The organism is Halovulum marinum, assembly GCF_009697225.1.
Classification (GTDB): Bacteria; Pseudomonadota; Alphaproteobacteria; order Rhodobacterales; family Rhodobacteraceae; genus Halovulum; species Halovulum marinum.
The window spans coordinates 54972-110745 of the sequence record NZ_WIND01000006.1 but is presented as its reverse complement, the minus strand read 5'-3'; the positions used below and the strand labels follow the sequence as shown (position 1 = coordinate 110745).

The following is a 55774-nucleotide window of genomic DNA, read 5'->3' as shown; positions in this document are numbered from 1 at the left end:
CCGAGCCCGCCTCCGGCTCCCCCCGGCCGGAGGCGGGTTATTCCTACCGCCCCGCCGCGGGCGACGGCGGGATCCAGCGCCATCGAGATGTATTCGCCGCGCCGCCACAGCAGCGCCTGGTCGTCGTAGTGCCGCGACAGCACGTGACCGCTCTGGCCGGTCGAGGTGATGAACACCGAGCTTTCCGGATCGGCGAAGTCGACCACGGCGCGGAACACGCTGGCGTGCACATTGGCGTAGGGTGTCGGGCCGCGGCCGCGGGTCTGGCCGCGCCGCAGCGTGGTGTCGCCGCCCGGGGTTTCCTGCCGGATGTTCACCAGCCAGCCCAGCAGCGGCACATCGCCCAGCACCTCGTGCTTGTGTTCGGCGGTGTGCGCCGCACCCCAGCGCCAGCTGTCGATGCGATCGCCATAGCTTTCGGACAGCTCCAGCAGGGCCGAGTCCAGCGCCAGCCGGGCCATGTCCTGGCAGGTCTCGACGGTGTCGGACTGGCGGATGTCGCACCAGGCGGCGGCGCCGTCGACGTCGCGGTAGACGCGCTCCAGGAACAGCGGATCGGGGCGGGCGAAACGGTCGGCCAGCGGCCCCAGCTCGTCGATCACCAGCCGGCGCTGCAGCGCGCGCACCCAGGCGGTGAACACCAGCGGCTCGAAACTGTGCTGGCTCATCTCGCCGTTCCACTTCGCCAGCGCCTCGAGCGCGATCTGCCGCTGCCGCCCGACGGTATTCTGCGCCGCCGGCTCGCCCTGGTACCACAGGTTTCGGGCGATCAGCGGCAGCAGGTTCCGCGCCGCGGGCGAGATGGTGTCGTTCTGGATCTCGATGAAGCTGTCGAGGGTGTGGAACTCGCGCGAATTCAGCAGCCGCTCGGCGCGCTGGATGCGTTGGGTGTCGCCCCAGTCGAAGCTCCAGTGCGCGGGGAACGGGGCGTCGGTGGTGCGGTTGTTGGTGTTGACGACGATGCCGCCCTCGGGGTTCGTCGCGCCGGGGTTGTCGGCCGGGTCCATGTAGCCCTGCCAGTCGTTCCTGGCGACCCAGCCGGCGGCCGGGATCCGGCCCTGGCTGTCATGCTCGGGCAGGCGGCGCGGCGCGCGGCCCATGGCGCGCAGGGCGACGGTCTCGGCGTCCGCGACGACGATGTTCTGCGACGGCGCGTGGTAGATCTCGGCCAGTTCCAGCACCTCGTCGACCGAGCCTGCGCGCATGATCCCCAGCGCCGCCTCGATGCTGCGGTCGTCGGTCTCGAAGCCGGTCCAGGCCAGCGCCGCGACATGGCCGCGCGGGGTGATCTGCGCCGCCGAGAAATGCGGTGCCGGGATCACCGGCCCGTGCCGGGTCCAGCGCAGCGGCACGGTGCGCGGCGGCGCGCCGTCGATCTGGATCACCGACTCGCGGGTGCGGAACGGGCGCATGCCCTCGGGCGTCTCGTAGCGGTCGGGGTTCTCGGGATCCAGCCGCTCGATGTAGATGTCCTGGTCGTCGAGGTAGCTTGAGGTCAGCCCCCAGGCGACGTTCTCGTTGCGGCCCATCAGGATCGAGGGGATGCCGGGGATGGTCGCGCCGATCACGCCGCCGGCCTGCAGCTCCAGCCGGGCCAGGTACATCGGCCCCGGCGCGGACAGGCCCAGGTGCGGGTCGGTGGCCAGCAGCGAGGCGCCGGCGGCCGCCCGCCCCGGCATCGCTGCGAAGGCGTTCGAAGCGCCGGCCAGACCCACCGGGCGCTCGGGCGACAGCGGGTTCGGTTCGGCCGGCGCGGCGGCGGACTGCCAGCGCGGCACCGAAAGGCTGCCGGCGTAGTCGGGCAGGGCGACCACCGCCCCCGGCGCCTCGGGCAGGATGTCGGCGACGCGCTCGGGCTCCAGGCGCAGCGACAGCGCCGCGCGCAGCGCCTCCTTCGCGGCCTTGTCGGTCAGCCGCAGCCCCATCGCCTTCATCACCGCGATGCTGTCGGCGGGCGTCCAGGGCGCGATCTCGGGCTCGAACAGGAAGAACTCGGGCGCGCCGCGGCCCAGCGCGTCGCGGCGCACCAGGTCGATATAGGCATTGACCCCGTCGGCATAGGCCTGCAGCTGCGCCTTGACCTCGTCGGTCTGCGCGTCGGCGGTGCGGCGGGCGATGTCGTAGATGTCGAGCGCGCGCATCAGGTGGTCGACCTCGACGGTGCGCTCGCCGAACAGCTCGGACAGGCGGCCCTGCGCCACCCGCCGGCTCAGCGCCATCTGCCACAGCCGGTCCTGGGCGTGCACGAAGCCCAGTCCGAACAGCACCGCCGCGTCGTTGTCGGCGAAGATGTGCGGCACGGCATAGTTGTCGCGCACGATCTCGATCTCGCCGGGCGCGTCGTCCAGGCGGTAGCTGGCGTCGTAGTCCGGCAGCGAATGCGAGGCCAGGTAGTACGCCAGCCCCGCCGCCGCGAGGGCGAGCAGCGTCGCCAGGGCCAGCGCCCTGAGAAGCCAGTTGAAGATGGTGCGCGTCATGGCCCCGAACCTGTCCGGTGCCCGCCCCTGGGGCAAGTCAAGCCGTCAGCGGATCAGGCGGTTGTACTTCGCGCCTTCGAGGCTGGCGCCCAGAAGCAGGCCGCGCTGGCCGTAGACCACCTCGTAGATCGGCTGCTGCAGCGTCGTCGAGGACACCCCGGCGGCGATGCCGTCCTCCAGCACCGTCGCCTCGGCATCGACGCCAAGCTGCCAGCCGTCGGCCTGCCGGAAGTTCGCCAGCGCCGCCGGCGAGATGAAGAACAGCGCCTGGCCGAAGGTCTGCACCCCGGCCTGGAAGCCCAGCGAGGCGGCGCCGACCGAGATGTAGTCCACCACCGCGTCGCCCACCAGCAGCGCGCCCTCGCCGTAGGAGCCGCCGACGATCAGCCCGCCCTTGACGATCTCGGGGATGATCAGCATCCCGGCCGAGCGCTCGGCCAGGCCGCGCAGCGAGGGGTACTGCGCGAACAGCTCGTTGCGGCTGGCGCGGACCCGCGCCTCGAGCTCCGAGCCGTTGGCGCGCGGGGCGCAGGCCGCCAGCGAGGCGGCGCCGCCGGTCAGGATTACGTTGCGTCTTGTCACGGACATCTGTGTCGCGCTCCTTGCATGAATGAATGCCTCGACCGCCGGTCTGACGCCGACTGTTTCCCATGGATACACGCTCGCGCGGGCGCTGTCACCGCCCGCGCCGGCGGTTTCTCGCCGGGCGCGGATACCGGCCTTGCGGCGCGGCGCCGCGGCGGATCACAGCGCACGCGCCAGCTCGGGCGCGAAATAGGTCAGCACCCCGTCGCAGCCGGCGCGCTTGAACGCGGTCAGGCTTTCGGCGACGATCCGGTCGCGGTCGACCCAGCCGCTGGCGGCGGCGGCGGCGATCATCGCGTACTCGCCCGAGACCTGATAGGCGAAGGTCGGCACGCCGAACTCGCGCTTTACCCGGGTGCAGATGTCCAGATACGGCATGCCGGGCTTGACCATCACCATGTCCGCGCCCTCGGCCAGGTCGGCGGCGACCTCGCGCAGCGCCTCGTCGCCGTTGCGCGGGTCCATCTGGTAGGATTTCTTGTCGCCCTTCAGTGCGCCCGACGCGCCGACCGCGTCGCGGAACGGGCCGTAGAACGCCGAGGCGTACTTGGCGGCGTAGCTGAGGATCGTCACGTCCTGGAAATCGTGGCTTTCCAGCGCCCGGCGGATGACGCCGATGCGGCCGTCCATCATGTCCGACGGGCCGAGGATGTCGGCGCCGGCCTCGGCCTGGGCCAGGGCCTGCTTCTCCAGTGCCAGCAGGGTTTCGTCGTTCACCACCACGCCGCCGCGCACCAGCCCGTCGTGGCCATCGGAATTGTACGGATCCAGCGCCACGTCCAGCATCACCCCCAGCTCCGGCACCGTCGCCTTGATCGCGCGGGTCGCGGTGTTGACCAGGTTGTCGGGGTTCCAGGCCTCCTCCGCCTCGGGGGTCTTCACCGCCGGGTCGGTGTAGGGAAACAGCGCCACGCAGGGGATGCCCAGATCCGCCGCCTCGCGCGCGGCCTCGACCGCCAGGTCCACCGACAGCCGGTCGACGCCGGGCATCGACGGCACCGGCTCGCGCCGGGTCTCGCCGCCGGTGACGAAGATCGGCCACAGCAGGTCGGCGGGCGACAGCCGCGTCTCGGCGACCAGTTCGCGGATCCAGCCCGCGCGCCGCAGGCGGCGGGGCCGGGACAGGGGGAAGGGCGCGGGGATCGGCGGCATCGGCGGGCTCCTGCGGTTTGCGACGTTCCTGCCAGAGTCGCGCGCCGTCGGCAAGAATGACGGCGGAAGCGATTGAATTTCCCGCGCGATCCGGTAGGTCAGACCGGACACACCCGGTGCCGGAGCCCCTTCATGGACATTGTGCGCGAATTCATGAGCCCCGACAGCTTCTGGACGCTGTGGTTCTGGATCGCGCATGTGGTGGCCTGGTCGATGGCCTCGCATTTCGCCATGGGCGTGCCCTATGACATGATCGTCGAGGCGAACCGGGAGACGGCCGAGGACGGCCCCTGGGCGCGCGCCACCGAGGCGATGATCCTGGCGCAGGCGTTCCGCTTCACGGCGATGGCGCGCCGCTTCGGCGTCGCCGCGGCGGCTGCGGTCGCCTTCCTGTTGTCGATGCTGGTGACGCTTGGCCTGCACACCGACATCGAGTTCGCCCGCGCCGTGGCCACGATCCTGGGGCCGCTGACGCTGATCTACGTGCTGACCGTCCGCACCGCCTTCCGGATCGAGCAGACGCACGCGCGCGGCGCCGCGCTGCGCCGGATGATCCGCACCCAGCGCCTGCAGAACCAGATGATCGGGCTGATGGCGATCGCGATCGCCGTGGCGGTCGCGGTGTGGGAGGTGATGCGGAACATCGTTCCGATCTGATCGCGCCGCCGGCCACGCCGGCCATACCGGCCAAGCCGGCCACGCCGGCCTTGCCGCCGCCGCCCGCAGGGCCTAAATCGCGCCCATGAAAGCCGAAGCTCCCCTCTCGCCAGGTCGCGTGACGATCGGTGGCGCGCCCGAAGGATTCGACGCGACCGTGCTGGCCGCGCTGGCGCAGCGCGGCGCGGCGCCGGTGCTGCACGTCGCCCGCGACGCGGCCCGGCTCGAGGCGATGCGCGCCGCGCTCGGCTTCTTCGCGCCGGAGCTGCCGGTGATGGCCTTTCCGGCCTGGGACTGCCTGCCCTACGACCGGATCTCGCCCGCCGCCGAGGTGTCGGCCGCGCGGATGTCGGTGCTGGCGGCGCTGGCCGATGCGCCCGCGGGGCCGATGGTGGTGCTGACCACGCTGGCCGCGGTCACCCAGCGGGTGCCGGCGCGGGCCACGCTGCGCGACGCCCGCTTCTCGGCGAGGGTCGGCCAGCAGATCGACGTCGAGGCGCTGCGCGCCTTTCTGGTGCGGATGGGCTTCACGCAATCGCCGACGGTGACCGAACCGGGGGATTTCGCGGTCCGCGGCGGGCTGATCGACATCTTCCCGCCGGGCGCGCCGCAGCCGCTGCGGCTGGACCTGTTCGGCGACGTGCTCGACGGCATCCGCCGCTTCGATCCCGGCACCCAGCGCAGCGCCGAGCCCGAGCGGCGCATCGACCTGGCGCCGGCGTCCGAGGTGATCCTGGACGCCGAGGCGATCCAGCGCTTCCGCCAGACCTACCGGGCGACGTTCGGCGCGGCCGGCTCGGACGATCCGCTCTACGAGGCGGTCAGCGCCGGCCGCAAGCATCAGGGCATGGAGCACTGGGCGCCGTTCTTCCACGACGACCTGGAGACGCTGTTCGACTACCTGCCCGCCGCGCCGGTGGTGCTGGACGACAAGCTCGACGCCGCCCGCGAGGCGCGCTGGACCTCGATCGTCGACCAGTACCAGAACCGGGCCGAGGCGCTGAAGTCCCGCGACCGGATGCAGACCGTCTACAAGCCGGTGCCGCCGGAGCAGTTCTATCTCGACGGCGGCGCCTGGGACGCGGCGCTGCACGGCCACGCGGTGCGGCAGCTGTCGGTGCTGCCGCAGCCCACGGGGCTGGGCGTCACCGACGCCGGCGGCCGCGTCGGGCGCAACTTCGCCCCCGAGCGCCAGCGCGAGGAGATCAGCCTGTTCGGCGCGCTGGCCGACCACATCCGCGGCCGGCGCGGCGACGGCCACGTGATCCTGGCGACCTATTCCGAGGGCGCGCGCGAGCGCATGGCCGCGCTGCTGGAGGATGCCGGGCTGGCCGACGCGCAGGTGCTGGCGGACTATCGCGAGCTGCCCGCCGGCAAGGGCGGGCTGTTCGTGGCGGTGCTGGGCATCGAGGGCGGCTTCACCACCTCCGGGCTGACGGTGATCTCGGAGCAGGACATCCTCGGCGACCGGCTGATCCGCGCCCCGCGCCGGCGGCGGCGGGCCGAGAATTTCGTCTCCGAGGCGACCAGCCTGCATCCGGGCGATCTGGTGGTGCACCTGGAGCATGGCGTGGGCCGGTTCAACGGCCTCGAGACGCTGACCGCCGCCGGCGCGCCGCACGAATGCATCGCGCTGGAATACGCCGGCGGCGACCGGCTGTTCCTGCCGGTCGAGAACGTCGAGCTGCTGTCGCGCTACGGCCACGAGGAAGGGCTGCTGGACCGGCTGGGCGGTGGCGCCTGGCAGGCCAAGAAGGCCAGGCTGAAGGAACGCATCAAGGAGATGGCGGATCAGCTGATCCGCATCGCCGCCGAACGTGCGCTGCGCACCGCGCCCGAGTTCACCCCGCCCGACGGGCTGTGGGACGAGTTCTGCGCGCGCTTTCCCTACCAGGAGACCGACGACCAGCTGAACGCGATCCAGGACGTGCTCGAGGATCTGGGCTCGGGCCGGCCGATGGACCGGCTGGTCTGTGGCGACGTCGGCTTCGGCAAGACCGAGGTGGCGTTGCGCGCGGCCTTCGTCGCGGCCATGTCCGGCCACCAGGTCGCGGTGATCGCGCCGACCACGCTGCTGGCGCGCCAGCACGCCAAGGCGTTTGCCGACCGGTTCCGCGGCATGCCGGTGAAGGTGCGGCAGCTGTCGCGCTTCGTCGGCCAGAAAGAGGCCGCCGAGACCCGCGAGGGGCTGGCCCGGGGCACCGTCGAGATCGTCGTCGGCACCCACGCGCTGCTGGCGAAATCGGTGAAGTTCGCGCACCTGGGCCTGGTCGTCATCGACGAGGAGCAGAAGTTCGGCGTCACCCACAAGGAACGGCTGAAGCAGCTGCGCTCCGAGGTGCACGTGCTGACGATGACCGCGACGCCGATCCCGCGCACGCTGCAGCTGGCGCTGACCGGGGTGCGGGACCTGTCGCTGATCGCGACGCCGCCCATCGACCGGCTGGCGATCCGGACCTATGTCAGCGAGTTCGACGGGGTGACGATCCGCGAGGCGCTGCTGCGCGAGCACTACCGCGGCGGGCAGAGCTTCTTCGTCGTGCCGCGGGTCTCGGACGTCGCCGAGATCGAGGCGTTCCTGCGCGAGCAGGTGCCCGAGGTGAAGGTGCTGGTCGCGCACGGCCAGATGGCGGCGGGCGACCTGGACCGCCGGATGAACGCCTTCTACGACGGCCAGTACGACGTGCTGGTGGCCACCACCATCGTCGAGTCGGGGCTGGACATCCCGGCGGCGAACACGCTGATCGTGCATCGCGCGGACATGTTCGGGCTGGCGCAGCTGTACCAGATCCGCGGCCGGGTGGGGCGCTCGAAACTGCGCGCCTATGCCTATTTCACCACCCAGCCGCGCGCCCGGCTGACGCCGGCGGCCGAGCGGCGGCTGCGGGTGCTGGGCTCGCTCGACAGTCTGGGGGCGGGGTTCACGCTGGCCAGCCAGGACCTGGACATCCGCGGCGCCGGCAACCTGCTGGGCGACGAGCAGTCGGGCCATGTGCGCGAGGTCGGCTACGAACTGTACCAGGACATGCTGGAAGAGGCGATCGCCAAGATGAAGGCGGGCGAGCTGGAGGGCCTGTCCGAGGCCGACGCCGGCTGGGCGCCGCAGATCAACCTGGGCGTGCCGGTGCTGATCCCCGAGGACTACGTGCCAGACCTGGACGTGCGTCTGGGGCTGTACCGCCGGCTGTCGGGCCTGTCCTCGAAGGTGGAGCTGGAGGGCTTCGCCGCCGAGTTGATCGACCGTTTCGGCAAACTGCCGAAGGAGGTCAACACGCTGCTGAACGTGGTGCGCATCAAGACCATGTGCAAGCGCGCTGGCATCGCCAAGCTGGACGGCGGCCCGAAGGGCGCGACGATCCAGTTCCACAACGACAAGTACGCCAATCCCGCCGGGCTGGTGACGTTCCTGCAGGCGCAGGAGGGGCTGGCGAAGGTGCGCGAGAACAAGATCGTCGTGCGCCGCGACTGGCAGCGCGAGGCGGACAAGATCAAGGGGGCGTTCGCGATCGCCTCGGACCTGGCGAAGCTGGCCGCGGAATAGATCCGGATAGATCTTCGCGCCCGGCCTGGAAGGGAATCCGCCGCGCGGCGAGCGGGTCGGCGCGCGACGGCCTTCGTGATGGTGGCGGCCTTCGCGGTGGTCGCGGCCTGCTACGGTGCAGCGTCCGGCGACGGTCGCGCGCTCACCGGCGCCGGACGCGTCCGGCGCGCATGGTCATCCAGAACTTTCCGCGCCCGAAGCGCCGTCGAACGGGCGGCGACGAACGGGCGGCGCGGTCAGAAGATCGCCGACGCCAGCCCCATCATGGCGCGGCCGATGGTGCTGCGCTTGTGCATTCCGGCGGGGCTTTGCGGGGTGTCGGCGGTCATTTCGCACCCGGCGCCGCCATCACAGTTCAGGCTGGCGGCAGTCGTCGTCGCCGTTTCGCCCTTCGAGATTTCGGGTGCAGGCGGTTGGGTGCATGCGCTCAGCGTCAGTGCGAGTATGACCAGGGAGGTGCTGCTTTTCATTTCGGTATCCTGGTGGCTGTCTTCTGCGGGTTACGCACACATCTTGGCAAGATTCGGTTTGCAACCGATGAACAAGCTGAAATGTTACGGGCACAATTCGACGCAAAAAAGCCCGGTTTAAAAGCTCTCGCCCGATTGTTGCCATTTTGTTGGGTTTCGCGCACCGGCTGGGGAAGTCTGTATTCCGGCGGCCGGCGTTCGGTTCGCGTCGCGCGCGTCAGCTCCCCTGACCGGATCGCGCGGTATTCTGCAATTCATGCGTCTTTTCAACAAGCTCGTCGATGATCTTCAACCAAGTCCCGGTGTCCTGCGCGCCGGTCACCGCGTATGTGCCGCCGATGACGAAGGTCGGCACTCCGGTCACACCCATCTCGCGCGCGCGGGCATCCAGCGCCCGCACCTCGGCCAGGTCGGCGTCGCCCAGCAGCAGGCGGGCGGTCACCTCGGCGTCCATCCCCACGGTGCGCGCGACGTCCGCCAGCACCGCCGCGTCGCCGATGTCCTGTCCCTTGAGGAAGTAGCGGTGGAACAGCTGGTTCGCGGCCAGCGTCTGCCGCCCCTCGATCCCGGCCCAGTGCAGCAGCCGGTGGGCGTCGAGCGTGTTCGGCGTGCGCGGGATGGCGTCGAAGTCGATCTCCAGCCCGCTGGCCCGCGCCTCGCGCGCGACATGGGCGTAGACCTGCGCCGCGCGCTCGCGGCCGCCGAACTTGGCCTCCAGGTAGGCGGCGCGCTCCATGCCCGCGCGCGGCATCTCCGGGTTCAGCTGGAACGGCAGCCAGCGGATCTCGAACGGGTGGTCCGGCCGCGCCTCCAGCGCCCGGTCCAGCCGGACCTTGCCGATATGGCACCAGGGGCAGATCGGGTCGGAGATGATGTCGAGCGTGGTGGTCATGACGTGTCCTTTCCGGCGCGCACGCCGGTTGTCATTCGGGCCGGTTCCGGCCTATTGAAGCCTTCTACCGCGCCTGCGGCGGGGATTGAACCCGCGCCGGGCGCCAGCGAGGAGGCCCCGTTGGTAGACGAGCGCAAGATACCGTCGCTGCTGAAGGTCGCGCGCGGCGACGGCAATGCCGAGCCGGTGGAATCGCTGGAACTGGGCAAGCGCGTGCGCGAACTGCGCAAGGCGCGCAACTGGACGCTGGAGCAGGCGGCGCGCAAGGCCGGGCTGGCGCGCTCGACCCTGTCGAAGATCGAGAACGACCAGATGTCGCCGACCTTCGAGGCGGTGCAGAAGCTGGCGCACGGGCTGGACATCTCGATCCCGCAGCTGTTCACCCCGCCCAAGACCGACAAGGTGATGGGCCGCCGCGCGGTGACGATGGCGGGCGAGGGGCAGCCGCACCCGACCAAGACCTACGAGCACGAGATCCTGGCGACCGACCTGCGCTCCAAGCAGATGCTGCCGTACCGGACCATCGTGCGCGCGCGCAGCTTCGACGATTTCGAGGGCTGGGTCCGGCACGACGGCGAGGAATTCCTGTATGTGCTGTCGGGCATCGTCGAGTTCTACACCGAGTTCTACGCCCCGGTCCGGCTGCGCCGCGGCGACAGTGCCTATTACGACGCGGCGATGGGGCACAACGTGATCTCGGTCAGCGAGGACGACGCCACGATCCTGTGGGTGACCTCGGTCGAGACCTAGCCGAACATCGCCCGCAGATCGACCGTGCCGCGCTGGCCCAGATCGTCCCGGTGCGCTTCCAGGAACGCCGCCATCCGGTCGCGCCCGGCCTGTTTCAGCGACAGCAGGAACCCGCGGTTCGGGGTCAGCTTGGTGGCGACGCCCAGGCTGGCCATCAGCTCGTCGTCCATGATCGAGTGGATCAGCACGTCCTTCATCGTGCCCGGCTGCACCGCGCCGTCCTCGATCAGCCGGCGGACGAAATCGATCGCGCGCAGCTCGCGCAGCAGCGACGAGTTGAAGCTGATCTCGTTGATCCGGTTCATGATCTGCATCGCCGAGCGCGGCACCTGCTCGCGGTGGGTCGGGTTGATGTGCACGATCAGGATGTCGCGGCTCTCGGTCTGGTAGAACAGCGGAAACAGCGCCGGGTTGCCGGTGTAGCCGCCGTCCCAGTACGCCTCCAGCCGGCCGGTCGCGGGGTCCTCGATCTCGACCGCCTGGTACAGCGTCGGCAGGCAGGCCGAGGCCAGCAGGCTGTCGACGCCGATCTCGTCGCCGGCGAAGATCTTGATCTTGCCGGTGCGCACGTTGGTGGCCGAGACGAACAGCTTCGGCCCGCCCAGCGCGCAGACCTTGTCGAAATCCAGCATCTTCTCGACCACCGCGCGCAGCGGGTGGATGCCCAGCGGATTGATCTCGTAGGGCGAGAACAGGCGCGTCGCCATGTCCACCGCCAGATAGCCGGCGCTGTTCTCCAGCAGGCTGCTGAACCGTCCGGGCGCCGGCATGAACCCGGTCAGCCAGGTCTGCACCATGTCGTTGGGCAGCACCGTGTGCGCCGAGATCTCCTCCCAGAACGCGTCCAGCTTGGCGCGTGCGCCGTCGCGGCCGTCGATCATCCAGCCGTATTTCAGCGCCGCCGCGTTCATCGCCCCGGCCGAGGTCGCGGTGATGCCCTCGATCTCGATGTCGGGCTCTTCCAGCAGCCGGTCGAGCACGCCCCAGGTGAAGGCGCCATGCGCGCCGCCGCCCTGCAGCGCGAGGTTGATGCGGGTGGTCATCGCGGCACCGCGCGGCCGCGGCTCAAAGCGCGGTCCAGCCGCCGTCGACCGAAATCGTCGTGCCGGTGATCTGATCGGCGTGCGGCGAGCACAGGAACACGACGTTGCCGCCGATCTGCTCGATGGTGGCGAACTGCTTCGACGGCTGCCGCTCCAGCAGCACCTCGCGCTCCACCTGCTCGCGGGTCATGCCGTACTTCTTCATCGTGTCGGGGATCTGCGCCTCGACCAGCGGCGTCAGCACATAGCCCGGGCAGATCGCGTTGCAGGTGATCGGCTCCTGCGCCGTTTCCAGCGCCGTCACCTTGGTCAGCCCGACGACGCCGTGCTTGGCGGTGACATAGGCCGACTTGAACGGCGAGGCGGTCAGCCCATGCGCCGAGGCGATGTTGATCACCCGGCCCCAGCCCGCCGCGCGCATGCGGGGCAGGGCGGCGGCGGTGGTGTGGAACGCCGAGGTCATGTTGATGGAGATGATCGCGTCCCATTTCTCGACCGGGAAATCGGGAATCGCGGCGACGTGCTGGATGCCGGCGTTGTTCACCAGAATGTCGGCGCCGCCGAAGGTCTCGGCCGCGGTGTCGACCAGCTTCCGGCAGGCGGCGCCGTCCGACATGTCGGCCTGCACATAGATCGCCTTGGCGCCGGTGTCCTGCGCCAGCTTCCCGGCCAGGGCGTGATCCTCGTCGCTGTCGGTGAACGAGTTCAGCACCACGTTCGCGCCCTGTTCGGCCAGCGCCCGGGCGACGCCAAGGCCGATCCCCGAGGTCGACCCGGTCACGACCGCCGTCTTTCCGCTGATGCTCATCGCCGATGCTCCTCTGCTGCCGATTCCCCGGATGTCCCGACCTTATGTTGCGGTTGCGAAAAGGCAAACGCCGCTTGCGGTTTGTCAGGGGGGAAGGCAAAAAAAAACGCCGGCACGAGGCCGGCGTTCAGTTATTGAGGCAGGTTTCATACAGGCAAGAAACCTATCGAGCAGTGCCCCCTTTATACGGAAAATTCGCGCCGCGTCCAAGATAAAAATTCAAGCATCGCGCCGGGTTGGGTATGGTCCTTCAAAAATCGGCACAAGACAGCAGCAGGAGACAGGCAGAATGCATCTGAATCGGCGGATCGCGGCCCTGGCGGCCGCCTGTGTGGCGGTGGCGTCGGCGGCGCTCGCAGAACCCGAACACGGGCTTGCCATGTATGGCGAGCCCGCGCTGCCACCGGATTTTGTGTCCTTGCCCTATGCGAATCCCGATGCGCCCAAGGGCGGGCGCATCGTCTTCGGCGAGGGCGGCGGCTTCGACGCGTTCAACCCCTACATCCTGAAGGGCCGCTCGCCCTACGGGCTGCGGGTGCATGTGTTCGAGTCGCTGATGGGGCGGTCCTGGGACGAGCCGTTCACCCTGTACGGGCTGCTGGCCGAATCGGTCGAGACCGGGCCGAATCGCGAATGGGTTGAATTTCAGCTAAGACCCGAGGCGAAATTCTCGGACGGCACGCCGCTGACCGTGGACGACGTGATCTGGTCGTTCGAGACCCTGGCCGAGAAGGGGCTGCCGCGCTACGCCAACGCCTGGGACAAGGTCGAGAGCGTCGAGAAGGTCGGCGCGCGCGGGCTGCGCTTCACCTTCTCCGAGCAGGACAACGAGCTGCCGCTGATCCTCGGGCTGCGCCCGGTGCTGAACCCGCGCGACTGGGAGGGGCGGGATTTCGCCGAAAGCACGCTGGACGTGCCCACCGCGACCGGCCCCTACACCGTCGGCAGGTTCGAGCCGGGCCGCTTCATCGAGTTCGTGCGCGACCCGGACTACTGGGGCAAGGACCTGCCGTTCAACCGCGGCCAGCACAATCTCGACGTCATCCGCTACGAATACTACGCCGACGGCGACGTGATTTTCGAGGCGTTCCGCGCCGGCGAGGTGTCCACCTTCCGCGAATCGAACCCGGCGAAATGGGCGCGCGACTACGACTTCCCCGCCGTCCGCGACGGCCGGATCGTGAAGTCCGAGATCCCGCACCAGCGCCCGTCGGGGATGGAGGGCTTCGTGTTCAACACCCGGCGCGAGCCGTTCCGGGACTGGCGCGTGCGCGAGGCGCTGATCCAGGCGTTCAACTTCGATTTCGTGAACCGGACGCTGAACGACGGCGCCTACAAGCGGATCACCAGCTATTTCTCGAACTCGGACCTGGCGATGCAGCCCGGTGCCGCCGAGGGCAAGGTGGCCGAACTGCTGGCGCCGTTCGAGGACACGCTGCTTCCCGGCGCGCTCGACGGCTACGGCCTTCCCGAGAACACCTCCGGCGGCCGCGATCGCGCCGCGATCCGCCGCGCCTCGGCGCTGCTGGAAGAGGCCGGCTGGACGATCCGGCAGGGCACGCTGCGCAATGCCGACGGCGAGGCGTTCACGCTGACGATCTCGCTCGACAGTTCGGCGCGGCTGATCTCGCTGACCCCGTCCGAGCAGGAGGCGGTGGCCAATATCTGGCGCGACAGCCTGGCGCGGCTGGGCATCGCCGCCGAGATCGAACTGGTCGACAGCGCCCAGTTCGCCGAGCGCAAGGATGCCTACGACTTCGACGTGATCATCAACCGCTGGGGCCTCAGCCTCAGCCCCGGCAACGAGCAGTACCTGTACTGGGGCTCGGACGGCGTCGAGCAGCCGGGCACCCGCAACTACATGGGCATGGACAGCCCGGCCGCCGAGGCGATGATCGACGCCATGCTGACCGCCGACGACCACGACGGTTTCGTCGCCGCGGTCCGGGCGCTGGACCGGGTGCTGATGGCGGGCCGCTACGTGGTGCCGTTTTGGTTCGCCGACCGCACGCTGATGGCGCACAAGGCGACGCTGCGCTTTCCGGACACGCTGCCGGTCTACGGCGACTGGATCGGCTTCCTGCCGGACGTGTGGTGGTCCGAGGAATGAGCCTCAGGCGCTGGCCAGCAGCCCGCCGGCCAGCGCCCACATCACCAGCGCGATCGCCCCGTCCAGCCAGCGCCAGGCGCGCGGCGAGCGCATCAACGGCGCCAGCAGCCGCGCGCCGTATCCCAGCCCGAAGAAGAAGACGAACGAGGCGCTGACCGCGCCCAGGCCGAAGGCCAGCCGGGCGGCGCCCTCGAACGCGGTCGAGATCGCCCCCAGCAGCGCCAGCGTGTCCAGGTAGACGTGCGGGTTCAGCCAGGTGAACGTCAGGCAGGTCAGCAGCGCCGCGCGCAGGCTTTGTGTCGCGGTGGCGTCGTCGATGGCGTGGCCGCCGGCCAGCGCGGCGCGGGCGCGCAGCGCGCCGTAGACCAGCAGGAACGCCGCGCCCGCCAGCGCCATCGCCCGCGGCAGCCAGGGCGCGGCGCCGACCAGCGCGCCGAAACCGGCGATGCCGGCGGCGATCAGCACCGCGTCCGACAGCGCGCAGACCAGGCAGATCCAGAACACGTGCGCCCGCAGCAGCCCCTGGCGCAGCACGAAGGCGTTCTGCGCCCCGATCGCCAGGATCAGCGCGAACGCCGAGGCGAAGCCGGTCGCGGCCGCGCCGGTCACGCCGCCTTCGCCGCCGTCCGGTGGCGGCTCATTTCGCGGCGGTGACCCTGCGCGGCGCCGCCGGCCGCGCCGGGGCCGGCGCCGGACGGCGGCCGGCGGCGATTTCCTCGGCGGTGGGCGGCACCACCAGCCCGGCCGAGATTACCAGCTTGGCGGCCTCTTCCACGCTCATGTCCAGCAGCACCACGTCGCCGCGCGGCACGAACAGCAGGAACCCCGAGGTCGGGTTCGGCGTGGTGGGCAGGAACACGCTGACCATCTCGCTGCGGCCGGCCTTGGCCGGGATCTCGCCGCCGGTCTCGGTCGAGACGAACGCCACCGCCCACAGGCCGCGGCGCGGGTACTCGATCAGGCAGGCCTTCTGGAACGAGCCGCCGGACTGTTTCAGCACCGTCTCGACGATCTGCTTGACCGCGGTGTAGATCGACCGGACCACCGGCGTGCGGTCGAACAGGCTCTCGCCCCAGCGCACCAGCTGGCGGCCGAACAGGCCCTTGGTCAGCGCGCCGACGCCGGCGGTGAACAGCAGGAAGATGACCACGCCGAACCCGGCGATGTTCTTGCCCAGGTAGGTCGCCGGGTTGTAGGCGTCGGGAACGAACGGCACCACGCGCGCGTCGATGAAATTGATCGCCGTCCAGATCACCCAGATCGTCAGCGTCACCGGCGCGACGATCACCAGCCCGGTCAGGAAGTTAGTGCGGGTCCGGTGCCACAGGCTGGGCCGGTTGCGGCGCGCGCGACGTCTTTGGAGGATCTTCTTGGCCATGATGTCCGTTGCTGGAGACCGGCTTAACCTAGTGCGCGTCCGCGGCGGCCGCAACACGGCCGGCGTGCAGCGCGCAGGCAATTTCCGCCGCCAGGCGCGCATTGTTCAGGACCAGGGCGATGTTGGCCTCGAGCGAGCGTCCCCCGGTCAGCTCGAGAATCCGCTGCAGCAGGAAGGGCGTCACCTGCTTCGCGGCAATGCCGTCGGCGCGCGCCGCGTCCAGCGCCGCCGCGATGTGCGGCGCCAGCTCCTCGGCGGGGATCTCGGCATCGGCGGGGATCGGGTTGGCGACCAGCTGGCCGCCGGGCAGCCCCAGCCGCCGCCGCATCGCGAAGGCGGCGGCGATCGACGCGGCATCGTCCAGCCGCGCCGGCGCCGGGCAGCGGCTGTCGCGCGACCAGAACGCCGGCAGGTTGTCCTGGCCGACGGCGATCACCGGCACGCCGCGCGTCTCCAGCACCTCCAGCGTGCGCGGGATGTCCAGGATCGCCTTCGGACCGGCGGCGACGACGCAGACCGGGGTCTCGGCCAGCTCGGTCAGGTCGGCCGAGATGTCGAGGCTGTCCTCGGCGCCGCGGTGCACGCCGCCGATGCCGCCGGTGGCGAAGACCTCGATGCCGGCGGCGTGGGCGGCGATCATCGTCGCCGCCACCGTGGTCGCGCCGGTGCGCCCCAGCGCCAGCGCCACGGCCAGATCGGCGCGCGACAGTTTCCAGACCTCGCGCTCCTGCGCCAGCGCCTCCAGTGCGCCGTCGTCCAGCCCGATCCGGATCCGTCCGCCGCGCACCGCGATGGTGGCCGGCACCGCGCCCGCCCGGCGCACCTGCGCCTCGACCGCGCGGGCGGTCTGCAGGTTGCGCGGATAGGGCATGCCGTGGGTGATGATGGTGCTTTCCAGCGCCACCACCGGCCGGCCGGCGGCGCGCGCGGCGGCGACCTCGGGCGAGAACGAAAGCGGGGCTGCGGTCATGGGGCCACCTGCTGGCAGATGTGCGCGGCCGCCGCGGCGATCGCGGTGTCCAGCGCGGTTTCGGGGGCGTCGCCGCGCCGCGTCGCGTCCAGGTGCGCGGCAAGAAAGGCGTCTCCGGCGCCGGTGGTGGTGCGGGCCGGGACCGGCGGCGGGGTGGATGTGACGCAGGTCGCGCCGACGGCGTGCGCCGCCGCGCGCGCGCCGTCGGTCACCACCACCTGCGCCGCGCCCAGCGCGACCAGCGCCCGCGCCGCCTCGGCGGCGTCGGCCAGCGCCCGCCGGGCCAGGATCTCGGCCTCGATCCGGTTCACGTAGAGCACGCTGTCCGGGTGCCGCATCGCCCGGCGCAGCCGCTCTGCCTTGCCCGGGCTGGCGGGGACCAGCGCCAGCCGCAGGCCGGCGAACGCCGGATCGGCCGGCAGCGCGTCCAGCAGCGGCTGCGGGAAGTTGCCGTCGATCACCGCCATCCCGCGCCACGGCACGCGGGCGCTGCCCAGCCGGCCGTCGCGCAGCGGCGCCAGCACCGCCGCGCCGCTGTCCTCGAGCGCGGCGCAGTCGGCGACGGCGGCGAACACCTCGCCGGCCGGATCCTCGATCGCCAGATAGCTGTCGGTGGCGGCGTCGGAGCGGGCGACATGCACGCAGCGGACCCCGGCACGCTCGGCCAGCGCGATCAGCGCCTCGCCCTCGGCGTCGCGGCCGACGCACGACAGCAGCGCCACCGGCGTCCGCCGCGCCGCCAGCGCCAGCGCCACGTTCAGCGCCACGCCGCCGGGCTGGCGGCCGATCCGGCCGGGCACGTCGAAGCCCGGACGCATGCGCCGCCCGGTGCGGGCGATGATGTCCCACAGCGCCGAGCCGGCGCACAGGATGGGGGTGTCGGGGTCCATGCCCGAGCAATGGCGGCAAACCCCGCGCCGGTCAATTCGCATGCGCCCCCGGGGCGGCGTTTACGCGGCGGCAGGCGGCGGCGGAGGGCGGCGGCGGTGGCCTGCCGGCGCGGGGCTTGCGGTCGCGCGCGAAACCGGGTAACGACCGCGCACTGCAAATCCACAGGCGGGGTTCGCGGCCGGCGGGGGAGACATCCCCGGCGGTCCACCGGTTGGGATCTCCGGATCCTCACTCCCCGCCGAGGCGAAACCGGAAAGGAAACGGACGCATGGCTCTTCCCGAGTTCACGTTGCGCCAGCTGCTGGAAGCTGGCGTTCACTTCGGCCACCAGACGCACCGCTGGAACCCCCGCATGGGTCAGTACATCTACGGCGCGCGCAACGGCATCCACATTCTCGACCTGACGCAGACCGTGCCGCTGCTGGACGCGGCGCTGCATGCGGTTCAGCAGACCGTCGCCAAGGGCGGCCGGATCCTGTTCGTCGGCACCAAGCGCCAGGCGCAGAAGCCCGTTGCCGACGGCGCCGAGCGCTGCGCGCAGTACTACATGAACCACCGCTGGCTGGGCGGCACGCTGACCAACTGGAAGACCGTGTCGGCCTCGATCTCGCGGCTGAAGAACATCGACGAGCAGATGGAGACCGGCGCCGAGGGCCTGACCAAGAAAGAGCGCCTGAACATGGAGCGCGAGCAGGCCAAGCTGCAGGCCAGCCTGGGCGGCATCCGCGAGATGGGCGGACTGCCGGACCTGCTGTTCGTGGTCGACGTCAACAAGGAAGCCCTGGCCGTGACCGAGGCGCGCAAGCTGGGCATCCCGGTGGTCGCGATCCTCGACACCAACTCCTCGCCCGAGGGCATCGACTTCCCGATTCCGGGCAACGACGACGCCGCCCGCGCCATCGCGCTGTATTGCGATCTGGTCGCCGGCGCGGCGCTGGACGGCATGGCCGCGCAGATGGGCTCGGAAGGCATCGACCTGGGCGAGATGGAAGAGGTCGTGGGCGAAGAGGCCCTGACCGAGGCCACCGCCGACAGCTGACGCCGCCGGGCGTCACATCCCTGTCGCGGTCCGGCGCTATCGCCCCGCGGCAGGCCGATCCCGTATCGGGCCGGGGGCCAGTGTCCCCGGCCGCCTGAGCAAATCCAAGGAGAGCACCGATGGCGATCACCGCTGCGATGGTGAAGGAACTGCGCGAGAAGTCCGGCGCCGGCATGATGGATGCCAAGAAGGCGCTGACCGAGACCGACGGCGACATGGAAGCCGCGATCGACTGGCTGCGCACCAAGGGTCTGGCCAAGGCCGCGAAGAAATCCGGCCGCACCGCCGCCGAGGGTCTGGTGGCCGTGAAGGTCGACGGCGGCACCGGCGTCGCGGTCGAGATCAACTCGGAAACCGACTTCGTCGCCAAGAACGCCGAGTTCCAGGCCATGGTCGCCGGCATCGCCGACGCCGCCCTGGGCGCGGACGACGTCGAGGGGCTGAAGGCCGCTGCGATGAACGGCAAGACCGTGGGCGAGGTGGTCACCGACAAGATCGCCACCATCGGCGAGAACATGACCCTGCGCCGGATGGCCAAGGTGTCCGGCGACAGCGTCGCCGCCTATGTCCACAACGCCGCCGCCGACGGCATGGGCAAGATCGGCGTGCTGGTCGCGCTGAAGGGCGCCGACAGCGGCATCGGCAAGCAGATCGCCATGCACATCGCCGCCACCAGCCCGGCCTCGCTGTCCGAGACCGACCTGGACCAGGCGCTGGTCGAGCGCGAGAAGCAGGTGCTGACCGAGCAGGCCCGCGAAAGCGGCAAGCCCGAGCAGGTGATCGAGAAGATGATCGTCGGCCGGATGAAGAAGTTCTTCGAGGAAGTCACGCTGGTGAACCAGAAGTTCGTGATGAACCCGGACGTGACCGTGGGCGACGCCGCCAGCGATGCCGGGGTCGAGATCCTCGGTTTCGTCCGTCTCGAGGTCGGCGAGGGCATCGAGAAGGAAGCCGAGGATTTCGCCGCCGAGGTCGCCAAGACGATGAACGGCTGAGCCCCGGCCGCCGTCGCCGGACCTTGCGAGATTTCCGGGGCCGCAGCACTGCTGCGGCCCTTTTTCGTGCGTCCGGGATTTTCCGGGGCCTTGCCGCAGGTGCCGGGTTCGCGCCGGCAGGCGGGGTCAGCGCAGCTCGACGATGTTCCAGCCGCCGGCCTCGCGGCAGGCGGTGCCGCGTTGCAGCGGGCCGTCGCCGAACCTGGCCTCGAAGCCGCGGCACGGGCTGCCGGCGCGCGTCCCGCGCTCGAGCGGGCGCAGGAAATACCCCAGCCCGGTCTGCGGGTTGGCGAATTCGAACGCGCGGCCGGGCTCGGCGTATTCCAGCGCCGAGCCGATGCAGCGGCGGTCCCGGTCGTCGATCTTCGCGCCGATCTCGCGGCCGAGCAGCCCGCCCAGCACGGTCCCGGCAACGACCGTCACCGTGTCGCCGTCGCCGACCCGGGTGCCGGCGGCGGCGCCGATGCCCGCGCCGATCAGCGCGCCGAGCGCATCCGAGTTGCAGTCGCGGCGCCGGACCGCCGGGCGCGGCGCGGGCACCACGGCGCGCGGCGCGGCCACCACCTGCGCGGATGGCGGCGCGAAGCGGGGAAAGCGCGCCACGTGCGAGCAGTCGCCCTTGCTTTTCTGCTTCACCTCGTTCTTGCCGTACTTCATCTCGTATTTGAACTCGCAGCGGCCGTCCTTGTACTCGTACTTGTACTTGTCGTGCTTCGACTCGACCTTGATCTTGGGCGCGTCGGCCTGGGCCGGCAGCGGTGCGGCCACGGTGCCCAGGGCGGTCACGGACGCGAGGGCGAGGGCGAACAGGTTCACTGGTTTCAAGACGTGGTTTCCCCGGTTGTCGTCACAGCACTGGACGAAGGTTGTCGGCGGGCAGGGCCCTGAACCGCGTAGTGCGCCCAGCCGTCAGTTCCCAGCGCGCCGGCGCCGCGCCGCCGCGATCGGCTGACTTTGGCTGATGCGCGGCGCGCGCCGGGTCCGGCCGCCACACGACCCGCCCGCCGACGCTTGATCGGCGCGGCCGGCGGCGATAATGTTCGCCCGCTCCCCGTGCGGCGATGGCGTCGCCGCGACCTTCGGGGCGCAGTCGCCGCCGCGACCGCCTGTCGCCGCGACGACCCTATGTCCTGAACGCCCGGATGCTGCGCCGGGCAGATGCGTCCCGCCCGGCCCTGGACGAGGATGCGACATGCTTCAGACCCCCGAACGCCCCGACCGCTTCACCTGCCACAACGGCGCCAGGGCGCCGCTGCCGTTCGACGCGCCTGAGTATGCGCGGCGGCTGGCCGCGTTGCGCGGCATCATGGACCGGCACGATCTGCCGGCGGTGCTGCTGACCTCGATGCACAACATCGCCTATTACACCGGGTTCCTGTACTGCAGCTTCGGCCGGCCCTACGGCTGCGTGGTCACCGCGGACGGCTGCACCACGGTCAGCGCCAACATCGATGGCGGCCAGCCGTGGCGACGCTCGCACTGCGAAAACGTGATCTACACCGACTGGCAGCGCGACAACTTCTGGCGGGCGGTGGCGGCGCTGGTCGGCGCCCCCGGCCGGCTGGGCATCGAGGGCGATCATCTGACCCTGGCCGCGCGCGACGCGCTGGACCGGATCTGCGGCCCGCTGCAGCTGTGCGACATCGCGCCGGCGACCGCCGCGGCGCGGATGCGCAAGTCGCCGGCCGAGATCGCGCTGATCCGCGAGGGCGCGCGGATCGCCGATCTGGGCGGCGCGGCGATCCGCGACGCGATCCGCCCCGGCGCGCGCGAGATCGACGTCGCCATGGCCGGCCGCGACGCGATCGAAGCCGAGATCGCCCGCGCCCATCCGGGCAGCGAGCTGCGCGACAGCTGGGTCTGGTTCCAGTCCGGCCCGAACACCGACGGCGCGCACAACCCGGTGACCACCCGCGCGCTGCGCCCGGGCGATCTGCTCAGCCTGAACGCCTTTCCGATGATCTCGGGCTACTACACCGCGCTCGAGCGCACGCTGCACCTGGGCGCGCCCGACGCCGAGACGCTGCGGCTGTGGCGCGCCAACGTCGCCGCGCACGAGCTGGGCCTGTCGTTGCTCCGCCCCGGCGCCCGCTGCGCCGAGATCTGCGCCGAGCTGAACCGGTTCCTTGCCGGCGAGGGGCTGCTGCAGCATCGCAGCTTCGGCTACGGCCATTCCTTCGGCATCCTCAGCCACTACTACGGCCGCGAGGCCGGGCTGGAGCTGCGCGAGGACATCGACACCGTGCTGGAGCCGGGCATGGTGGTGTCGATGGAGCCGATGCTCTGGGTGCCCGAGGGCCGGCCCGGCGCCGGCGGCTACCGCGAGCACGACATCCTGGTGGTCACGCCGGAAGGCGCCGAGAACCTCACCGGATTTCCCTACGGCCCCGAGGCGAACGTGATCGCCGCCTGAGCCCCGGCTGAGCCCCGGCTGAACCCCGGCTGAGCCCCGGCTGTCCCGGGTCAGGTCCGGTCAGCCGCGCACCCAGACCTCGACCCGGCGATCGGCGGCGCCGCCGGCGTCGGCGCCGCAGCTTTCGGGCGCCAGCGCGCCCAGGCCGACGGCGCGGACCAGGGTGTGATCCATCCGGCCGCCGTCGTCGAGACGGGCGAGCATCTGGCGCACCAGGCGCGCGGCCAGCCGGCTCAGCTCCAGGCTGCGCACCGGATCGCCGGCGTCCTCGGCATGGCCGATCAGGAACAGCTCGGGCGGCTCGTGATCGGCGGCGAAGTCGGCCACCCGCGCCAGTGCCGTCTCGGCCTCCGGCGTCAGCCGGTTGCTGCCGGCCTGGAAGCGGATCTCGACCGGCAGCCGGCGCGATACGGCGACGTTCGCCAGCGCCCGCTCCAGCACCGCCCGCCGCCGTGCCTCGGTGCTCGCCTCCAGCGCCGTCTCCAGCCGGGCCTGAAGCGCCGACAGCGGCCCCGGTTCCATCCCCGCCGCGATCAGCCCGGCGGCGGCATCGGGCGTTTGCAGCGCGGCCAGCGCCGCCTCGGCCAGCGGATCCCGCGGCGCGGCCGTCAGCGCGATCGAGAAGCCCAGCGGATAGGCGCCGGTGCGCACCGTCGTCGCGTCCGCCGGCAGTGCGAAACCGCAGTCCGACACCAGCGGCAGCGCCCGCGCCGGCGCCGCCAGCGCCAGCGTGCCCAGGCCGATGGCGGCCGGATCGCGCGCGACCTCGGCGGCCAGCGCGGCGACGGTCTCGACCTGGATCAGCGGCACCGCCGCGCGGATGCCGGTGTTCGCCAGCAGCATCGCGTCGCGCAGCCCGGACAGCGGATGATCCGCCGGCAGCCCGACCAGCGTCACCGGACCCGGCGCGCCGTCCAGCTCGCTCCAGTCGGGAACCTGCCCCGCGATCACCGCGCGCAGCTGCGCAAGGGTCAGGCCCCGCACCGGGTTGTCCGGGTGCACCAGCGCCACCAGCGCGTCATGCGCCACCACCGGCCCGCCGCCGTCCGACGCGCCGGCTGCCACCGTGGGCAGCGGCCACAGGTAGCCGTCGGCCGCGCCGGCGTCGAGCAGGGCCTGCGCCTGCGCCGCCGTCGCCGCGGGGCGCGCGACCAGCAGCGCCTCCGCCGCACCGCCGTCCCGCGTCAGCGGCACGGCCCGGGTTCCGACCGGCACCTCGGGGCCGGGCAGGGCGCTGGCGCTTCCGGCCTGCAGCCCGCCGTGGCCGGCGATGCCCGCCGCCAGCGCCGGCAGCAGCGGATCGACGGCGAAGTCCGGCCCGGCCACGACCACCTGACGCGCCGGCGGTGCGATCCCGGCGGGTGCGGCCGGCGCCGCCGGTTCCGGCCCGTCCGCGGCATCGGCCGGAGGGTCCGCTGCCCCTGCGGGCGGCGGCGCGGTGCCGGCGGCGGCGGGAGCCTCCGGTCCGGATGCCGGCGGGCCTGCGGGCGCATCGGCCTTCGGCCCGTCGTCCGGTGGCGCGTCGTCCGGTGGCGCGGCGTCTCGTGGTGCGTCGTCTTCTGGCGCGTCATCCGGTGGCGCGGCGTCCGGTGTCCCATCATCTTGTGGCCCGGCATCTTGTGGCCCGTCATCTTGTGGCCCGGCATCTTGTGGCACTGTCTCGGCGTCCTCGCCGGAATCGGGCGCGGCGTCGGCGTTGCGGTCGGCGGTGGCGTCGGCATCGTTCCCGATGTCGTCCACGGCGTCGGCTTCGGAGAGCCCGAGGGTCATGTCGGGTGCGTCTTCGCCTGCGGACGGCGCTGCCTCGGCCAGCCTTGGCCAGCCGGTCTGCGGGCAGCCTTCGCCGGCGCATTGCACCAGTGCCAGCGGCACGGTTACCGGGCCGGCGACCGTTGCCAGGGTGAGCGTCCGCGCGTCCTGTGCCTGGATCAGCCCGCGCAGTCGGACCGAGCCGGACCTGCTGCGCAGCGTGACGCCGCCCTCCGCCGATTCGGCCGGCGTCTCCGCCGCCGCCGGCGGCGGCAGATCGGGGCAGGCCGGGCCGCTGCAGCGCAGCGCGTCGGCGGCGAGCGTCAGCTCGCCCAGCCCGGTGGCGATCGTGTAGACCCCGTGCGCGTAGGACAGCAGCCGGCCGCTGACCGACACCCCGCCCGCGGGCGTCTCCAGCAGCACCTGCGGCGACGTCGGCGCCGCTTCCTGCGCCTGCGCGGCAGTTTCCTGCGCCTGCGCGGCAGTGGCCAGCTGCGTGGCCAGCAGCCCGGCCAGCATGGCGGCCGCCCGCGTGACCGGCACGGCGGCCCCGGTGCGGCGGCGGCGCGCTCCGCGTTCCGCCCTGTTCAGGTCTGCCATGTCGTCGTCCCCCTTCGCGCTGCGGCCCTCGCGACGGCCGGAATCCGCGCCGGAATCCCCGCCGCGCGCCGCGCGCCCGGGTCCGAGGATTCGGGACTTCCGGCCGAGGATCAAGCGCCAACGTCGCCCATTCCCGCGGTATTCCCGAATCCGCGCCGTTTCGACGTTGAACCGCCCGGCGATTTCCGACATTTTAGCGGCGCCGACAACAGCGGGCGGAGCAGGAGAACATGACAGTGGCCGAAAACGCACCGATTCCGACGTACGAGCGGGTGATGCTCAAGGTGTCGGGCGAGGCGTTGATGGGCCCCCAGGGTTTCGGCCTGCATCCGCCCACGGTCGAGCGGCTGGCCGGCGAGGTCAAGAAGCTGCACGATCTGGGTGTCGAGATCTGCATGGTGATCGGCGGCGGCAACATCTTCCGCGGCCTGCAGGGCAGCGCCCAGGGCATGGAGCGCACGACCGCCGACTACATGGGCATGCTGGCGACGGTGATGAACGCGCTGGCGATGCAGTCGGCGCTGGAGACGCTGGGCGTGTTCACCCGCGTGGTATCGGCGATCCCGATGGACCAGGTGTGCGAGCCCTACATCCGCCGCCGCGCGGTGCGGCACCTGGAAAAGAAGCGCGTGGTGATCTTCGCCGCCGGCACCGGCAACCCGTTCTTCACCACCGACACCGCGGCGACGCTGCGCGCTTCGGAGATGCGCTGCAAGGCGATCTTCAAGGGCACGCAGGTCGACGGGGTCTACGACAGCGACCCGAAGACCAACCCGGAGGCCAAGTTCTATTCCCGCATCAGCTATGACGAGGTGCTGGCCAAGAACCTGCGGGTGATGGACGCCGCGGCGATCGCGCTGGCGCGCGAGAACCGGCTGCCGATCGTGGTATTCTCGCTGAACGCGCCCGACGGGCTGGCCGGCGTGGTGCTGGGTCGGGGCAAGTATACTGTCGTCGGGCCGAAAGAGCCCGAGGTGCTGGGCGCCGCTGCGAGCGCCTGAAGGAGCAGGAAGAATGAGCGACGACAATACCGACGAAGTCGATCTGGACGCGCTGGAAAAGCGCATGGACGGGGCGCTGGCCGCGCTGCGGCACGAGTTCGCCTCGCTGCGCACCGGGCGGGCCTCGGCGTCGATGCTGGACCCGGTGACGGTCGAGGCCTACGGCACGCCGACGCCGCTGAACCAGGTGGCGACGATCAACGTGCCCGAGTCGCGGATGGTCACGGTGAACGTCTGGGACAAGAGCCTGGTGAACGTGGTCGACAAGGCGATCCGCAATTCCGGTCTGGGCATCAACCCGGTGATGGACGGCACCACGCTGCGCCTGCCGATCCCCGAGCTGAACGAGGAACGCCGCCGGGAACTGGCCAAGCTGGCCGGGCAGTACGCCGAGCAGGCCCGCATCGCGGTGCGCAACGTGCGCCGCGACGGCATGGACCAGCTGAAGAAGATCAAGGGCGAGATCGGCGAGGACGAGGCCAAGCTCTACGAGGACGAGATCCAGCAGCTGACCGACGCCGAGATCAAGAAGATCGACGCCGCGCTCGAGGCGAAGCAGGAAGAGATCATGCAGGTCTGACCTGCCTGGCCCTCGCAATGCCCAACACCCGCGCCCTGCATCGTCGACCGCAGCCCCGGCATGTCGCCATCATCATGGACGGCAACGGCCGCTGGGCCCTGCGCCGCGGCATGCCGCGCCTCGCCGGCCACGCCCGCGGCGTGGAGCGGCTGCGCGGCATCCTCAAGGCCTGCCCCGACCTCGGGATCACGCATCTGACGCTCTATGCCTTCTCGACCGAGAACTGGCGCCGCTCCTCGGACGAGGTGTCGGGGCTGATGCGGCTGTTCCGGCGCTACATCCGCAAGGAAAGCGTCAAGCTGATCGAGGCCGGCGTGCGGGTCCGGTTCATCGGCAACCGGCACCGGCTGGACCGGGACCTGCAGGAGCTGATGGGCTGGCTCGAGGACGAGACCGCGCGCTTCACCGAGCTGCACGTCACCGTCGCCATCGACTACGGCGGCCGTGACGAGATCGCCCGCGCCGCCGGCCGCGCCGCGCTGGCGGTCGAGCGCGGCGAGATGGCCGCCGCGCAGCTGGACGAGGCGGTGCTGGACGGATTCATGGACACCGCCGGGTTGCCGGACCCCGACCTGGTGCTGCGCACCTCGGGCGAGGTGCGGGTGTCGAACTTCCTGCTGTGGCAGGCGGCCTATGCCGAGTACGAGTTCCTCGACGTGTGCTGGCCCGACTTCACCCCGGAAATGCTGGCCGGCTGCGTCGAGCGCTACGGCCAGCGCGAGCGCCGCTACGGCGCCGTGGCGGAATGACCGGCGGCCCCGACGAGACCCCGGATCAGCGCGGATCGGACCATGCGGCGGACCCCGGTTCGGTTCCGCCGCGGCCGATCCGGGCCTATCCCGACCTGGGCGTGCGGCTGGCCTCGGCGATCGTGCTGATCGCGATCGCGCTGATCGACTTCTGGCAGGGCGGCGTCTGGGTCACCGCGCTGGTCACGCTGGGCACCGGGCTGATGATCTGGGAGTTGCGGCGGATGCTGACGCCGCGCCTCAGCCTGAAGGATCCGGCGATGTGGTGCGCGATCACGGCCGGCGGCGCCAGCATCGTCGTCACCGGCTTCCACAGCCTCTGGGTCGGGCTGGTGCTGCTGCCCGCCGGGGTGATCCCGGTGCTGCTGGTGCGGCGCGGCCACACCTTCTGGATGGCCGCCGGGATCGTCTACATCTCGGTGGCGATGGCGCTTCTGGTCGAGATGCGGCGGCACCCGGAATTCGGCTTCCCGCTGGTGCTGTGGCTGGTCTCGGTGGTGATCGCCGCCGACGCCGGCGCCTATTTCGCCGGCCGGCTGATCGGCGGGCCGAAGCTGTGGCCGAAGGTCAGCCCGAACAAGACCTGGGCCGGGGCGATCGGCGGGCTGGTGCTGGCGGTCGCGGTCGGCGCCGGGTTCTATTTTGCCGGCCAGGTGACGCTGCCCTGGCTGGTGGCGCTGTCGGCGGTGCTGGCGATTGCCAGCCAGGCCGGCGATCTGCTGGAAAGCTGGATCAAGCGGCGCTTCGGCGTCAAGGACAGCTCCAGCATCATCCCCGGCCACGGCGGGCTGCTGGACCGGTTCGACGGGCTGATCGGCGCGCTCTGGGCCTATGCGCTGCTGACGCTGGCCGGCGTGGCGGGGGGCTAGCGCCATGCGCCGCCGTGTCGCGATCTTCGGCAGCACCGGCTCGATCGGGCAGAACACGGTCGAGCTGCTGCTGCGCCAGGGCGGTCCCGAGGCCTACGAGGTCGTCGCGCTGACCGGCGCCGGCAACCTGCCGCTGCTGGCCGAACAGGCGCGCGCGCTGCGCGCCGGGCTGGCGGTGACCGCCGACGACGCGCGCGGGCCGGATCTGGCCGAGGCGCTGGCCGGCACCGGGATCGAGACCGCCGCCGGCGCCGATGCGCTGCTCGAGGCCGCGCGTCGCCCGGCGGACTGGGCGATGTCGGCGATCGTCGGCGCCGCCGGCCTGGCGCCGGGGCTGGCGGCGGCGCGCCACGGCGGCGTGCTGGCACTGGCGAACAAGGAAAGCCTGGTCTGCGCCGGGCCGCTGCTGCTGGACGCCTGCGCCGCGCACGGCACCACGCTGATCCCGGTGGACAGCGAGCACAGCGCCATCTTCCAGGCGCTGCGCGGCGAGGACCGCGCCGGGATCGAGCGGCTGCTGCTGACCGCCTCGGGCGGGCCGTTCCGCACCCGCACCCTGGCCGAGATGGCCCGCGCCACCCCGGACGAGGCGCGCGCGCACCCGAACTGGGACATGGGGCTGCGGATCTCGGTCGACAGCGCCACCATGTTCAACAAGGCGCTCGAGATGGTCGAGGCGCAGGTGCTGTTCGGCATCCCGCCCGGGCGGATCGAGGTGGTGGTGCACCCGCAGTCGATCATCCACTCGATGGTTGGCTTCGCCGACGGCTCGATCATCGCCCAGCTGGGGCCGTCGGACATGCGCGGCGCGATCGGCTACGCGCTGAACTTCCCCGAGCGCGCGCCGCTGCCGGTCGAGCGGCTGGATTTCGCCCGCCTGGCGCGGCTGGACTTCGAGCCCGAGGATCCGGCGCGATTCCCGGCGCTGGGTCTGGCGCGGCAGGTGATGGCGGCGGGCGGGCTGAGCGGGGCGGTGTTCAACGGCGCCAAGGAGGTCGCGCTGGACGCGTTCCTGGACCGGCGCATCGGCTTTCTGGACATGAGCCGCCTGGTGGCCGACGCGCTGGACGCGCTGGGACCGGCGGCGGCGGCCGCCACGGCGGGCATTTCCTTGCAGGACGTCATGGGGTATGACCGGCAAACACGCGAGTTCGGCCGTGTCTGGGTGGAACGCCACGGCTGATCCCGCAACGCCGGAAGAACTGGACAGGTAGGTGTCATGGAATTCATTTCGGACCTTCCGGTCGTCGGCGGTTTCCTGTCGTCGGCGATCGCCTTCGTCGTCGTCCTCGGCGTCGTCGTGTTCGTGCACGAATACGGGCACTACATCGTCGGCCGCTGGTGCGGCATTCGCGCCGAGGTGTTCTCGATGGGCTTCGGCCCCCGGCTGGGCGCCTGGGTCGACCGCCGCGGCACCCGCTGGCAGGTCTCGGCGCTGCCGCTGGGCGGCTACGTCAAGTTCGTCGGCGATACCGACGGCTCGTCCCGCACCGACCCCAAGCACCTGGAGGCGCTGAGCGAGACCGAGCGCGCGCACAGCTTCCACGGCGCCGCGCTGTGGCGCCGGGCGCTGACCGTCGCGGCGGGCCCGGTGGCCAACTTCATCCTGTCGATCCTGGTGTTCGGGCTGATCGCGCTGTGGGCCGGGGTGCCGGCCGACGGTGCCCGCGTCGGCGAGGTCAGCGTGCTGCCGGGGCAGCAGGCGAGCGATCTGCGCCGCGGCGATCTGATCCTGGAACTGAACGGCGCGCCGGTGGCCGATTTCGCCGAGCTCTACGAAGCCGCGAACGAGATGGAGACCGCCGGTCCGGTCCGCCTGCTGGTCGAGCGCGACGGCCGCCGGCTGGAGCTGACCACGCCGTTCCCGCTGCCGCCGCTGGTGCAGGGGGTCGAGCCGCTGTCGGCGGCGGCGAACGCCGGTCTGAAACCGGGCGACTTCATCCGCGCGGCCGACGGCGAACGGCTGCATTCGTTCGGCGATCTGCGCGACGTGGTGCTGAACTCGGGCGGCGACGAGCTGGAGCTGGAGGTGGTGCGCGGCGACGTGCTGCTGACCCTGCCGATCACCCCGCGCGAGGTCGAGCGGGTGAACCCCGACGGCACCGTCGAGACGCGGGTGATGATCGGCGTCGGCGGCGACGTCCTGATCTACCCGCTGACCCGGACCCCGACGCCGTGGCGCGCGCTGGCCATCGGCGTCGAGCGGATGTGGGAGATCATCACCCTGTCGCTGACCGGTATCGGCCACATCATCGCCGGCAACCTGAGTGTCGACAATCTGCAGGGGCCGCTGGGCATCGCGCAGATCTCGGGCGCCAGCGCGGCGCAGGGCGCGGGCAACCTGATCACGCTGATTGCGGTGATCTCGACCGCGGTGGGCATGCTGAACCTGTTCCCGATTCCGGTGCTGGACGGCGGCCACCTGCTGATGTTCGGCTACGAGGCTGTTGCAGGCCGGCCTCCGGCCGAATCCATTATGCGCATCGCGATGTCTCTGGGACTAGCTATGGTGCTGTTGCTCATGCTAATGGCTACATATAACGATCTTGTGCGGTTGCTGGTCAGCTGACCGGCGCGCGTCAAAAGGTGGCAACGGGGGCAGAGGCAAGATGACAGGGCGGGCAGTCCAGGTACCGGGTCGCAGGCACATCACCAGCTTCGCGGCAAGCGTCGCGCTGCTCGTCGCGGCGGCGGCGCCGCTGGCGCAGGCGCAGGCGGTTCGGGTCGGACAGATCGTGGTCGAGGGCAACCGGCGGGTCGAGGACGACACCATCCGGGTGTTCTCGGGGCTGGAGCAGGGCGCGGTGGCGGACACCGCCGAACTGAACGCGGCGCTGCAGCGCCTGTTCGACACCGGCCTGTTCGAGGACGTCTCGGTCACGCCCGCCGGCGGGCGCGTCGTAATCGAGGTGGTCGAGAACCCGACCATCAACTTCATCAACTACGAGGGCAACCAGCGGCTGGACGACGATGCGCTGGCCGAGGTCGTCTCGCTGCGCGCGCGGCAGCCGTTCTCGCGCGCCAGGGCCGAGGCCGACGCGCAGGCGATCCAGCAGCTCTACGCCCAGTCCGGCCGCATCAACGCGACCGTGGTGCCGAAGATCATCCGGCTGGACGACAACCGGGTCAACCTGGTCTACGAGATCCGCGAGGGCGCGATCACCGAGGTGCAGCGCATCAGCTTCGTCGGCAACGAGGCCTATTCCGACCGCCGGCTGCGGCGGGTGATCGAGACCGGGCAGGCCGGGCTGCTGAGCTGGCTGTTCACCAACGACACCTACAACCAGGAGCGGCTGGAGCTGGACAAGCAGCTGCTGCGGGACTTCTACCTCGACCGCGGCTACGTCGATTTCCAGGTCACCGCCGCCTCGGCCGAGTTCGCGCGCGAGCGCGACGCATTCTTCCTGACGTTCCGCATCGACGAGGGCGCGCAGTGGGATTTCGGCCAGATGGGTGTCACCGTCTTCGCGCCGGGTCTGAACGAGGCCGAGTTCGCGGCGCTGATCAACGTCCGCCCCGGCGAGACCTACTCCGCCAAGAAGCTCGACCGCATCGTCGAGCGGATGTCGTTCCTCGCCGGGCAGAAGGGTTTCGCCTTCGTCGAGGTCACGCCGCGCGTCACCCGCGACGTGGCGCGGGGCCGCGTCAACATCGACTTCGAGCTGATCGAGGGGCCGCGCGTGTTCGTCGAGCGGATCGACATCCGCGGCAACCGCGAGACCGTCGACCGGGTGATCCGGCGCGAGTTCCGGGTGGTCGAGGGCGACGCCTTCAACGCCCGCGAGCTGCGCGAGGCCGAGCAGCGGCTGCGCGCGCTGGGCTTCTTCGAGCGGGTCGAGGTGCGGGTGCGCGAAGGCTCCGCGCCGGGCCGCGCGATCATCACCGTCGATGTCGAGGAACGTCCCACCGGCTCGCTGACCTTCGGCGCCGCCTACGGCTCGTCCGAGGGGATCACCGGCACCGTCTCGCTGTCCGAGCGCAACTTCCTGGGCCGCGGGCAGGCAATCTCGCTGGAGCTGGCCTCGGGCGCGGAAAGCAACGTTGTCTCGTTCCGTTTCGTCGAGCCGAAGGTTTTCGACCAGAACCTGTCGGCGGGGTTCACCGCGTTCTACCGCGAGTTCGAGTACGACGAGTCCTCGATCAACACCACCCGCGCCGGGCTGCAGCCGTTCGTCGGCTTCCCGCTGTCCGAGGATTCGCGCCTGTCGGTGCGCCTGCGTGTCAGCCAGGACAAGATCGACGTCGTCGACAGCGCGGTGTCGCCGATCCTGCAGCGCGAGGCGGGCGAGGAGTTCAGCCTCGGCGTCGGCTTCACCTACACGCTGGACAAGCGCAACTCGCCGATCGACCCGACCGCCGGCTTCATCTTCAGCCTCGACCAGGAACTGAACGGTCTCGGCGGCGGCCCGCAGTACTCCAAGACCACCGCCACCGCCCGCACCTACACCAGCCTGTTCGACGAGGAGGTCGTGCTCAGCGCCGAGGTCGAGGGCGGCGCGCTGGTGTCGTTCAACGACGAATCGCGCTTCATCGACCGGTTCGTGCTGGGCGGCGACAGCTTCCGCGGGTTCGAGCGCGGCGGCCTCGGCCCGCGCGACGTCTGCACCGCCTGCGGCGGCACCGGCGGCACCGAGAACGTCAACGACGCGCTCGGCGGCAACATGTTCGCGGTGGCGCGGCTGGAGGCGACGTTCCCGGTCGGCCTGCCGCCCGATCTGGGGATCTACGGCGGCGTGTTCGCCGATGTCGGCTCGCTCTGGTCGCTGTACGACACCGCCGGCGCCTCGGGCACCGTCGACGACAGCTTCAACCTGCGCAGCTCGGCCGGCGTGTCGCTGTTCTGGGACACCGCGATCGGGCCGCTGCGCTTCAACTTCGCCCGCCCGATCGTCAAGGAATCCTTCGACGAGGAAGAATTCTTCCGGGTGACGATCGACACCCGGTTCTGAGCATGCCCGCCCGGCGGCATGTCCTCGCGCTGCTGGCGGTGCTGCTGCCGGCGGCGCCGGTGGCGGCGCAGGACGGCGATTTCCCGGTCGCGCGCAGCGCCGAGCAACCGCCGGCGTTCCTGATCCTCGACCAGGACCGGCTGTTCTCGGGCTCGCGCCACGGCCGGCAGATCATCGACCGGAACGAGGCCGAGGCCGACGCGCTGCGCGCCGAGGGCGAGCAGCTCGACCGGCAGTTCGAGGCCGAGGAGCGGACCCTGACCCAGCGCCGCAGCGAGCTGGAGCCGAACGAATTCCGCCGCCTGGCCGACGCCTTCGACGAGAAGGTCGTCGCCACCCGCCGCGAGCAGGAGGAGAAGGCCGCGCAGCTGAACCAGCGGATCGAGCGCCGCCGCCGCGAGTTCTTCCGCCGCGTCGGCCCGGTGCTGCTGGAGATCCTCGAGCAGACCGGCGCGGTGGCGATCATCGAGCAGCGCTCGGTACTGATCGCAAAACAGGATTTGAACATCACCGACGAGGCGATTAAACGCTTGGACACGACCTTCGTGGGCGAGCAGCACCAAGACCCGGACGCCGGCGACGCCGCGACCGACACCGATCCACCGGGCGACGAGGAGTAGGACGACCATGGGACACACAGCCGTCGACCCGGAGCTTGGCCAGGCCGACATCCACCTGATCAAGCGGCTGATCCCGCATCGCTACCCGTTCCTGTACATCGACCGGGTGATCAACATGGTGCCGTCCGAGCGGGCGGTCGGCGTGAAGAACGTCACCGCCAACGAGCCCTACTTCGCCGGCCACTTCCCGGCCAAGCCGGTACTGCCCGGGGTGATCATCATCGAGGCGATGGCGCAGTCCGCCACCGCGCTGGTGTCGTGGTCGACGGACCTGAACGACAGCGGCGCGCTGGTCTACTTCATGGGCATCGACAAGGCGCGGTTCCGGCGCGTGGTCGAGCCCGGCGACCAGCTGGAGCTGCACGTGCAGGTGATCCGCAAGGGCGCCAAGGTGTGGAAGTTCAGCGGCGCCGCCAGCGTCGGCGACGAGGTCGCCGCCGAGGCCGAGTTCATGGCCATGATCCAGCGCCCCGAGGCGGAGGGCTGAGCCCATGCCGATCGACGCAACCGCGCAGATCCACCCCTCTGCCATCGTCGGCGAGGGTGCCGCCATCGGCGCCGACGTCCGCATCGGCGCCTATTGCGTGGTCGGCGACGACGTCACCATCGGCGACGGGACCGAACTGAAGTCGCATGTCTCGATCGACGGGCACACGGTGATCGGCCGGCGCAACGTGATCTTCCCCTTCGCCTCGCTCGGCCAGCGCCCGCAGGACCTGAAGTACCAGGGCGAGCGCACGCTGCTCGAGATCGGCGACGACAACGCGATCCGCGAATACGTCACCATGAACCCCGGCACCGTCGGCGGCGGCGGCGTCACCCGCGTCGGCTCGGGCAACCTGTTCATGAACCACGTCCACGTCGGCCACGACTGCATCGTCGGCGACGGCACGATCTTCGCCAATGCGGCGACGCTGGGCGGGCATGTCAGCGTCGGCGACCGGGCGGTGATCGGCGGGCTGGCCGCGGTGCACCAGAACTGCCGCATCGGCGCCGGCGCGATGATCGGCGGGCTTGCCGGCATCGCCGCCGACGTGATCCCCTACGGCACCGCGCTGGGCGAGCGTGCGCACCTGGCCGGGCTGAACCTGGTCGGGCTGAAGCGCCGCGGCGCCGACAAGGAACACATCAACGGGCTGCGCGCCGCCTATGCCGCGCTGTTCCAGGGCGAGGGCACGCTGACCGAGCGCATCGCCGGCGTGACCGAGGCGCACGGCGACAACCCGCTGGTGGCCGAGGTCCTGGACTTCATCTCCGACAGCTCGGCGCGCCACCTGACGACCCCGGGCTGAGCGGCCGCCATGCCCGCCTCCCCGGTCCGAAAGCCCGATCCCGCGGGCGCCCTGGCCATCGTCGCCGGCACCGGAGAGCTGCCGCGGATGCTGGCCGAGGAATGCCGCCGCCGCAAGCGCCCCTATCTGGTCGTGATCTTCGAGGGCATCCGCCTGTCCTGGGCCGAGGAGCACCCGGTGGTCCCGGCGGTGTTCGAGAAGCCCGGCAAGCTGTTCGCGGCGCTGCGCCGCGCCGGCTGCACCCAGGTCACCTTCGCCGGCGGCGTGCGGCGGCCGCGGCTCAGCCCGATGCGCTTCGATCTCAAGGCGATCCGGCTGGCGCCGCTGCTGTTCCGGGCGATGCGCTCGGGCGACGACACCGCGCTGCGCATCGTCTCGGAGATCTTCGAGGCCGAGGGGCTGAGCATCGTCGGCGCGCACCGGCTGCTGTCGCACCTGATCGCCCGCCCCGGCGTGCTGACCCGGACCCAGCCCTCGGATGCCGACCGCCAGGACGCGGCGCGCGCCGCCGCCATCGTGCAGGCGCTGGGGCAGGTCGACGTCGGCCAGGGCGCGGTGGTGGCGCAGGGCATCTGCCTGGCCACCGAGAGCATCCAGGGCACCGACGCGATGCTGGATTTCGTCGCCCGCACCGGCGCGCCGTTCCGCCCCGATCCCGAGGGCGCCAACGGCGTGCTGCTGAAGGCGCCGAAACCCGGCCAGGACTGGCGCACTGACCTGCCGGCGATCGGCCCGCAGACTGTCGCCGCGGCCCATGCCGCGGGGCTGGCGGGGGTGGTGGTGCAGGCCGGCGGCGTGCTGATCCTGGGCGAGGCCGAGACCATCGCCCGCGCCGACCAGCTGGGGCTGTTCCTGTGGGCGCGCGAGCCGTGAGCCCGCCGCACCTGTTCCTGATCGCGGGCGAGCCGTCGGGCGACCGGCTGGGCGCGGCGCTGATGGCGGGGCTGAAACGGCAGACCGGCGGCGATGTCCGGTTCACCGGCATCGGCGGGCCGCTGATGCAGGACGAGGGGCTGGACAGCCTGCTGCCGATGGACCGGCTGTCGGTGATGGGCCTGACCGAGGTTTTGCCGCGCCTGCCGGAACTGCTGCGCCTGATCCGCCGCACCGGCGCGGCGGTGGCCGAGGCGCGGCCCGACGCGCTGGTCACCATCGACAGCCCGGATTTCTGCCTGCGCGTGGCCGGACGCGCCCGCGCGGCGCTGCCCGGGCTGCGCACGGTGCACTATGTCGCGCCCTCGGTCTGGGCCTGGCGGCCGGGGCGCGCGGCGAAGATGGCGAAGGTCATCGACCATGTGCTGGCGCTGCTGCCGTTCGAGCCGCCGTACATGACCGCCGCCGGGATGAGCTGCGATTTCGTCGGCCACCCGGTGATCGAGACGCCGCCGGCGTCCCCGGCGGAAACCGCCGCGTTCCGCGCCGCGCACGGCATCGCGCCGGACGCGCCGCTGCTCTGCGTGCTGCCGGGCTCGCGCGCCGGCGAGGTGGCGCGGCACGGCGCGCTGTTCCGGCAGGTGCTGGAGCGGTTGGCGCCGAACCATCCGGGGATGCGGGTGGTGATCCCGACCGTCGCCGCGCGCGCCGCGGCGGTGGCCGGGCTGTTCTCCGGCGCGCCGGGCGATCCGGTGGTGCTGGACCCGGCCGCGCCGGGCGGCGCCGAGGCCGAGACCCGCAAGCGCCGCGCCTTCGCCGCCGCCGACGCGGCGCTGGCGGTGTCGGGCACGGTGTCGCTGGAACTGGCCCGCGCCGGCACACCGATGGTCGTCGCCTACCGCGCCAGCACGCTCAGCGCGTTCCTTGCCCGGCGGCTGGTGAAGGTGCGCTACGCGTCGCTGGTGAACATCCTGCAGGACCGGCCGATCATCCCCGAGTTCCTGTTCGAGGCCGCCACGCCGCGGGCGCTGACAGGCGCCACCGGCCGGCTGCTGGACGATCCCGAGGCGCGCGCGCGGCAGATCGACGGCTTCGACGCCGCGATGCGGGCGCTGGGGCAGGGCGGCGACAGCCCGGGCCTGCGCGCGGCCCGGTCGGTGCTGTCGGTCATCGTGTGAAGTCGGCCTCGGCCGCGCCGGTGGCCCGTTTCAGCACCGGCGGCGCGATCTCGAACACGTGGTGCGGCGTGCCGGCGGCGGCCCAGACCGTGGCGTAGGTCATCACCTTCGGGTCCAGCCAGGTGCGCAGCGGCGTGGCGTGCCCGAACGGCGAGACGCCGCCGATGGCGAAGCCGGTCACCGCGCGGATGCTGGCGGCGTCGGCCTTTTCCAGCGCCATCCCGGCGACGCGCGCGGCCTTGTCGATGCAGACATAATTGCCGCCCGCGGTCAGGAACAGCACATGCTCGCCGCTGTCCGGGCTGCGCAGCACGATCGACTTCACGATCTGGTCGGCGCTGGTGCCGACGGCGTCGGCGGCGGCCTGCGCGGTCAGCGTGCCCGCCTCCAGCCGCACCGGGGCGAGGGTCAGGCCGCGCGCCTCGGCGTCGGCCAGCACGCGGTTCAGTGACTTGCTCATGGGCGCGAAAGGGGGGCCGGCGCCGCCGCCGGCCCCTTCAGATCAGCGATTTTCCACCTCGACGTAGTCGCGCTCCGGCGCGCCGGTGTACAGCTGCCGCGGGCGGCCGATCTTCTGGCTGGGATCGGCGATCATCTCTTTCCACTGCGAGATCCAGCCGGCGGTGCGGGCCAGCGCGAAGATCGGCGTGAACATCGAGGTCGGGAAGCCCACCGCGTCGAGGATGATGCCCGAGTAGAAATCGACGTTCGGATACAGCTTCTTGTCGATGAAGTACTGGTCGGTCAGCGCGATCCGCTCCAGCTCCTGCGCGACCTGCAGGGTGGGGTTGTTCTCGACCCCCAGCAGCTCCAGCACCTCCTTGGCGCTTTCCTGCATCACCTTGGCGCGCGGGTCGTAGTTCTTGTAGACCCGGTGCCCGAAGCCCATCAGCCGGAACGGGTCGTTCTTGTCCTTGGCGCGGGCGATGTACTCGGGGATCTGGTCGACGGTGCCGATCTCGCGCAGCATCTCCAGCGCGGCCTGGTTGGCGCCGCCATGCGCCGGGCCCCACAGGCAGGCGACCCCGGCGGCGATGCAGGCGAACGGGTTGGCCTGGGACGAGCCGGCCAGCCGCACGGTCGAGGTCGAGGCGTTCTGCTCGTGATCCGCGTGCAGGGTGAAGATCCGGTCCATGGCGCGGGCCAGCGCCGGCTGCACCTTGTATTCCTCGCACGGCACCGAGAAGCACATGTGCAGGAAGTTCTCGGCGTAGTTCAGGTCGTTGCGCGGGTACACGAACGGCTGGCCGACGTGGTACTTGAACGCCCAGGCGCAGATCGTCGGCATCTTCGCGATCAGCCGGATGGTCGCGACCTCGCGCTGCCAGTCGTCGAAGATGTCGGTCGAGTCGTGATAGAAGGCCGACATCGCGCCGACCACGCCGCAGACCACCGCCATCGGGTGCGCGTCGCGCCGGAACCCGCGGTAGAAGTTGGTCATCTGCTCGTGCAGCATGGTGTGGCGGGTGACGCGGTTCTCGAAATCCTCCATCTGCGCGGCGCTCGGCAGCTCGCCGTAGATCAGCAGGTAGCAGACTTCCAGGAAGTGCGACTTCTCGGCCAGCTGGTCGATCGGGTAGCCGCGGTACAGCAGCTCGCCCTTCTCGCCGTCGATATAGGTGATCGCGCTTTCGCACGATGCGGTCGAGGTGAAGCCCGGGTCGTAGGTGAACACGTCGCCCTTCGCGTAGAGCTTGCGGATGTCGATCACGTCCGGCCCCAGGGTGGGGCTGGCCATCGGCAGTTCCAGGGTCTTGTCGCCGAATGTGAGGGTCGCCGTAGCGCCGATATCCTTGGCCATGGTGATGTCCTTGTTGCTGCGGGCGCCATGCCCGGGCGGGCGGCGCGAATTTCCCTGTAGTCCCGGCCGGTCAGCCGGCTGCATCCGCCAGGCGGGCCAGCGTCTCCTCCTTGCCGATCACGCCCATCACGTCGAACACGCTGGGAGAGACTGCGCGGCCGGTCAATGCCGCCCGCAGAGGTTGCGCCACCTTGCCAAGCTTCAGCCCTTCCTGGTCGGCGAAATCGCGGATTTCGGCCTCCAGGATGTGCTGCTCCCAGCTAGCATTTCGCAGGCGCTCAGTCAATCTGTGCAGCATACCACGGGATACCGTATCCAGCTGAGCGGCCGCTTTCTCGTCCGGCTCGAACGGGCGAGATCCCAGAATGAAATGCGCCATTTCAAGCAGTTCCGGAAGTGTCTTCGCGCGATCTCGCAGCCCGGCGCCGGCGGCGCGCAGTTGCTGCACCTGCGTCTCGTCGGGGGCGGGAACTTGCTGCGATGCAGCGAAGGCGCGGATCTCGGCGACCATCTCGTCGTCGCTCATCGCCCGGATGTGCTGCCCGGACAGATTCTCCAGCTTCTTGAAGTCGAATCGCGCCGGCGACCTGCCGATCTGCTCCAGCGAGAACCACTCGATCGCCTGCGCGTCGGTGAAGAACTCGTCGTCGCCATGGCTCCAGCCCAGCCGCGCCAGGTAGTTGCGCATCGCCCGCGCCGGGTAGCCCATGTCGCGGTACGCATCGACCCCCAGCGCGCCGTGGCGCTTGGACAGCTTGGCGCCGTCGGGGCCGTGGATCAGCGGGATGTGCGCGAACACCGGCGTCGGCCAGCCGGCGGCCCGGTAGATCAGCGTCTGCCGCGCGGCGTTGGTCAGGTGGTCGTCGCCGCGGATCACATGGGTCACGCCCATGTCGTGATCGTCCACCACCACCGCCAGCATGTAGGTCGGGGTGCCGTCCGAGCGCAGCAGGATCAGGTCGTCCAGCGTCTCGTTCTTCCAGGTGACGGTGCCCTGCACCCGGTCCTCGACCACCGTCTCGCCGTCGCGGGGGGCCTTCAGGCGCACCACGCAGGGCACGCCCTCGGGGGCCGCGCCGCCGTCGCGCCAGGGCGAGCGGAACAGCGGCGGCCGGCCTGCGGCCTTCTCGGCCGCGCGGAAGGCGTCGATCTCGTCCTTGCTGGCATAGCAGCGATAGGCGGTGCCGTCGGCGACCATCTTCTGCGCCACCTCGGCGTGCCGGTCGGCACGCGACGCCTGGCTGACCGGATCGCCGTCCCAGTCCAGTCCCAGCCACGCCAGCCCGTCGAGGATCGCCTGCGTCGCCTCGGGGGTGGAGCGGGCGCGGTCGGTATCCTCGATCCGCAGCAGGAAGGTGCCGCCCCGGTTGCGGGCAAAAAGCCAGTTGAACAGCGCGGTGCGCGCGCCGCCGATGTGCAGGAAGCCGGTCGGGGACGGCGCGAACCGGGTGACAACCGCGTCAGAGCCCATGTGCTTAACCTCTTGGAAACCATGTCGGGGGAAGTGTTGCGCAACTGTCTAGGTCGTGAGACGAGGGGAAACAAGAGTGCGGCTGACCCGATGGCTCGCCGCCCAGGCCGAGGCGCAGCGGCACACCGGCCTGCTGTGGGCGCCGGTCGCCCTCGGCGCGGGCATCGCCGGCTATTTCTCGCTGCCGGCCGAGCCGCCCGCCGCGCTGGCCTGGGGGCTGGGCGCGCTGGCGCTGGCCGGCGCCGGCCTGTTGGCGGCGTTCCGCCGCGGCGGCCTGCCGATGCTGGCGATGCTGTGCCTGCTGGGCGGCGCGGTCGCGGCGCTGCACACCGGACGGCTGTCCGCGCCGGTGCTGGAGCGCACCCATTTCGGCCCGGTGGTGGGCCGCATCGTCGGCTTCGACCGCTCGCAGGGCAACCGGCTGCGGCTGCTGCTGGACCGGGTCCACCTGCCGGGGGTGGCGGCGGCGGACACGCCGGCGCGGGTGCGCGTGGTGCTGGGCGACGATCCCGACCCGCAGGTGGCGCGGCCCGGCGCGCGGGTGATGATGCGCGCCCGGCTGACGCCGCCGCCCGAGCCGGTCGAGCCCGGCGGTTTCGATTTCCGCCGCTGGGCCTGGTTCCTGCGCCTGGGCGCGATCGGCTACACCGCCGAGCCGGTGGTGCTGGCCGAGCCGCATCCCGGCGGGCTGGCGGGGGTGCCGCTTCTCAGCCTGCGGATGCGGCTGGCGGACGCGATCCGCGGCCAGATGCCGGCGCGCAGCGGCGGCTTCGCGGCGGCGATCCTGACCGGCGACCGCTCGACCGTCGATCCGCAGGACCTGGTCGGGCTGCGGGCCTCGAACCTGGCGCATCTGCTGGCGATCTCGGGGCTGCACATGGGGCTGCTGACCGGGGTGGTGTTCGCCTGCGTCCGGCTCGGGCTGGCGCTGCTGCCGGACGTGGCGCTGCGGCTGCCGGTCAAGAAGATCGCCGCCGTCGCCGCGCTGCTGGCCGGGGCCGGCTACCTGGCGCTGTCGGGCGCCAGCATCGCCACCCAGCGCGCCTTCATCATGGCGGCGGCGATCTTCGGCGCGGTGCTGGTGGACCGCCCGGCGCTGACCCTGCGCGCGGTGGCGCTGGCGGCGCTGGCGGTGCTGCTGTGGCGCCCGGTCAGCCTGCTCGGTCCGGGGTTCCAGATGTCGTTCGCCGCCACCACCGCGCTGATCGCGGTCTATGATGCGCTGCGCAGGGTCGGCTGGTGGCAGGCGCTGGCGCGCGGCGGCTGGCGCTGGGGCCGGGCGGTGGCGGCGCTGGTGCTGACCTCGGCGGTGGCGGGGCTGGCGACGGCGCCCTATTCGGCGTTCCACTTCAACCAGATGGCGCAGTACGGGCTGCTGGCCAACGTGCTGGCGGTGCCGGCGATGGGGCTGCTGGTGATGCCCGCCGCGCTGCTGGCGCTGCTGCTGTGGCCGCTGGGCCTGCAGGGGCTCGGCTTCGGGCTGATGGAGATCGGCATCGACCACATCCTGAACGTCGCCGGCTGGGTCGCCCGGCAGGAGGCGCCGATGACGCCGGTGCCCACCGGCCCGCCCTGGGTGCTGGGCGTGCTGACGCTGGGCGCGCTGATGCTGATCGCGCTGCGCGGCCCGCTGCGCGCGGCCGGGCCGGTGCTGGTCGCGGTGGCGCTGGCCGGCTGGGCGGCGTCCGAGCGGCCGCTGGTGCTGCTCGATCCCGAGGGCCGGCTGGTCGGCGTGCGGACCGTGGCGGGGCGGGCGCTCAGCCGCCCGCGCGGCGCCGGTTTCGCCGCCCAGGTCTGGCTGGAGAACGACGGTGACGCCGCCGACCAGACCGCCGCCGCCGGCCGCGCGCCGCCGGGTGCGCCCTGGCGGGTCGCGCTGCCGGACGGCGCCGCCGTTCTGCTGGTCGAGGACGAGACCGTGCCGCCGGCGCTGTGCGGCGCGGCGGTGCTGCTGATCGCGCCGCGCGCGAGCCGGCCGCCGGCGGCTCCGGCCTGCGCCTTCGTCGGCGCGGCGCAGCTGGCGCGGGGCGGGGCCCATGCCTGGCGCGCCGGCGCGCTGGCGGCGCCGGTGACCACCCGCGCGACCGAGGGCGCGCGCCCGTGGACGCGGCGCCCGGCCGCGGCGGCACGTTAGCGGTTGTCCAGTCAAGACGAAGCGGCCGGGGCGGACCCGGCCGGGGTCGCGGAAAACCGCTGGCGGCTGTCGGATCGGGGCCGGATCGGGGCCGGATCGGGGCAGGTGAGGCGGACCGGGCTGGCCGGATCAGTAGCTGCGGATCAGCCCGACCAGCTTGCCCTGCACCTGCACCTGGTCGGCGCGGTAGACGCGGGTCTCGAACGCCGGGTTCGCGGCCTCGAGCGCGATCGCCGCGCCCTTGCGGCGCAGCCGTTTCAGCGTCGCCTCCTGGCCCTCGACCAGGGCGACGACGATGTCGCCGTTCTCGGCCCGGTCCTGCTCGCGGATCACCACGATGTCGCCGTTGTTGATGCCGGCCTCGATCATCGAGTCGCCGCGCACCTCCAGCGCGAAATGCCGCGCCGAGCCGCTGATCATGCTGCCGGGCACCGCGGTGCGGTGCGATACCTGCTCGATCGCCGCGATCGGCGTGCCGGCGGCGATCCGGCCCATCACCGGCACCTCGACCACGTCGGGCCGCTCGCCGTCGGCCTCGGGCGCCTGCGCCGCCTCACGTGCGGCCTGCAGCGAGGTGACGTTGCCGCCGCCCATGCCGTCGGGCAGGCGGACGATCTCGATCGCGCGGGCGCGGTGCGCCAGGCGGCGGACGAAGCCGCGCTCCTCGAGCGCGGTGATCAGCCGGTGGATGCCGGACTTGGAGCGCAGGTCCAGCGCCTCCTTCATCTCGTCGAACGAGGGCGGCACCCCGTCGCGCTGGATGCGCTTGTGGATGAACGTCAGTAGATCGAGCTGTTTTCTGGTCAGCATCTGCCTCAACCCCGGTCTTCCGCCCGGAACGATTTCATCCGGTACGCGCTTCGTTCCTTGAGGTTCTACATGTGTTCCCGTTTTGTGTCAATTCCCGGCAGGAATTCGAATAAGCGCAACCGTTTTGTTCTATGGCAGCGGGACAACCTGCACGAGATCGCCGGCCGCGGCGGCCGGGGCATCGGCCGGCCGCACCGCCAGACAGTCGGCGGCCTGCAGCACATGCAGCAGCGCGCTGTCCTGGCGCTCGAACACGGTCACGCGCGGCCCGTCAGCGGTCTCCTCCAGCCGGGCGCGCATGTAGTGCTCGCGCGGGCCGTTGCGCCCGACCGGACCGGCCAGGCGCGCGGCGCGGGTCTCGGGGCCGGGCGGCAGCCCGAGCATTGTGCGGACCGCGGGCAGGACGAAGATCGCGCCGCAAACCATTGCCGAGACAGGGTTTCCCGGCAGTCCGATAAGCGTCGTGCCGCGCAGCGTCCCGGCCATCAGCGGCTTGCCCGGGCGCATCGCGACCTTGTAGAACCCCAGCTCCAGCCCCTGCGCCAGCGCCGTCGCGCGCACCAGGTCGTGATCCCCGACCGAGGCGCCGCCCAGGGTCACGATCAGGTCCGCGTCCGATGCCAGCTCGAGCAGCGCCGCAAGGCTCTCGGGCCGGTCGGCGGCGATCGGCAGCAGCCGCGGCACGGCGCCGGCGCGCGTCAGCATCGCCGCCAGGCCGAAATTGTTCGAGCTGACGATCTGGTCCGGCCCCGGCTCCGCGCCCGGCATCACCAGCTCGTCGCCGGTGGCGATCAGCGCCACCACCGGCCGGCGGCGCAGCGGCAGCGCGGCGTGGTTCATCGCCGCCAGCAGCGCGATGTCGGCGGGGCCCAGCGGGCCGCGGCCGGGAAAGACGTCGCCGGCGGCGAAATCGTCGCCCGCCGGGCGGATGTGGCGCTTCTCGTCGCGGCCGGCGCGCACGGTGATCCGATCGCCGTTCCGGTCGGCATCCTCCTGGATCAGCACGTCGTCGGCGCCTGCGGGCAGCGGCGCGCCGGTGAAGATGCGCACCGCCTGGCCCGCGCCCAGAACCCCGTCGAAGCGCGCGCCGGCGGCGCTTTCGCCGATCACCCGCAGCACCGCGCCGGGGCCGGCCTCGGCCCGGCGCACGGCGTAGCCGTCCATCGCCGAGGCGTCGAACGGCGGCTGCGTGCGCCGCGCGGCCACCGGCTCGGCCAGCACCCGGCCCAGCGCGCGCGCCAGCGGCACGGTCTCGGTGGGCAGCGGCGACAGCGGCGCGAGGATCCGGGCCCGCGCCTCGGCGACCGGGATCATGGCGCCTCGAACCTTCCCGAGGCGCCGCCATCCTTGAACACCAGCCGCGCGCCGGTGATCTCCATCCCCCGGTCCACCGCCTTGACCATGTCGTAGACGGTCAGCGCGGCGACGGTGGCGGCGGTCAGCGCCTCCATCTCGACGCCGGTCTGGCCCGAGGTCTTGACCGTGGCCGAGATCTCGATCCGCGGCGGGGCTTCGGCCGGGGTCAGCTCCAGCGTCACCTTCGACAGCGCCAGCGGGTGACACAGCGGGATCAGATCGTGCGTCTTCTTCGCCGCCATGATCCCCGCCAGCCGCGCCACCGCCAGCACGTCGCCCTTCTTCGCGCGGCCCTCGCGGATCAGCGCCAGCGTCTCGGGCTGCATGTTGATCTGCGCCACGGCGGTGGCGGTGCGCGCGGTGACGGGCTTTTCCGACACGTCGACCATCTGCGCCGCGCCGGCCTCGTCGAAATGGGTCAGCTTGCCGGGCGCCTTCATCGCACGGCCTCGGGCGCGCCGGCCAGCAGGGCGCGCGTCGCCGCCGCCACGTCGTCCTGCCGCATCAGGCTTTCGCCGATCAGGAAGCTGCGCACGTCCGCCGCGGCCATGCGCGACAGGTCGGCGGGGGTGAACAGGCCGCTTTCCGAGATCACCAGCCGGTCGCCCGGCACCCGCGGCGCCAGATCGAGCGTCGTCTGAAGCGAGGTCTCGAAGGTCTTGAGATTGCGGTTGTTTATTCCGATCAACGGCGATTTCAGCCGCAGCGCCCGGTCGAGTTCCGCGCCGTCGTGCACCTCCAGCAGCGCGGCCATGCCCCAGGCCTGCGCCGCGTCCTCCAGCTCCGCCGCCTGCGCGTCCGAGACCGAGGCGAGGATGATCAGGATGCAGTCCGCGCCCCAGGCCCGCGCTTCGGCCACCTGGTACGGGTCGTACATGAAATCCTTGCGCAGGATCGGCAGGTCGGCCGCCGCCCGCGCCGCGCGCAGGTAGTCCGGGCTGCCCTGGAACGATGGCGTGTCGGTCAGCACCGACAGGCACGTCGCACCGCCCGCCTGGTAGGCCCGCGCCAGCGCCGGCGGGTCGAAATCGGCCCGGATCAGTCCCCTGGAGGGCGACGCCTTCTTGATCTCGGCGATCAGCCCGTAGCCCGCGGCCTGCGCGCGGCGCAGCGCGCCGGCGAAGTCGCGCGGCGCGGGCGCGGCCCTGGCGTCGGCCTCGACGCCGGCGACGGGGCGCGCGACCTTGGCGGCGGCGATCTCTTCCAGCTTGTAGGCCTTGATGCGGTCCAGCACGGTCTGCGTCATGTATCCTCCGTTCCCGCCCAGCTTATCGCGGGTTCGCCGCGGCTTTCCAACCAGGAATTCACCCGGCTGAACGGCCGCGAGCCGAAGAATCCGCGCCGCGCCGACAGCGGCGAGGGGTGCGCGGTCTCGATCTTCAGGTGCCGCGCCGGATCGATCCCCGCGGCCAGCTTCTGCGCCGGGCGCCCCCACAGCAGGAACGCCCGCGGCCGGTCGTCCAGCGCCGCCAGAACCTCGTGCGCCAGCCGGTCCCAGCCCAGCGACATGTGCCCGCCCGCCGCGCCCGGCGGCACGGTCAGCGCGGCGTTCAGCAGCAGCACCCCCTGGCGCGCCCAGGGCCGCAGGTCGCCGGTCGGCGGGCAGGCGCCAAGATCGTCCTGCATCTCCTTGAAGATGTTGGACAAGGACCGGGGCAGGGGCTGTACCTCGGGCGCCACCGAGAACGCCAGCCCGTGGGCGTGGCCGGGCGTCGGGTACGGGTCCTGGCCCAGGATCACCGCGCGCACGTCCTGCGGCTGCGTCAGCTCCAGCGCGGCGAACACCTGGTGCGCCGGCGGCAGCATCGCGCCGCCGGCGTCCAGCCGTTGCACGATCCCCGGCAGCCGGTCGCGGAAGAACGCCAGCCCGCCCCAGCCGCCGAGCCGCGAGACGTCGAGGCTCATGCCCCCGAGGTGACGCGCGCCAGGCCCTCGACCTTGCCGCGCGCCGCGCCGCTGTCGATGCTCTCGGCGGCCCGCGCCGCGCCCTCGCGCAGGTCCGCCGCGACCCCGGCGATCACCAGCGCGGCCGCCGCGTTCAGCAGAACCGCGTCGCGATAGGCCGAGTGCTGTCCGCGCAGCAGCGCCTTCAGCGCGGCGGCGTTGTCGGCCGGCGTGCCGCCGAGGATGTCGGCGAACGGATGCACCGGCAGGCCGGCGTCCTCGGGGTGCACCTCGTGCATCGTCACCGCGCCGCCCTCCAGCGCCGCGACCGCAGTCGGGCCGCAGATGGTGATCTCGTCGGTGCCGTCCGAGCCGTGCACCACCCAGGCGCGCTCGCAGCCCAGCGCGCCCAGGGTCTCGGCCATCGGCCGGATCACCGCCTGCGAGAACGCGCCGGTCAGCTGGCGCCTGACCCCGGCCGGGTTGGTCAGCGGGCCGAGGATGTTGAAGATCGTCCGCGTGCCCAGTTCCTGCCGCGAGGGCATGACGTGGCGCACCGCCGGGTGGTGCATCGGCGCCATCATGAAGGCGATGCCGACCTCGGCCAGCGCCCGCTCGACCACCTCGGGGCCGACCATGACGTCGATCCCCAGTTCGGTCAGCGCATCGGCGGCACCGGACTTGGAGCTCAGGTTCCGGTTCCCGTGCTTGGCGACGACGACGCCCGCACCGGCCACGACGAAGGCCGTCGCGGTCGAGATGTTCAGCGTCCCCTTGCCGTCGCCCCCGGTGCCGACGATGTCCATCGCGCCCTCGGGCGCCGCCACCGGCAGGCACTTGCGCCGCATCACGGCGGCGGCGGCGGCGTACTCGTCCACGGTTTCGCCGCGCACGCGCAGCGCCATCAACAACCCGCCGATCTGGCTGGGGGTCGCGTTGCCCTCCATCAGGATCTCGAAGGCGGTCTCGGCCTCGGCGCGGCTCAGCGGGCCGTCCGCGGCGCGGGCGATAAGGGGCTTCAGAGGATCGCTCATGCCGGCTCGGGCACCAGGTCGAGGAAGTTGCGCAGCAGGGCGTGGCCATGCTCCGAGGCGATCGACTCGGGGTGGAACTGCACCCCGTGCAGCGGCAGTTCGCGGTGGCTGAGGCCCATGATCGTGCCGTCGTCCAGTTCGGCGGTGACCCGCAGCACGTCCGGCAGCCCGTCGCGCGCCACCACCAGCGAATGATAGCGCGTGGCGCTGAACGGCGACGGCAGCCCGGCGAACACGCCGCCGCCCTGGTGGCGGATCAGCCCCGGCTTGCCGTGCACGATCTCGGAATGCCGCACCACGGACCCGCCGAACGCCTGGCCCAGGGTCTGGTGGCCCAGGCACACGCCCAGCAGCGGCGTGCGCGTCTCGGCCGCGGCCCGGGTCAGCGCCAGGCAGATCCCGGCCCGGTCCGGATCGCACGGGCCCGGCGACAGCACGATCCCCGACGGGCGCAGCGCCATCGCCGCCTGCACGTCCAGCGCGTCGTTGCGGTGTACCGCGACCTCGGCGCCCAGCCCGCCCAGGTAGTGCACCAGGTTGTAGGTAAAGCTGTCGTAGTTGTCGATCAGTAGCAGCATGCGCGCGCCTCGGAACCGGTGCCGGGCGCGCGAAAGGGCCGGCGGCCGGCGTTGCCGGTATACATGCGCGGGCGGTGGCGGCATGGTCAAGGGGCGTGCCATGATTTCGGCCCGATTGCCGGGTGTTCTCGGCCGCGGTATCCGCTAAAAGCGAAGCAAGCGGCAGGTGACCGGCCGCGCAGGGCAGGCAGACGTCAGCAAGGGGCCGGGGCAGTGCCGGCCGGAAGGGGACAGACAGATGATCAGGTTCTTGTTCGGTATCGTTCTGGGGCTGGTGGTGGCGGCGCTGGGGCTGTCCGGGGCGGCGGTGATGAACCCCCGGCCCGGCGGCCCGATCGCCACCGCGACCTCGGACGCGCCGGAGCCTGCACCCGAAGCCGAAGCGGAGCCCGAACCCGAACCGGAGACCGCACCGGAACCTGCCCCGGAACCCGCGTCCCGACCGGAACCCGCGCCGGAACCCGAGCCCGAGTCGCCCCCCGAGACGGAGCCCGAGACGGAGCCCGAGCCGGAGACGGAGCCCGAGCCGCAGCCCGAATCGCAGCCCGAATCGCAGCCCGAACCCGAGGATGCGACCGAGGCCGTGCCGGTGCCCGCCGAGGATCCGGCGCCCGCGACCTCGGTCGCGGCCGCCCCCGCCGCACCCGAGGCGCCCGCCACGGCGCCGCTGCCGGCACTGAGCGCCGCCGCCCCCGACACCGCCCTCGACACTGGCCGCGCGCCGGCCGCGGGCGGCGCCGGTCCGGCCCCCGGCCTGCCGGCGGACGGCGCGGTGACGCTGGGCGCCCCGGCGATCGAGACCGGCGCCAACGCCGGCATCGGCGGCGGCGGCGATGCCCGCCCGCCGCGCGCGCCGTCGCAGCCGACGCAGATCGCCTCGACCGCGCCGGGCGCGGACAGCGGCCCGGCAGTGAACACCGAAAGCGCCGCGGTGCCCGAGATCACCGGCAACGCCGCCGCCTCGTCGCTGATCCCCGGCGACGCGCTGACCGAGTTCGCCGCGCCGTTCGAGGGCGACGCGGGCAAGCCGCTGCTGGCGATCGTGCTGATCGACGCCGGCGAAAGCCCGTTCCTGCGCCCGGGCATGGCGGCGCTGAACGAACCGGTGACCTTCGGCGTCAGCGCCGATCTGCCCGACGCCGACCTGGTCGCCGGCCGCTACCGCGAATCCGGCTTCGAGGTCTCGGCGGTGGCGCCGGCCGAGGGCCCGCTCGCCCTGCAGGGCGGCACCGGCGCCGACGGCGTCGCCCGGACCCTGGCCGAGCTGTTCCGCAAGGTGCCCGCCGCCGCGACGCTGATGGACGCCATCGGCGGCCCGCTGCCGGACGATGCCGACCTGACCCGGCAGGTGGCCGAGGCACTGTCGGTGACCGGCCACGGGCTGCTGTCGCACCGTGGCGACGGGCTGACCGACGTGCCCGCCATCGCCGCCGCCGAGGGCGTGCCCAGCGAGGTGATCTTCCGGGTGATCGACGATCAGCCGGGCGCCGAGAACATCGCCCGGTCGCTGGACCGCGCGCTCGAGGACGCCGAGCGCACCGGCAGCGTGATCATCGTCGGCCACGTCCGCCAGGAAACCGTCGCCACGCTGTCGCAGTGGATGTTCGGCAACCGCCCGGCATCGGTGACCGTGGCCCCGGTCTCGGCGGTGCTGCAGCGCCAGGGCAGCTGATCCGGGCCGGGCGGGGCGCGCCGACCGCCCCGGCCCGGAGCTGCGCCGCCCGGACCGCCGCCGCGCGGACGGGGTACCGCCGACATGCCCGCTCTTCCCGATCTTCCGACCGTCGCCGCGGCGGTCTTCGTCGTGACCGTGGCGCCCGGCCCGGCGACACTCGCGGCCGCGACGGTGGCGATGTGCGCGGGGCGCGGCAACGGGCTGCGGTTCGGCGCCGGCCTCGCCGCGGGGCTGGCGGTCCGGGGCGTGCTCGCGGCCACCGGTCTGGGCGCGCTGCTGCAGGGCTCCGCCCACGCCGTTGCCGGCTCAGGATCGGTGGCCCGCAGGTGGATCGAGGGCCTGACCGCCGGGCTGTTCGCGGCGGCCGGGTTCGGGCTGCTGCGCTGGCGCGCTGGCGGGCGCGGCGGCGCGCGCAGATTGCGCCGTCAACGACGTCCTGGGATTCTGTTCTTCTTTTAAATCAGACGGTCAACGGGGTTTTCACGGTGAAATCCCGCGATTTTCAGCCTTCTTCGCGGCTCAGTTGCCGCCGCGCCGGGTCACGAACAGCCCGGCATCGGCGGCCGCGGCGCGCAGCGCCTTGGACTTGTTGACCGTCTCCTGGAATTCGGCCTCGGGGTCGCTGTCGTAGACCACGCCGCCGCCGGCCTGGATGTAGAGCGTGCCGTCCTTCACCACCCCGGTGCGCAGCGCGATGCAGATGTCCATGTCGCCGTTGGCCGAGAAATAGCCCACGCCGCCGCCGTAGACGCCGCGCTTGTGCACCTCCAACTCGTCGATGATCTGCATCGCGCGGATCTTCGGCGCACCGCTGACCGTGCCCGCCGGCAGCCCGGCCAGCAACGCCGACAGCGCGTCGTGGTCCTCGCGCAGCTCGCCCTCGACGTTCGAGACGATGTGCATCACATGGCTGTAGTGCTCGATGAGGAACTGCTCGTTCGGATCCACGCTGCCGATCTTCGCCACCCGGCCGACGTCGTTGCGGCCCAGGTCCAGCAGCATCAGGTGCTCGGCCATCTCCTTCGGATCGCCCAGCAGGTCGGCCTCGTAGGCGCGGTCCTGCTCGGGCGTGGCGCCGCGCGGCCGGGTTCCGGCGATCGGGCGGATGGTGACCTTGCGGTCCTTGACCCGCACCAGGATCTCGGGGCTGGCGCCGACGATCTGGAAGGGGCCGTGGTTGAAGAAGAACATGTAGGGCGAGGGGTTGGTCCGCCGCAGCGCCCGGTACAGCGAGAACGGCGGCAGGTCGAACGGCTGCGCCCAGCGCTGCGAGGGCACCACCTGGAAGATGTCGCCGGCGCGGATGTAGTCCTTCGCGGTCTCGACGATCCCGAGATAGGCGTCGTGCGCCATGTTCGAGACCGGCTCGGGCAGCGGGCCGCTGCCGACCGGGTCCAGGCTTTGCGCCGCGGCCGGGCGGTCCAGGTCGCGCACCGCGTCCATCACCCGCTCGGCCGCCTGGGCATAGGCGGCGCGGGCGCTCTGGCCGTCGGCCGCCCAGGCCGGGCTGACCACGGTGACCTCGCCTTTCACGCCGTCGACCACCGCGACCACCGTGGGCCGCAGCATCAGCGCGTCGGGCAGCTCCAGCGGGTCGGGGTTCGGCTCGGGCAGCCGCTCGACCAGCCGGATCATGTCGTAGCCGAGATAGCCGTAAAGCCCGGCGGCGATCGGCGGAATGCCCTCGGGCAGATCGATCCGGCTTTCGGCGATCAGCTTGCGCAGCGAGGTCAGCGGATCGTCGGCCTCGGGCGCGAAGCCGTCGGGATCGTAGCGCGCGGCGCGGTTGACCGAGGCCTGCGTGCCGTCGCAGCGCCAGATCAGGTCGGGCCGCATGCCGATCACCGAGTAGCGGCCACGCACCTCGCCGCCGGTGACCGATTCCAGCATGAAACTGTCGGGGCGGGCCTGCGCCAGCTTCAGCATCAGCGAGACCGGGGTCTCCAGGTCCGCGACCAGCCGGGTCCAGACCAGCTGGTTGCGGCCGGCGGCGTGCGCGGACTCGAAGGCCTCGAAGGCGGGTTGCAACTGCATCTGGGCTACCGGCTCACGGGTGCTGGGTCACGGGTACTGGATCACGGGTACTGGGTCACGGGTACTGGGCCAGCGTCTCGTCGATCAGCGTCTGGTTCACCGAGATCGGTTTGCCGTCGATCAGCATCCGCGCATAGGCGTCGAACAGATCCGACGACAGGGCCCCCTGCAGCTGCCGCTGCAGCGCCTCGCGCTGCTGCGCATAGCTGTCCGCGTCGGGGTCGGCGGCGGTCACGTCGGTGACCTGCACCAGATAGACGCTGCCCGGCTCGGCGATGACCGCCGAGTCGCCCTCGTCCAGCGCGAACACCTGCTGCAGCAGATCGGCCGGCAGGCCGGCCGCGGGCTCGTCCGCGCGGGTGAGCGGGCCGAACCGGGCGATGCCCAGACCGCTGTCGTCCGAGACCTTCGCCAGCGTCTGCCCCTCGTCCAGCAGCGCCTTCAGCTCCTCGGCGCGGGCGGTCAGCCGGGCCTGCACCTCGGCCTCGCGCCAGTCGGCCTCGACCTGCGCGCGCACCTCGTCCAGCGGGCGCAGCGCGGGCGGCTCGATGCGCTCGACCCGCAGCACCGCGATGCCGCCGCCGGACAGCTCGATCAGGTCGCGCGGCTCGCCCGGCTCGGCGGCGAACGCCTCGTCGCGGAACGCGGTGTCGCCGGCCAGGCCCTCGCCGGGCTGATCGGTCAGCCCGGTCTCGCCGAACTCCAGCGCGGTTTCCTCGGCGATCTCTTCCAGCGTCGCGCCGGCGGCCAGCAGGTCCTGCACCGGCTCGTACCACTCGGCGATGCCGTCCTGCGCCTTGGCCGCGGCCAGCTCGGCGCGCAGCTCGTCCCGGGCCTGCTCGAACGGCGTCTCGCGCGCCGCCAGGATCGCATTCACCCGGTAAAGCGCCGGGCCCAGGTCGCTGTCCACCGGCCCGACCACGCCCGGCCCGTCGGCGCCGAACACCGCCTCGCGCGCCTCGGCCGACAGCGCGCCGCGCCCGATCGCGCCCAGCGACAGATCGTCCGCGGTCAGGCCGCGCTGCTCGGCCAGCGCGTCGAAGCTGCTCTCGCCGGCGTCGATCGCCTCGCGCGCGGCCTGCGCGGCCTCGGCCGATTCGAAGGCGATCAGGTCGACGATCCGCCGCTCGGGCATCGAATAGCGATCGGACCGGGCGTCGTAGGCGGCGCGCAGCGCGTCCTCGGAGATCTCGACGGTGCCGGCCAGCATCGCCGGGGTCAGCGTGGCGTGGCTGACCACCCGCGTCTCGGGCCGCGTGTACAGTTCCTCGCGCGCCTCGTAGAACGCCTGCACCTGGGCGTCGGTGGGTGCGGGCACCGGCTGCTCCAGCGCGCGCGGCGACAGCTGCAGCGTGGCGAAGCTGCGGGATTCGTTCTGCCAGGCCAGCAGCGCGTCGGCCATCGCCGGCGGCATCGCCACGCCGCCGGCAACGGCGACCTCGACCAGCGCGCGCGACAGATCGGCGCGCACCTCCTCCTCGTAGTCCTTGGCGCTCAGCCCCTGGCGATCCAGGAAGAACTCGTAGGACTGCGCGTCGAACCCGTTCGCCAGGCCCTGGAACGCCGGGTTGTCGATCAGCGCATCGCGGACCATCTCGTCCGGCACCGACAGCCCGAGGTCATCGACCTCGCCGTCGAGCGCGGCGCGGGTCAGCATCTGCCCCAGCACCTGCTGGTCGAGCCCGAAGCTGCGGGCCTGTTGCATGGTGAACCGCTGCCCGGTGCGCTGCGCCAGGCTGTCGATCTGGCGCAGCAACTGGCGGACGTAATCCTCGCGCGCGACCTTTTCCGAGCCGACGGTGGCGACGTTCTGCGTCGACAGGCTAGAGACGGCGCCGCCCAGCCCGAGGCCGGTCAGGCCGACGATCAGCAGGCCCAGAAGCGCCCAGACGACGATCGAGGTTCCCTTGCCGCGGGTCGAGGATCTGAACCGGTTGAGCATGCCTTGTCCCTTGTCGCTGGGCGCGGGGGCGCGCCGGGTCCGGCCGGTTTTAGGCGGCGTGCGCCATGGCCGCAAGGGGCGTCAGGTGGCAAAGCCCCTCAGCCGCGCCGCCAGCGCGTCGATGCCGTCCGTATCGGCGTTCGCGAACGCGATCCGCAGCTGCCGCTCGGCGCTGCCGTCGCCGCCCGCGGACGCCTTCGGCGCGAACATCGTGCCGGGCAGCAGCAGCACCCCGGCCTCGGCCACCAGCCGCTGCGCGATCCGGTCCGAGGGCGCCTGCCACGGGTGCTCCAGATAGGCGAAATAGGCGCCCAGCCCCAGCAGCCGCCAGCCGTCGAGCCCGGCGAAGGCGCGGCGCACGGCGTCGCGGCGGCGCAGGATCTCGGCGCGCTCGGCGGCGACCCAGTCGCCCAGGTGCTGCAGCCCGAACAGCGCCGCGCGCTGGCCCAGCTGGTTCGGGCAGATGGTCATGGTGTCGAGGAACTTCTCGATCTCGGCCAGCCGCTCGGCGCCGCAGATCATCGCGCCGACCCGGTGTCCGGTCAGGCGGAACACCTTGGAGAACGAGTAGAGGTGGATCAGCACGTCCTGCCAGTCGCCCGCGAACAGCCCGTGCGGCGCGCCGTCGGCGGAATGGAAGTCGCGGTAGGTCTCGTCCAGGATCAGCGCGATGCCGTGCCGGCGGGCCAGATCGGCGAAGGCGGCGATCACCCCGGCGGGATACTCGGCGCCGGTCGGGTTGTTGGGCGTGACCAGCACGATCGCCTTCACCCGCGCGTCGATCAGACCCTCCGCGCGCTCGGGGTCCGGCACCATGCCGGCGTCGCAGGGCAGCAGCCGCGCCTCGACGCCGGCCATGTCCAGCCACATCTTGTGATTGAAGTACCACGGCGTCGGCAGGATCACCGCCTCGCCGGCATCGGCCAGCGAGGCGACGGCGGCGCAGAACGCCTGGTTGCAGCCGCTGGTGATGGCGACGTTGTCCGGCGCGATCCGGCCACGGTAGCGCGCCGCCCATTGCGCCGCGATCTCGGCGCGCAGCGCGGGCAGGCCCAGCACCGGGCCGTAGCCGTGCGCCGCCGCGTCGTGCAGCGCCGCATCGGCGATCGCCCGGCGCAACTCCTGCGGCGGCGGGTCCACCGGTGCGGCCTGGCTGACGTTGAGCAGCGGCAGGTCCGCGGGCAGCCGGGCGGCGGCGGCCCAGGCGCGGGCCTCCATCACCGGGGGCGGGAAGGCGGCGGCAAGCTGGCGTGATATCTTCGTCATCGGCGATCCTCGGGCTTCGCCCTGACTTACCCGGTTTCCGGCGCCGGGCGAAAGACCGATCGTGCCCGGTTGCAGCCGCCGCGGCCGGGCGGTAAGGGCAGGGCATGGCCGCACCTCCGCTTCTGACCCTTTCCGATCTCACGCTCGGCTTCGGCGGCACGCCGCTGCTGCAGGGCGCGTCGCTGACCGTCGCCCCGGGCGAGCGCCTGGGCCTGGTCGGGCGCAACGGCTCGGGCAAGTCGACGCTGCTGAAGATCATGGCCGGGCTGGTCGAGCCCGACGCCGGCCAGCGCTTCGTGCCGCCGGGCCGGGCGGTGGCCTACATGGAGCAGGACCCGGAATTCGGCGCCTTCGCCACGCTGGGCGACTTCGTGCGGCACGATTTCGACGCCGGCGAGGAATACCGCGCCGAGATCGCGATGGACGGGGTCAAGCTGGACGGCAGCCGCCCGGTCGCGGCGGCCTCGGGCGGCGAGCGGCGGCGCGCGGCGCTGGCGCGGATCATGGCCTCGGACGCGGACCTGCTGCTGCTGGACGAGCCGACCAACCACCTGGACATCGAGATGATCGCCTGGCTGGAGCGGGAGCTGTCCGAGACCCGCCGCGCGTTCGTGCTGATCTCGCACGACCGGGCGTTCCTGCGGGCGCTGACCCGGGCGATGCTGTGGGTCGACCGCGGCCAGGTGCGGCGGCTGGACCGGGGCTTCGACGCCTTCGAGGACTGGCGCGACAAGACCTACGAGGAAGAGGACGAGGCCCGGCACAAGCTGAACCGGCTGATCAAGGCCGAAAGCCGCTGGGCGGTCGAGGGCATCTCGGGGCGGCGCAAGCGCAACATGGGCCGGGTGCGGCGGCTGCAGGACATGCGCACGGCCCGCGCCTCCGAGATCCGCCGCGCCGGCACCGCGGATCTGGCGCTGGAGACCGGATCGAGGTCCGGCAAGCTGGTGGTCGAGGCCGAGGGCGTCTCGAAGCGGTTCGGCGAGCGGGTGATCGTGCGCGAGTTCGATCTGCGCATCCAGCGCGGCGACCGGGTCGCGCTGGTGGGGCCGAACGGCGTCGGCAAGACCAGCCTGCTGAACCTGCTGATCGGCAAGGATTGCCCCGACACGGGCCGGATCCGGCTGGGCACCAACCTGCAGATGGCGGTGTTCGACC

At 71.9% G+C, this 55774-nt stretch carries 49 protein-coding genes (2 of these 49 only partly in view); 23 read left to right on the top strand and 26 right to left on the bottom strand.

All coding sequences use genetic code 11. The annotated features are described in order from the left end of the window. The 3 genes from GE300_RS10115 to hemB all read right to left on the bottom strand — a co-directional run. On the bottom strand, positions 1–2477 hold the 5' portion of the coding sequence (locus GE300_RS10115) for a penicillin acylase family protein (protein WP_154446440.1). Its footprint begins 31 nt before the window's first position; 2477 of the gene's 2508 nt are visible here — the first part of the coding sequence; its start codon is at positions 2475–2477; the stop codon falls past the left edge of the window. A gap of 45 nt (positions 2478–2522) precedes the next feature. Then, a complete protein-coding gene (locus tag GE300_RS10110; RefSeq protein ID WP_154446439.1) occupies positions 2523–3065 on the bottom strand; it encodes a lipid-binding SYLF domain-containing protein in 543 nt (180 codons plus the stop codon). Positions 3066–3221: 156 nt separating this feature from the next. Next, positions 3222–4214: a porphobilinogen synthase gene (hemB, locus tag GE300_RS10105; protein ID WP_154446438.1), complete on the bottom strand. Its 993-nt coding sequence runs from the start codon at positions 4212–4214 to the stop codon at positions 3222–3224. A 132-nt stretch (positions 4215–4346) separates the two neighbouring features. Here hemB and GE300_RS10100 point away from each other — a divergent pair, with 132 nt between their 5' ends. Together GE300_RS10100 and mfd are read left to right on the top strand one after the other, a co-directional pair. After that, positions 4347–4871 carry a hypothetical protein gene (locus tag GE300_RS10100; protein ID WP_154446437.1) on the top strand — a complete coding sequence of 175 codons (525 nt, stop codon included), beginning with the start codon at positions 4347–4349 and terminating at the stop codon, positions 4869–4871. A gap of 85 nt (positions 4872–4956) precedes the next feature. Further along, the gene (mfd, locus tag GE300_RS10095; protein ID WP_154446436.1) at positions 4957–8412 is read left to right on the top strand and encodes a transcription-repair coupling factor; all 3456 of its coding nucleotides are present in this window, start codon (positions 4957–4959) and stop codon (positions 8410–8412) included. A gap of 236 nt (positions 8413–8648) precedes the next feature. On the opposite strand, the gene GE300_RS10090 is transcribed toward mfd, so the two are convergent. Together GE300_RS10090 and GE300_RS10085 are read right to left on the bottom strand one after the other, a co-directional pair. Continuing rightward, positions 8649–8882 (bottom strand): hypothetical protein, encoded by a 234-nt coding sequence (locus GE300_RS10090; protein ID WP_154446435.1) that lies wholly within the window; start codon positions 8880–8882, stop codon positions 8649–8651. Between the two features lie 217 nt (positions 8883–9099). Further along, a complete protein-coding gene (locus GE300_RS10085) occupies positions 9100–9774 on the bottom strand; it encodes a DsbA family oxidoreductase (protein ID WP_154446434.1) in 675 nt (224 codons plus the stop codon). A 120-nt stretch (positions 9775–9894) separates the two neighbouring features. Between GE300_RS10085 and GE300_RS10080 the strand changes: the two genes are divergently transcribed. Then, the gene (locus tag GE300_RS10080; protein ID WP_233416918.1) at positions 9895–10524 is read left to right on the top strand and encodes a helix-turn-helix domain-containing protein; all 630 of its coding nucleotides are present in this window, start codon (positions 9895–9897) and stop codon (positions 10522–10524) included. On the opposite strand, the gene GE300_RS10075 is transcribed toward GE300_RS10080, so the two are convergent. Both GE300_RS10075 and GE300_RS10070 read right to left on the bottom strand, forming a co-directional pair. Further along, positions 10521–11567 carry a patatin-like phospholipase family protein gene (locus GE300_RS10075; protein ID WP_154446432.1) on the bottom strand — a complete coding sequence of 349 codons (1047 nt, stop codon included), beginning with the start codon at positions 11565–11567 and terminating at the stop codon, positions 10521–10523. The genes GE300_RS10080 and GE300_RS10075 overlap by 4 nt on opposite strands. A 22-nt stretch (positions 11568–11589) precedes the next feature. Beyond that, positions 11590–12375, bottom strand: coding sequence for a 3-hydroxybutyrate dehydrogenase (locus GE300_RS10070; protein ID WP_154446431.1), 786 nt, complete (start codon positions 12373–12375; stop codon positions 11590–11592). Positions 12376–12664: 289 nt separating this feature from the next. Between GE300_RS10070 and GE300_RS10065 the strand changes: the two genes are divergently transcribed. Then, positions 12665–14485, top strand: a complete 1821-nt coding sequence (locus tag GE300_RS10065; RefSeq protein WP_154446430.1) for an extracellular solute-binding protein — start codon at positions 12665–12667, stop codon at positions 14483–14485. A gap of 3 nt (positions 14486–14488) precedes the next feature. On the opposite strand, the gene GE300_RS10060 is transcribed toward GE300_RS10065, so the two are convergent. From GE300_RS10060 to GE300_RS10045, 4 genes are read right to left on the bottom strand one after another with little or no spacing between them, the layout of a single operon-like run. Beyond that, complete coding sequence (locus GE300_RS10060) at positions 14489–15094, bottom strand: LysE/ArgO family amino acid transporter (protein ID WP_325063186.1); 606 nt, start codon at positions 15092–15094, stop codon at positions 14489–14491. Positions 15095–15122: 28 nt separating this feature from the next. Continuing rightward, entirely contained in the window at positions 15123–15863 is a 741-nt protein-coding gene (locus tag GE300_RS10055; RefSeq protein ID WP_154446429.1) for a DUF502 domain-containing protein, read from the bottom strand. A 28-nt stretch (positions 15864–15891) separates the two neighbouring features. After that, positions 15892–16833: a pseudouridine-5'-phosphate glycosidase gene (locus GE300_RS10050; protein WP_154446428.1), complete on the bottom strand. Its 942-nt coding sequence runs from the start codon at positions 16831–16833 to the stop codon at positions 15892–15894. Beyond that, entirely contained in the window at positions 16830–17723 is an 894-nt protein-coding gene (locus GE300_RS10045) for a PfkB family carbohydrate kinase (RefSeq protein ID WP_154446427.1), read from the bottom strand. The genes GE300_RS10050 and GE300_RS10045 overlap by 4 nt, the downstream gene beginning before the upstream one ends. Before the next feature lie 269 nt (positions 17724–17992). Here GE300_RS10045 and rpsB point away from each other — a divergent pair, with 269 nt between their 5' ends. Then, complete coding sequence (gene rpsB, locus GE300_RS10040; RefSeq protein ID WP_154446426.1) at positions 17993–18763, top strand: 30S ribosomal protein S2; 771 nt, start codon at positions 17993–17995, stop codon at positions 18761–18763. 119 nt (positions 18764–18882) lie between these two features. After that, positions 18883–19758 (top strand): translation elongation factor Ts, encoded by an 876-nt coding sequence (tsf, locus tag GE300_RS10035; protein ID WP_154446425.1) that lies wholly within the window; start codon positions 18883–18885, stop codon positions 19756–19758. Between the two features lie 126 nt (positions 19759–19884). On the opposite strand, the gene GE300_RS10030 is transcribed toward tsf, so the two are convergent. Then, positions 19885–20583, bottom strand: a complete 699-nt coding sequence (locus GE300_RS10030; protein WP_154446424.1) for a hypothetical protein — start codon at positions 20581–20583, stop codon at positions 19885–19887. Positions 20584–20950: 367 nt separating this feature from the next. Between GE300_RS10030 and GE300_RS10025 the strand changes: the two genes are divergently transcribed. Next, the gene (locus GE300_RS10025; RefSeq protein WP_154446423.1) at positions 20951–22171 is read left to right on the top strand and encodes an aminopeptidase P family protein; all 1221 of its coding nucleotides are present in this window, start codon (positions 20951–20953) and stop codon (positions 22169–22171) included. 60 nt (positions 22172–22231) lie between these two features. Here the strand turns inward: GE300_RS10025 and GE300_RS10020 are convergent, their stop codons facing one another. Then, on the bottom strand, positions 22232–24520 hold the full coding sequence (locus tag GE300_RS10020; protein ID WP_154446422.1) for an OmpA family protein: 2289 nt from the start codon (positions 24518–24520) through the stop codon (positions 22232–22234). A 230-nt stretch (positions 24521–24750) separates the two neighbouring features. On the opposite strand from GE300_RS10020, the gene pyrH reads away from it, so the two are divergent. Genes pyrH through lpxB form a run of 12 tightly spaced genes read left to right on the top strand, consistent with a single transcriptional unit; the run spans position 24751 to position 36631 of the window. Continuing rightward, positions 24751–25521 (top strand): UMP kinase, encoded by a 771-nt coding sequence (gene pyrH / locus GE300_RS10015; protein ID WP_154446421.1) that lies wholly within the window; start codon positions 24751–24753, stop codon positions 25519–25521. 13 nt (positions 25522–25534) lie between these two features. Further along, positions 25535–26101, top strand: a complete 567-nt coding sequence (gene frr, locus GE300_RS10010) for a ribosome recycling factor (RefSeq protein WP_154446420.1) — start codon at positions 25535–25537, stop codon at positions 26099–26101. 17 nt (positions 26102–26118) lie between these two features. Further along, on the top strand, positions 26119–26850 hold the full coding sequence (uppS, locus tag GE300_RS10005; RefSeq protein WP_154446419.1) for a polyprenyl diphosphate synthase: 732 nt from the start codon (positions 26119–26121) through the stop codon (positions 26848–26850). After that, positions 26847–27719 (top strand): phosphatidate cytidylyltransferase, encoded by an 873-nt coding sequence (locus GE300_RS10000; RefSeq protein WP_154446418.1) that lies wholly within the window; start codon positions 26847–26849, stop codon positions 27717–27719. Before uppS ends, GE300_RS10000 begins: the two co-directional genes overlap by 4 nt. Positions 27720–27723: 4 nt before the next feature. Then, the gene (gene dxr, locus GE300_RS09995; protein ID WP_154446417.1) at positions 27724–28902 is read left to right on the top strand and encodes a 1-deoxy-D-xylulose-5-phosphate reductoisomerase; all 1179 of its coding nucleotides are present in this window, start codon (positions 27724–27726) and stop codon (positions 28900–28902) included. 36 nt (positions 28903–28938) lie between these two features. Continuing rightward, the gene (gene rseP / locus GE300_RS09990; protein WP_154446416.1) at positions 28939–30288 is read left to right on the top strand and encodes an RIP metalloprotease RseP; all 1350 of its coding nucleotides are present in this window, start codon (positions 28939–28941) and stop codon (positions 30286–30288) included. Between the two features lie 40 nt (positions 30289–30328). Continuing rightward, positions 30329–32668 carry an outer membrane protein assembly factor BamA gene (gene bamA, locus GE300_RS09985; protein WP_154446415.1) on the top strand — a complete coding sequence of 780 codons (2340 nt, stop codon included), beginning with the start codon at positions 30329–30331 and terminating at the stop codon, positions 32666–32668. Between the two features lie 2 nt (positions 32669–32670). Continuing rightward, the gene (locus GE300_RS09980) at positions 32671–33288 is read left to right on the top strand and encodes an OmpH family outer membrane protein (protein WP_154446414.1); all 618 of its coding nucleotides are present in this window, start codon (positions 32671–32673) and stop codon (positions 33286–33288) included. A gap of 7 nt (positions 33289–33295) precedes the next feature. After that, positions 33296–33775, top strand: coding sequence for a 3-hydroxyacyl-ACP dehydratase FabZ (fabZ, locus tag GE300_RS09975; RefSeq protein ID WP_154446413.1), 480 nt, complete (start codon positions 33296–33298; stop codon positions 33773–33775). A 4-nt stretch (positions 33776–33779) separates the two neighbouring features. Continuing rightward, entirely contained in the window at positions 33780–34580 is an 801-nt protein-coding gene (gene lpxA, locus GE300_RS09970; RefSeq protein ID WP_154446412.1) for an acyl-ACP--UDP-N-acetylglucosamine O-acyltransferase, read from the top strand. Between the two features lie 9 nt (positions 34581–34589). Then, on the top strand, positions 34590–35453 hold the full coding sequence (locus tag GE300_RS09965) for an LpxI family protein (RefSeq protein WP_154446411.1): 864 nt from the start codon (positions 34590–34592) through the stop codon (positions 35451–35453). Then, the gene (lpxB, locus tag GE300_RS09960; protein WP_325063185.1) at positions 35450–36631 is read left to right on the top strand and encodes a lipid-A-disaccharide synthase; all 1182 of its coding nucleotides are present in this window, start codon (positions 35450–35452) and stop codon (positions 36629–36631) included. Before GE300_RS09965 ends, lpxB begins: the two co-directional genes overlap by 4 nt. On the opposite strand, the gene GE300_RS09955 is transcribed toward lpxB, so the two are convergent. The 3 genes from GE300_RS09955 to gltX all read right to left on the bottom strand — a co-directional run bounded on the left by GE300_RS09955 (position 36621) and on the right by gltX (position 39903). Next, positions 36621–37091 carry a YbaK/EbsC family protein gene (locus tag GE300_RS09955; RefSeq protein ID WP_154446410.1) on the bottom strand — a complete coding sequence of 157 codons (471 nt, stop codon included), beginning with the start codon at positions 37089–37091 and terminating at the stop codon, positions 36621–36623. The two genes, lpxB and GE300_RS09955, sit on opposite strands and share 11 nt — an antisense overlap. Before the next feature lie 42 nt (positions 37092–37133). Then, positions 37134–38432, bottom strand: coding sequence for a citrate synthase (gltA, locus tag GE300_RS09950; RefSeq protein WP_154446409.1), 1299 nt, complete (start codon positions 38430–38432; stop codon positions 37134–37136). A 70-nt stretch (positions 38433–38502) separates the two neighbouring features. Beyond that, positions 38503–39903 (bottom strand): glutamate--tRNA ligase, encoded by a 1401-nt coding sequence (gene gltX / locus GE300_RS09945; protein ID WP_154446408.1) that lies wholly within the window; start codon positions 39901–39903, stop codon positions 38503–38505. Between the two features lie 76 nt (positions 39904–39979). Between gltX and GE300_RS09940 the strand changes: the two genes are divergently transcribed. After that, entirely contained in the window at positions 39980–42037 is a 2058-nt protein-coding gene (locus GE300_RS09940; RefSeq protein WP_154446407.1) for a ComEC/Rec2 family competence protein, read from the top strand. Between the two features lie 129 nt (positions 42038–42166). On the opposite strand, the gene lexA is transcribed toward GE300_RS09940, so the two are convergent. From lexA to GE300_RS09905, 7 genes are all read right to left on the bottom strand, one after another. Then, positions 42167–42847 carry a transcriptional repressor LexA gene (gene lexA / locus GE300_RS09935; RefSeq protein WP_154446406.1) on the bottom strand — a complete coding sequence of 227 codons (681 nt, stop codon included), beginning with the start codon at positions 42845–42847 and terminating at the stop codon, positions 42167–42169. A gap of 129 nt (positions 42848–42976) precedes the next feature. Further along, positions 42977–44161, bottom strand: a complete 1185-nt coding sequence (locus tag GE300_RS09930; protein WP_154446405.1) for a molybdopterin molybdotransferase MoeA — start codon at positions 44159–44161, stop codon at positions 42977–42979. After that, positions 44158–44643 (bottom strand): cyclic pyranopterin monophosphate synthase MoaC, encoded by a 486-nt coding sequence (gene moaC, locus GE300_RS09925; RefSeq protein WP_154446404.1) that lies wholly within the window; start codon positions 44641–44643, stop codon positions 44158–44160. The genes GE300_RS09930 and moaC overlap by 4 nt, the downstream gene beginning before the upstream one ends. Then, positions 44640–45449 (bottom strand): indole-3-glycerol phosphate synthase TrpC, encoded by an 810-nt coding sequence (trpC, locus tag GE300_RS09920; protein ID WP_154446403.1) that lies wholly within the window; start codon positions 45447–45449, stop codon positions 44640–44642. Before trpC ends, moaC begins: the two co-directional genes overlap by 4 nt. Further along, positions 45446–46108 (bottom strand): uracil-DNA glycosylase, encoded by a 663-nt coding sequence (locus GE300_RS09915; RefSeq protein WP_154446402.1) that lies wholly within the window; start codon positions 46106–46108, stop codon positions 45446–45448. Before GE300_RS09915 ends, trpC begins: the two co-directional genes overlap by 4 nt. Then, positions 46105–47121 (bottom strand): anthranilate phosphoribosyltransferase, encoded by a 1017-nt coding sequence (trpD, locus tag GE300_RS09910; RefSeq protein WP_154446401.1) that lies wholly within the window; start codon positions 47119–47121, stop codon positions 46105–46107. Before trpD ends, GE300_RS09915 begins: the two co-directional genes overlap by 4 nt. Continuing rightward, a complete protein-coding gene (locus GE300_RS09905; protein ID WP_154446400.1) occupies positions 47118–47699 on the bottom strand; it encodes an anthranilate synthase component II in 582 nt (193 codons plus the stop codon). The genes trpD and GE300_RS09905 overlap by 4 nt, the downstream gene beginning before the upstream one ends. A gap of 238 nt (positions 47700–47937) precedes the next feature. Between GE300_RS09905 and GE300_RS09900 the strand changes: the two genes are divergently transcribed. Then, positions 47938–49371, top strand: coding sequence for a divergent polysaccharide deacetylase family protein (locus tag GE300_RS09900; RefSeq protein WP_154446399.1), 1434 nt, complete (start codon positions 47938–47940; stop codon positions 49369–49371). Positions 49372–49455: 84 nt separating this feature from the next. Next, positions 49456–49833 carry a hypothetical protein gene (locus tag GE300_RS09895; protein WP_154446398.1) on the top strand — a complete coding sequence of 126 codons (378 nt, stop codon included), beginning with the start codon at positions 49456–49458 and terminating at the stop codon, positions 49831–49833. A gap of 60 nt (positions 49834–49893) precedes the next feature. Here GE300_RS09895 and trpE read toward each other — a convergent pair whose 3' ends face one another. From trpE to GE300_RS09880, 3 genes are all read right to left on the bottom strand, one after another. After that, positions 49894–51408, bottom strand: a complete 1515-nt coding sequence (trpE, locus tag GE300_RS09890; RefSeq protein WP_154446397.1) for an anthranilate synthase component I — start codon at positions 51406–51408, stop codon at positions 49894–49896. A 55-nt stretch (positions 51409–51463) separates the two neighbouring features. After that, positions 51464–53350: a peptidyl-prolyl cis-trans isomerase gene (locus GE300_RS09885; RefSeq protein WP_154446396.1), complete on the bottom strand. Its 1887-nt coding sequence runs from the start codon at positions 53348–53350 to the stop codon at positions 51464–51466. Positions 53351–53431: 81 nt separating this feature from the next. After that, a complete protein-coding gene (locus GE300_RS09880) occupies positions 53432–54616 on the bottom strand; it encodes an aminotransferase (protein WP_154446395.1) in 1185 nt (394 codons plus the stop codon). Between the two features lie 104 nt (positions 54617–54720). Between GE300_RS09880 and GE300_RS09875 the strand changes: the two genes are divergently transcribed. Next, positions 54721–55774 carry the 5' portion of an ABC-F family ATP-binding cassette domain-containing protein gene (locus GE300_RS09875; RefSeq protein ID WP_154446394.1) on the top strand. It continues 767 nt past the right edge of the window, so only the first 1054 of its 1821 coding nucleotides appear in the window; it begins with the start codon at positions 54721–54723; the stop codon falls past the right edge of the window.

What these genes read in the sequence shown, in the direction of transcription:
- GE300_RS10110 (WP_154446439.1), bottom strand. Translation starts at nt 3,065, where the DNA reads ATGTCCGTGACAAGACGCAACGTAATCCTGACCGGCGGCGCCGCCTCG.
- hemB (WP_154446438.1), bottom strand. Translation starts at nt 4,214, where the DNA reads ATGCCGCCGATCCCCGCGCCCTTCCCCCTGTCCCGGCCCCGCCGCCTG.
- GE300_RS10100 (WP_154446437.1), top strand. Translation starts at nt 4,347, where the DNA reads ATGGACATTGTGCGCGAATTCATGAGCCCCGACAGCTTCTGGACGCTG.
- mfd (WP_154446436.1), top strand. Translation starts at nt 4,957, where the DNA reads ATGAAAGCCGAAGCTCCCCTCTCGCCAGGTCGCGTGACGATCGGTGGC.
- GE300_RS10090 (WP_154446435.1), bottom strand. Translation starts at nt 8,882, where the DNA reads ATGAAAAGCAGCACCTCCCTGGTCATACTCGCACTGACGCTGAGCGCA.
- GE300_RS10085 (WP_154446434.1), bottom strand. Translation starts at nt 9,774, where the DNA reads ATGACCACCACGCTCGACATCATCTCCGACCCGATCTGCCCCTGGTGC.
- GE300_RS10075 (WP_154446432.1), bottom strand. Translation starts at nt 11,567, where the DNA reads ATGACCACCCGCATCAACCTCGCGCTGCAGGGCGGCGGCGCGCATGGC.
- GE300_RS10070 (WP_154446431.1), bottom strand. Translation starts at nt 12,375, where the DNA reads ATGAGCATCAGCGGAAAGACGGCGGTCGTGACCGGGTCGACCTCGGGG.
- GE300_RS10065 (WP_154446430.1), top strand. Translation starts at nt 12,665, where the DNA reads ATGCATCTGAATCGGCGGATCGCGGCCCTGGCGGCCGCCTGTGTGGCG.
- GE300_RS10055 (WP_154446429.1), bottom strand. Translation starts at nt 15,863, where the DNA reads ATGGCCAAGAAGATCCTCCAAAGACGTCGCGCGCGCCGCAACCGGCCC.
- GE300_RS10050 (WP_154446428.1), bottom strand. Translation starts at nt 16,833, where the DNA reads ATGACCGCAGCCCCGCTTTCGTTCTCGCCCGAGGTCGCCGCCGCGCGC.
- GE300_RS10045 (WP_154446427.1), bottom strand. Translation starts at nt 17,723, where the DNA reads ATGGACCCCGACACCCCCATCCTGTGCGCCGGCTCGGCGCTGTGGGAC.
- rpsB (WP_154446426.1), top strand. Translation starts at nt 17,993, where the DNA reads ATGGCTCTTCCCGAGTTCACGTTGCGCCAGCTGCTGGAAGCTGGCGTT.
- tsf (WP_154446425.1), top strand. Translation starts at nt 18,883, where the DNA reads ATGGCGATCACCGCTGCGATGGTGAAGGAACTGCGCGAGAAGTCCGGC.
- GE300_RS10025 (WP_154446423.1), top strand. Translation starts at nt 20,951, where the DNA reads ATGCTTCAGACCCCCGAACGCCCCGACCGCTTCACCTGCCACAACGGC.
- GE300_RS10020 (WP_154446422.1), bottom strand. Translation starts at nt 24,520, where the DNA reads ATGGCAGACCTGAACAGGGCGGAACGCGGAGCGCGCCGCCGCCGCACC.
- pyrH (WP_154446421.1), top strand. Translation starts at nt 24,751, where the DNA reads ATGACAGTGGCCGAAAACGCACCGATTCCGACGTACGAGCGGGTGATG.
- frr (WP_154446420.1), top strand. Translation starts at nt 25,535, where the DNA reads ATGAGCGACGACAATACCGACGAAGTCGATCTGGACGCGCTGGAAAAG.
- uppS (WP_154446419.1), top strand. Translation starts at nt 26,119, where the DNA reads ATGCCCAACACCCGCGCCCTGCATCGTCGACCGCAGCCCCGGCATGTC.
- GE300_RS10000 (WP_154446418.1), top strand. Translation starts at nt 26,847, where the DNA reads ATGACCGGCGGCCCCGACGAGACCCCGGATCAGCGCGGATCGGACCAT.
- dxr (WP_154446417.1), top strand. Translation starts at nt 27,724, where the DNA reads ATGCGCCGCCGTGTCGCGATCTTCGGCAGCACCGGCTCGATCGGGCAG.
- rseP (WP_154446416.1), top strand. Translation starts at nt 28,939, where the DNA reads ATGGAATTCATTTCGGACCTTCCGGTCGTCGGCGGTTTCCTGTCGTCG.
- bamA (WP_154446415.1), top strand. Translation starts at nt 30,329, where the DNA reads ATGACAGGGCGGGCAGTCCAGGTACCGGGTCGCAGGCACATCACCAGC.
- GE300_RS09980 (WP_154446414.1), top strand. Translation starts at nt 32,671, where the DNA reads ATGCCCGCCCGGCGGCATGTCCTCGCGCTGCTGGCGGTGCTGCTGCCG.
- fabZ (WP_154446413.1), top strand. Translation starts at nt 33,296, where the DNA reads ATGGGACACACAGCCGTCGACCCGGAGCTTGGCCAGGCCGACATCCAC.
- lpxA (WP_154446412.1), top strand. Translation starts at nt 33,780, where the DNA reads ATGCCGATCGACGCAACCGCGCAGATCCACCCCTCTGCCATCGTCGGC.
- GE300_RS09965 (WP_154446411.1), top strand. Translation starts at nt 34,590, where the DNA reads ATGCCCGCCTCCCCGGTCCGAAAGCCCGATCCCGCGGGCGCCCTGGCC.
- GE300_RS09955 (WP_154446410.1), bottom strand. Translation starts at nt 37,091, where the DNA reads ATGAGCAAGTCACTGAACCGCGTGCTGGCCGACGCCGAGGCGCGCGGC.
- gltA (WP_154446409.1), bottom strand. Translation starts at nt 38,432, where the DNA reads ATGGCCAAGGATATCGGCGCTACGGCGACCCTCACATTCGGCGACAAG.
- gltX (WP_154446408.1), bottom strand. Translation starts at nt 39,903, where the DNA reads ATGGGCTCTGACGCGGTTGTCACCCGGTTCGCGCCGTCCCCGACCGGC.
- lexA (WP_154446406.1), bottom strand. Translation starts at nt 42,847, where the DNA reads ATGCTGACCAGAAAACAGCTCGATCTACTGACGTTCATCCACAAGCGC.
- GE300_RS09930 (WP_154446405.1), bottom strand. Translation starts at nt 44,161, where the DNA reads ATGATCCCGGTCGCCGAGGCGCGGGCCCGGATCCTCGCGCCGCTGTCG.
- moaC (WP_154446404.1), bottom strand. Translation starts at nt 44,643, where the DNA reads ATGAAGGCGCCCGGCAAGCTGACCCATTTCGACGAGGCCGGCGCGGCG.
- trpC (WP_154446403.1), bottom strand. Translation starts at nt 45,449, where the DNA reads ATGACGCAGACCGTGCTGGACCGCATCAAGGCCTACAAGCTGGAAGAG.
- GE300_RS09915 (WP_154446402.1), bottom strand. Translation starts at nt 46,108, where the DNA reads ATGAGCCTCGACGTCTCGCGGCTCGGCGGCTGGGGCGGGCTGGCGTTC.
- trpD (WP_154446401.1), bottom strand. Translation starts at nt 47,121, where the DNA reads ATGAGCGATCCTCTGAAGCCCCTTATCGCCCGCGCCGCGGACGGCCCG.
- GE300_RS09905 (WP_154446400.1), bottom strand. Translation starts at nt 47,699, where the DNA reads ATGCTGCTACTGATCGACAACTACGACAGCTTTACCTACAACCTGGTG.
- GE300_RS09900 (WP_154446399.1), top strand. Translation starts at nt 47,938, where the DNA reads ATGATCAGGTTCTTGTTCGGTATCGTTCTGGGGCTGGTGGTGGCGGCG.
- GE300_RS09895 (WP_154446398.1), top strand. Translation starts at nt 49,456, where the DNA reads ATGCCCGCTCTTCCCGATCTTCCGACCGTCGCCGCGGCGGTCTTCGTC.
- trpE (WP_154446397.1), bottom strand. Translation starts at nt 51,408, where the DNA reads ATGCAGTTGCAACCCGCCTTCGAGGCCTTCGAGTCCGCGCACGCCGCC.
- GE300_RS09885 (WP_154446396.1), bottom strand. Translation starts at nt 53,350, where the DNA reads ATGCTCAACCGGTTCAGATCCTCGACCCGCGGCAAGGGAACCTCGATC.
- GE300_RS09880 (WP_154446395.1), bottom strand. Translation starts at nt 54,616, where the DNA reads ATGACGAAGATATCACGCCAGCTTGCCGCCGCCTTCCCGCCCCCGGTG.